The organism is Anaerocolumna xylanovorans DSM 12503, from assembly GCF_900143645.1.
Classification (GTDB): Bacteria; Bacillota; Clostridia; order Lachnospirales; family Lachnospiraceae; genus Anaerocolumna; species Anaerocolumna xylanovorans.
Genome location: NZ_FRFD01000005.1, coordinates 115343 through 173013 on the forward strand (window position 1 = coordinate 115343; position 57671 = coordinate 173013).

48 protein-coding genes (2 of these 48 running past the window's edge) are annotated in these 57671 nt (G+C 41.4%); 34 read left to right on the plus strand and 14 right to left on the minus strand.

What is annotated here, in order from left to right; translation table 11 throughout:
* Positions 1 to 726: the 3' portion of a nucleotidyltransferase domain-containing protein gene (locus tag BUF11_RS08900; protein WP_073588503.1), read on the plus strand. The gene continues 354 nt to the left of window position 1, outside the view; 726 of the gene's 1080 nt are visible here — the last part of the coding sequence; its start codon lies off the left edge, out of view; it ends in the stop codon at positions 724 to 726.
* A gap of 258 nt (positions 727 to 984) precedes the next feature.
* The gene (locus tag BUF11_RS08905; protein ID WP_073588504.1) at positions 985 to 2760 is read left to right on the plus strand and encodes an oleate hydratase; all 1776 of its coding nucleotides are present in this window, start codon (positions 985 to 987) and stop codon (positions 2758 to 2760) included.
* A 55-nt stretch (positions 2761 to 2815) separates the two neighbouring features.
* Here the strand turns inward: BUF11_RS08905 and BUF11_RS08910 are convergent, their stop codons facing one another.
* Complete coding sequence (locus BUF11_RS08910) at positions 2816 to 3400, minus strand: TetR/AcrR family transcriptional regulator (protein WP_073588505.1); 585 nt, start codon at positions 3398 to 3400, stop codon at positions 2816 to 2818.
* Between the two features lie 204 nt (positions 3401 to 3604).
* On the opposite strand from BUF11_RS08910, the gene BUF11_RS08915 reads away from it, so the two are divergent.
* From BUF11_RS08915 to BUF11_RS08925, 3 genes are all read left to right on the plus strand, one after another.
* Positions 3605 to 5653 (plus strand): FAD-dependent oxidoreductase, encoded by a 2049-nt coding sequence (locus BUF11_RS08915; protein ID WP_073588506.1) that lies wholly within the window; start codon positions 3605 to 3607, stop codon positions 5651 to 5653.
* A 189-nt stretch (positions 5654 to 5842) separates the two neighbouring features.
* Positions 5843 to 6118: a hypothetical protein gene (locus BUF11_RS08920; protein ID WP_073588507.1), complete on the plus strand. Its 276-nt coding sequence runs from the start codon at positions 5843 to 5845 to the stop codon at positions 6116 to 6118.
* A gap of 23 nt (positions 6119 to 6141) precedes the next feature.
* Entirely contained in the window at positions 6142 to 6987 is an 846-nt protein-coding gene (locus tag BUF11_RS08925) for a GNAT family N-acetyltransferase (RefSeq protein WP_073588508.1), read from the plus strand.
* Positions 6988 to 6993: 6 nt separating this feature from the next.
* Here BUF11_RS08925 and BUF11_RS08930 read toward each other — a convergent pair whose 3' ends face one another.
* Entirely contained in the window at positions 6994 to 8409 is a 1416-nt protein-coding gene (locus tag BUF11_RS08930) for an MATE family efflux transporter (RefSeq protein WP_073588509.1), read from the minus strand.
* Between the two features lie 316 nt (positions 8410 to 8725).
* Here BUF11_RS08930 and BUF11_RS08935 point away from each other — a divergent pair, with 316 nt between their 5' ends.
* Together BUF11_RS08935 and BUF11_RS08940 are read left to right on the plus strand one after the other, a co-directional pair.
* Positions 8726 to 9922 (plus strand): AAA family ATPase, encoded by a 1197-nt coding sequence (locus tag BUF11_RS08935; protein WP_073588510.1) that lies wholly within the window; start codon positions 8726 to 8728, stop codon positions 9920 to 9922.
* Entirely contained in the window at positions 9923 to 10606 is a 684-nt protein-coding gene (locus BUF11_RS08940) for an RloB family protein (protein ID WP_073588511.1), read from the plus strand.
* Between the two features lie 104 nt (positions 10607 to 10710).
* Here the strand turns inward: BUF11_RS08940 and BUF11_RS08945 are convergent, their stop codons facing one another.
* Positions 10711 to 12489 (minus strand): glycoside hydrolase family 18 protein, encoded by a 1779-nt coding sequence (locus tag BUF11_RS08945; RefSeq protein ID WP_073588512.1) that lies wholly within the window; start codon positions 12487 to 12489, stop codon positions 10711 to 10713.
* 156 nt (positions 12490 to 12645) lie between these two features.
* Here BUF11_RS08945 and BUF11_RS08950 point away from each other — a divergent pair, with 156 nt between their 5' ends.
* The 3 genes from BUF11_RS08950 to BUF11_RS08960 are packed head-to-tail and all read left to right on the plus strand — an operon-like array spanning position 12646 to position 15371.
* Positions 12646 to 13017 (plus strand): trypco2 family protein, encoded by a 372-nt coding sequence (locus tag BUF11_RS08950; RefSeq protein WP_073588513.1) that lies wholly within the window; start codon positions 12646 to 12648, stop codon positions 13015 to 13017.
* A 6-nt stretch (positions 13018 to 13023) separates the two neighbouring features.
* A complete protein-coding gene (locus BUF11_RS08955) occupies positions 13024 to 14520 on the plus strand; it encodes a hypothetical protein (protein WP_073588514.1) in 1497 nt (498 codons plus the stop codon).
* Between the two features lie 20 nt (positions 14521 to 14540).
* Positions 14541 to 15371: a tetratricopeptide repeat protein gene (locus BUF11_RS08960; protein WP_073588515.1), complete on the plus strand. Its 831-nt coding sequence runs from the start codon at positions 14541 to 14543 to the stop codon at positions 15369 to 15371.
* A 23-nt stretch (positions 15372 to 15394) separates the two neighbouring features.
* Here BUF11_RS08960 and BUF11_RS08965 read toward each other — a convergent pair whose 3' ends face one another.
* The 3 genes from BUF11_RS08965 to BUF11_RS08975 are packed head-to-tail and all read right to left on the minus strand — an operon-like array spanning position 15395 to position 17174.
* Positions 15395 to 16456, minus strand: coding sequence for an FAD-binding protein (locus tag BUF11_RS08965; RefSeq protein ID WP_073588516.1), 1062 nt, complete (start codon positions 16454 to 16456; stop codon positions 15395 to 15397).
* A gap of 21 nt (positions 16457 to 16477) precedes the next feature.
* Positions 16478 to 16690 carry a helix-turn-helix domain-containing protein gene (locus tag BUF11_RS08970; protein WP_073588517.1) on the minus strand — a complete coding sequence of 71 codons (213 nt, stop codon included), beginning with the start codon at positions 16688 to 16690 and terminating at the stop codon, positions 16478 to 16480.
* Between the two features lie 10 nt (positions 16691 to 16700).
* On the minus strand, positions 16701 to 17174 hold the full coding sequence (locus BUF11_RS08975) for a DUF2975 domain-containing protein (protein WP_073588518.1): 474 nt from the start codon (positions 17172 to 17174) through the stop codon (positions 16701 to 16703).
* Between the two features lie 284 nt (positions 17175 to 17458).
* On the opposite strand from BUF11_RS08975, the gene BUF11_RS08980 reads away from it, so the two are divergent.
* From BUF11_RS08980 to BUF11_RS08990, 3 genes are all read left to right on the plus strand, one after another.
* The gene (locus BUF11_RS08980) at positions 17459 to 18616 is read left to right on the plus strand and encodes an RCC1 domain-containing protein (protein WP_073588519.1); all 1158 of its coding nucleotides are present in this window, start codon (positions 17459 to 17461) and stop codon (positions 18614 to 18616) included.
* A gap of 80 nt (positions 18617 to 18696) precedes the next feature.
* Complete coding sequence (locus tag BUF11_RS08985; protein ID WP_073588520.1) at positions 18697 to 19956, plus strand: MFS transporter; 1260 nt, start codon at positions 18697 to 18699, stop codon at positions 19954 to 19956.
* A 239-nt stretch (positions 19957 to 20195) separates the two neighbouring features.
* The gene (locus BUF11_RS08990; protein WP_073588521.1) at positions 20196 to 21641 is read left to right on the plus strand and encodes an MDR family MFS transporter; all 1446 of its coding nucleotides are present in this window, start codon (positions 20196 to 20198) and stop codon (positions 21639 to 21641) included.
* Positions 21642 to 21652: 11 nt separating this feature from the next.
* Here the strand turns inward: BUF11_RS08990 and BUF11_RS08995 are convergent, their stop codons facing one another.
* Genes BUF11_RS08995 through BUF11_RS09025 form a run of 7 tightly spaced genes read right to left on the minus strand, consistent with a single transcriptional unit; the run spans position 21653 to position 29292 of the window.
* Complete coding sequence (locus BUF11_RS08995; protein ID WP_073588522.1) at positions 21653 to 22618, minus strand: hypothetical protein; 966 nt, start codon at positions 22616 to 22618, stop codon at positions 21653 to 21655.
* A 12-nt stretch (positions 22619 to 22630) separates the two neighbouring features.
* Complete coding sequence (locus BUF11_RS09000) at positions 22631 to 24232, minus strand: MBOAT family O-acyltransferase (RefSeq protein WP_073588523.1); 1602 nt, start codon at positions 24230 to 24232, stop codon at positions 22631 to 22633.
* Between the two features lie 4 nt (positions 24233 to 24236).
* Complete coding sequence (locus tag BUF11_RS09005) at positions 24237 to 24464, minus strand: phosphopantetheine-binding protein (RefSeq protein WP_073588524.1); 228 nt, start codon at positions 24462 to 24464, stop codon at positions 24237 to 24239.
* 37 nt (positions 24465 to 24501) lie between these two features.
* Positions 24502 to 25728 carry a diaminopimelate decarboxylase family protein gene (locus BUF11_RS09010; RefSeq protein WP_073588525.1) on the minus strand — a complete coding sequence of 409 codons (1227 nt, stop codon included), beginning with the start codon at positions 25726 to 25728 and terminating at the stop codon, positions 24502 to 24504.
* Between the two features lie 2 nt (positions 25729 to 25730).
* The gene (locus BUF11_RS09015) at positions 25731 to 27242 is read right to left on the minus strand and encodes an amino acid adenylation domain-containing protein (protein WP_073588526.1); all 1512 of its coding nucleotides are present in this window, start codon (positions 27240 to 27242) and stop codon (positions 25731 to 25733) included.
* A gap of 6 nt (positions 27243 to 27248) precedes the next feature.
* Positions 27249 to 28598 (minus strand): HAMP domain-containing sensor histidine kinase, encoded by a 1350-nt coding sequence (locus BUF11_RS09020; protein WP_073588527.1) that lies wholly within the window; start codon positions 28596 to 28598, stop codon positions 27249 to 27251.
* The gene (locus BUF11_RS09025) at positions 28588 to 29292 is read right to left on the minus strand and encodes a response regulator transcription factor (RefSeq protein WP_073588800.1); all 705 of its coding nucleotides are present in this window, start codon (positions 29290 to 29292) and stop codon (positions 28588 to 28590) included. The genes BUF11_RS09020 and BUF11_RS09025 overlap by 11 nt, the downstream gene beginning before the upstream one ends.
* A gap of 588 nt (positions 29293 to 29880) precedes the next feature.
* Here BUF11_RS09025 and argS point away from each other — a divergent pair.
* The 4 genes from argS to BUF11_RS09045 all read left to right on the plus strand — a co-directional run bounded on the left by argS (position 29881) and on the right by BUF11_RS09045 (position 34612).
* The gene (argS, locus tag BUF11_RS09030) at positions 29881 to 31590 is read left to right on the plus strand and encodes an arginine--tRNA ligase (RefSeq protein WP_073588801.1); all 1710 of its coding nucleotides are present in this window, start codon (positions 29881 to 29883) and stop codon (positions 31588 to 31590) included.
* 214 nt (positions 31591 to 31804) lie between these two features.
* Positions 31805 to 32638: an AraC family transcriptional regulator gene (locus tag BUF11_RS09035; RefSeq protein ID WP_084558569.1), complete on the plus strand. Its 834-nt coding sequence runs from the start codon at positions 31805 to 31807 to the stop codon at positions 32636 to 32638.
* Positions 32639 to 32733: 95 nt separating this feature from the next.
* Positions 32734 to 33930, plus strand: a complete 1197-nt coding sequence (locus tag BUF11_RS09040; RefSeq protein WP_073588529.1) for a multidrug efflux MFS transporter — start codon at positions 32734 to 32736, stop codon at positions 33928 to 33930.
* Between the two features lie 37 nt (positions 33931 to 33967).
* Positions 33968 to 34612: an MBL fold metallo-hydrolase gene (locus BUF11_RS09045; RefSeq protein WP_073588530.1), complete on the plus strand. Its 645-nt coding sequence runs from the start codon at positions 33968 to 33970 to the stop codon at positions 34610 to 34612.
* A 185-nt stretch (positions 34613 to 34797) separates the two neighbouring features.
* On the opposite strand, the gene BUF11_RS09050 is transcribed toward BUF11_RS09045, so the two are convergent.
* Entirely contained in the window at positions 34798 to 35808 is a 1011-nt protein-coding gene (locus BUF11_RS09050; RefSeq protein ID WP_073588531.1) for a LacI family DNA-binding transcriptional regulator, read from the minus strand.
* 409 nt (positions 35809 to 36217) lie between these two features.
* Between BUF11_RS09050 and BUF11_RS09055 the strand changes: the two genes are divergently transcribed.
* From BUF11_RS09055 to BUF11_RS09140, 17 genes are all read left to right on the plus strand, one after another.
* Positions 36218 to 36430 carry a hypothetical protein gene (locus BUF11_RS09055; protein WP_073588532.1) on the plus strand — a complete coding sequence of 71 codons (213 nt, stop codon included), beginning with the start codon at positions 36218 to 36220 and terminating at the stop codon, positions 36428 to 36430.
* 60 nt (positions 36431 to 36490) lie between these two features.
* A complete protein-coding gene (locus BUF11_RS09060; protein WP_073588533.1) occupies positions 36491 to 37813 on the plus strand; it encodes a DUF4832 domain-containing protein in 1323 nt (440 codons plus the stop codon).
* 10 nt (positions 37814 to 37823) lie between these two features.
* Positions 37824 to 39113 carry an acyltransferase domain-containing protein gene (locus BUF11_RS09065; RefSeq protein ID WP_073588534.1) on the plus strand — a complete coding sequence of 430 codons (1290 nt, stop codon included), beginning with the start codon at positions 37824 to 37826 and terminating at the stop codon, positions 39111 to 39113.
* A gap of 13 nt (positions 39114 to 39126) precedes the next feature.
* Positions 39127 to 40209 carry a DUF4832 domain-containing protein gene (locus BUF11_RS09070; RefSeq protein ID WP_073588535.1) on the plus strand — a complete coding sequence of 361 codons (1083 nt, stop codon included), beginning with the start codon at positions 39127 to 39129 and terminating at the stop codon, positions 40207 to 40209.
* Positions 40210 to 40353: 144 nt separating this feature from the next.
* Entirely contained in the window at positions 40354 to 41610 is a 1257-nt protein-coding gene (locus BUF11_RS09075; protein ID WP_073588536.1) for a Gfo/Idh/MocA family protein, read from the plus strand.
* A 27-nt stretch (positions 41611 to 41637) separates the two neighbouring features.
* A complete protein-coding gene (locus BUF11_RS09080; RefSeq protein WP_073588537.1) occupies positions 41638 to 42603 on the plus strand; it encodes an ABC transporter permease in 966 nt (321 codons plus the stop codon).
* Entirely contained in the window at positions 42603 to 43496 is an 894-nt protein-coding gene (locus BUF11_RS09085; RefSeq protein WP_073588538.1) for a carbohydrate ABC transporter permease, read from the plus strand. The genes BUF11_RS09080 and BUF11_RS09085 overlap by 1 nt, the downstream gene beginning before the upstream one ends.
* A 66-nt stretch (positions 43497 to 43562) precedes the next feature.
* Positions 43563 to 45026 carry an ABC transporter substrate-binding protein gene (locus BUF11_RS09090; RefSeq protein ID WP_073588539.1) on the plus strand — a complete coding sequence of 488 codons (1464 nt, stop codon included), beginning with the start codon at positions 43563 to 43565 and terminating at the stop codon, positions 45024 to 45026.
* 144 nt (positions 45027 to 45170) lie between these two features.
* Positions 45171 to 45773 (plus strand): carbohydrate-binding family 9-like protein, encoded by a 603-nt coding sequence (locus BUF11_RS09095; RefSeq protein ID WP_073588540.1) that lies wholly within the window; start codon positions 45171 to 45173, stop codon positions 45771 to 45773.
* Positions 45774 to 45808: 35 nt separating this feature from the next.
* Positions 45809 to 48685 (plus strand): DUF4832 domain-containing protein, encoded by a 2877-nt coding sequence (locus tag BUF11_RS09100; protein ID WP_073588541.1) that lies wholly within the window; start codon positions 45809 to 45811, stop codon positions 48683 to 48685.
* Positions 48686 to 48944: 259 nt separating this feature from the next.
* Positions 48945 to 49466, plus strand: coding sequence for a dihydrofolate reductase family protein (locus BUF11_RS09110; protein ID WP_073588543.1), 522 nt, complete (start codon positions 48945 to 48947; stop codon positions 49464 to 49466).
* 176 nt (positions 49467 to 49642) lie between these two features.
* The gene (locus BUF11_RS09115; protein ID WP_073588544.1) at positions 49643 to 50539 is read left to right on the plus strand and encodes a 2-oxo acid dehydrogenase subunit E2; all 897 of its coding nucleotides are present in this window, start codon (positions 49643 to 49645) and stop codon (positions 50537 to 50539) included.
* A gap of 254 nt (positions 50540 to 50793) precedes the next feature.
* Positions 50794 to 51744 (plus strand): ABC transporter ATP-binding protein, encoded by a 951-nt coding sequence (locus BUF11_RS09120; protein WP_330393866.1) that lies wholly within the window; start codon positions 50794 to 50796, stop codon positions 51742 to 51744.
* Between the two features lie 167 nt (positions 51745 to 51911).
* Positions 51912 to 52652 (plus strand): ABC transporter permease, encoded by a 741-nt coding sequence (locus BUF11_RS09125; RefSeq protein ID WP_073588545.1) that lies wholly within the window; start codon positions 51912 to 51914, stop codon positions 52650 to 52652.
* Positions 52649 to 53629, plus strand: coding sequence for an ABC transporter permease (locus tag BUF11_RS09130; protein ID WP_073588546.1), 981 nt, complete (start codon positions 52649 to 52651; stop codon positions 53627 to 53629). The genes BUF11_RS09125 and BUF11_RS09130 overlap by 4 nt, the downstream gene beginning before the upstream one ends.
* Before the next feature lie 97 nt (positions 53630 to 53726).
* Entirely contained in the window at positions 53727 to 56345 is a 2619-nt protein-coding gene (locus tag BUF11_RS09135) for a LuxR C-terminal-related transcriptional regulator (protein WP_073588547.1), read from the plus strand.
* A gap of 14 nt (positions 56346 to 56359) precedes the next feature.
* Positions 56360 to 57671 carry the 5' portion of a sulfatase gene (locus tag BUF11_RS09140; protein WP_073588548.1) on the plus strand. The gene runs 470 nt beyond the window's last position, so the window shows 1312 of its 1782 coding nt (coding positions 1–1312); the start codon lies at positions 56360 to 56362; its stop codon lies beyond the right edge, outside the window.

The following is a 57671-nucleotide window of genomic DNA, read 5'->3' on the forward strand; positions in this document are numbered from 1 at the left end:
AATTCATATAAACAGAAAGCACTTGATTCCATAGCTAAGCCTATAGGAAAAGAATGTCTTACCAGAGCAGAGAAGTATATAGACAAAGCAAAACAGGAGTATACCAATGCATTGCTTTCTGTAGATATAGGTGCTGTAAGGAATGCTTCATGCAAAGTATTATATAATCTGCTAAATGCATTAACCAACTTAAATAATACCTATCTGCACCGTGGTATTAAGAGGTATCTGGAGGAGATAACATCATACCGTTATATTCCGGATGATTTAGAAAAATTATATATGGCTGTAATAGATGCAAAGACAATTGAAGAAATCAGGAGTGCATCATATGAATTTCTTAAAAGTATTAATGATTTATACCATAAAATGTATCAGGATTTTATTATACAACCTGTTCCTGTATATGATAATCTTCGCGGTACCTATGAAGAATTGTGGTGTAACTACCGCAATAAAGTTATCATAAGTACTGGATTAGGAGATAAATCTTATGCCTATCACGTTGCTATGGGAGTACAAAATTATCTTGATGAAATGACAGAAATGGTAGGAACAAAAAAATTTGATTTACTGCGGTATTTTGATGCAGATAATTTGGGCATATTAGAAGAACAGTTCATGAAGATTATGGATGAATATCTGGAAGAATACAACAGGGTAGGGAGGAAAGTCAAACGATACGACACTTTTGAGCAATTATGCAATCAATATTTGAATGGATAGATGCAGAATTCTGACATGGGAGTGAGGGCTTGGACAAAGAATTTCTATTGCCAGGTCCAAAGAAAATATGGCTTTATACGCTATAAATAGCATTCCGTTGATAAAATTTGTCAAATTCCCGGATGTGACTAAAGTTTAGACAAAACAACTGCCCTGATAAAATTTTTATCAGGGCAGTTGTTTTGTCTATAGTAAGTTAAAAAATAAAGGGTAAAATGAAAAGTGTAAAAGACATTCAGACTTAAAGGAGGTAGTATTATGTATTATTCTAGTGGAAATTATGAAGCGTTTGTACGTCCGGAAAAACCAGAAGGAGTTGAGAATAAATCAGCTTACATCATCGGTTCTGGTCTGGCTGCACTTTCAGCAGCGTGCTTTCTTGTTCGTGACGGACAAATGGATGGAAAAAGAATTCACGTTCTTGAGAAAGATCCAATCCCTGGAGGCGCCTGCGACGGATATCAGTATAATAACGTCGGGTATGTAGTAAGAGGTGGACGCGAGATGGATAACCACTTTGAGTGTATGTGGGATCTGTTTCATTCTATTCCCTCAATAGAGACCGAGGGTGTCAGCGTACTTGATGAATATTACTGGCTCAACAAGCATGACCCGAACTACTCTCTGATGCGTGCTACTGTTAATCGCGGTGATGATGCTCATACTGACGGTAAGTTCGCCCTGTCAGAAAAAGGATCTCTTGAGATTATGAAGCTGTTCTTCACACCGGATGAGGATCTATATGATAAACGTATCACCGATGTATTTGATGATGAAGTCCTGAATTCAAATTTCTGGTTATACTGGCGCACTATGTTTGCTTTTGAGAACTGGCATAGCGCATTGGAAATGAAGTTATATATCAAACGTTTTATACATCATATAGGCGGTTTGCCTGACTTTAGGGCACTTCGCTTTACAAAGTACAACCAGTATGAATCCATGATTCTTCCTATGGTTAAATATCTGGAGGCTCACAATGTTCAGTTCCACTACGATACGAAAGTGGAAAATGTAAAGTTCGACATTAAAAAAGATGCGAAAGTTGCAAAAAGTATCAGCATAATCCGTGACGGCAATGAAGAAAACATTGACCTTACCGAAAATGATCTGGTCTTCATCACCAACGGCGGATGTGTTGAGAATTCTTCCCTCGGAGATCAAAATACTCCGGCATCTTACAACACGGAAATTAAGAAAGGCGGCGGCTGGGATATGTGGCGCAAGATTGCGGCACAGGATGAAGCTTTCGGACACCCTGATAAATTCTGTCATGATCCTGAACAAACCAACTGGATGTCAGCGACCGTGACGACGCTGGATGACAGGATTCCTCCCTATATCCAGAATATATGCAAGCGCGATCCTTTCAACGGAAAAGTAGTAACCGGTGGAATTGTTACAGCCAAGGATTCTAACTGGCTGCTTAGCTGGACCTTTAACCGTCAGCCTCACTTCCGCAGTCAGCCAAAAGATCAGCTGGTTGGATGGATTTATGGATTATTTAGTGACAGACCTGGAAATTATGTCAAGAAACCTATGCGTGAATGCACAGGAAAAGAAATCTGCATGGAGTGGTTATACCACATGGGAGTACCCGTAAATGAGATTGAGGATATGGCAGAACACAGTGCCAATACAGTTCCTTGTATGATGCCTTATATTACTGCATTCTTTATGCCCCGCCGCAGTGGTGACCGTCCTGCCGTTGTTCCGGCTGGCAGTGTGAACTTTGCATTCCTGGGTCAGTTTGCCGAAACAGTACGTGATACAATCTTTACAACAGAGTATTCTGTCCGTACCGGTATGGAAGCTGCTTATACGCTTTTGAATATTGACCGTGGTGTACCCGAAGTTTGGGGAAGCACATATGATGTTCGTGACTTGCTTAATGCTACTGTTAAACTCAATGACGGTAAGAAGCTTACAGAGCTGGATCTCGGACTAAAGAGAAAATTAGCGCTCAAAGAAGCTCTTAAAAAGGCGGAAGGTACTGATATTGAGAAGCTGCTCCGTGAGTTTAATGTAATCTGATAGTATCAATAGAACAGAAAAAGAAGGCTGCAACATTTTGTTCAGCCTTCTTTTTCTATTTGCCGTAATGGTTCAGCACCATATCTAAGGTTCGTCTGCCTTTTTCCGATAAATCGTAACTTCCTTCATGTAAACACCAGTCATAGATAATACCGCGGCATGTACTCAATATATCTTCCGTTATGATATAAGCGTCTCCAAAAAGACTGCCGCCATTCACGCTGCGCTGTACCATCTCATAGATCGTTTTATAAAAGAAACGCTCTTTATTCAATATATATTTTTCTTCATTGGTTAGCTGGTTTTTGAAATATTGGGAAGAGGCCAGGGAACCCATCTGCTGCATGGACTGCATTTGATAGGCTACTAAAAACCGAATGGCTTCCAGTTCATTTGCCGGGTGATGCTGGCTCCAGGTTTCTTCAAGCTGAAGATCAAAGAGATGATAGCCTTCATTTAATATACTTTCCTTGTTTTTAAAGTGATGATAGAATGCACCGACAGACACCTGGGCCCCACGGCAGATATCACCGACGGTTATATTTTCATAAGAGTTTTGAGCGAACAGTGCAACGGCGCAGTTGAATATTTTTTCCTTTGTCTCAATGGCCTGCTTCTTTCGTTTGGTTTGAGGCTTCATACGAGGACTCCTTTAAGTAATATATAGAATAATATCATGGAATAATTGGCTTGTCAAAAGTGTCTGTTATGGCAATTTACACAAAATATAGTTCACCGAATTGTATTCTGTTAATATTGACAGACGGGATGAAAGAGTGTTATTATTTTATCAAAGTTAGGGGTAGTACTACCCGGCTTAATAGCTGTAAGAAGGGAGCAACGTATGTCTAACAAATTTACACATTTATTTACACCAATCAAAATTGGCAATGTGGAAGTACGCAACCGTATTGCCATGATGCCCATGGGTGTCTTTTCACCACGCTTAATGAATATGAAAACCGGAGCTTACACAAAGGATGGCGCAGATTATTATATCGAGCGCGCCAAGGGAGGAACCGGTCTTATCATCACCGGCCTGGTACCCATTATTCCCATGCCTTATCTGAACCCGGTGAACCATCCACAAGACTATGTATCGGAAATGAAATATCTGATGGATGGCATCCACAAATACAATTCTAAGGTATTTATCCAGCTTACGGCAATGAACGGCCGTGCGGCACATCTGGAGGATGAAGCTTCCTGGAAGATGCTCCCGGCTCCTGCACCGATTCAGAATGTATGGGACCCCACTATAAAGAACAGGGGAATAACCATAGAAGAAATTAAGCAGTATATTAAAAACTTCGCAGAAGCAGCACATCTGGTGAAGCAGGCCGGCGGTGACGGTGTGGAAATCCATGCAGTACATGAAGGCTACCTGTTGGACCAGTTTGCAGTTGCATTTTTCAATAACCGAACCGACGAGTACGGCGGTTCTCTTGAAAACCGTTTACGCTTTGCAAAGGAAATTGTGGAAGCGATTAAGGAGAAATGCGGAAAAGAATTTCCCGTATCGGTGCGTTACAGCGTGCGAAGCTATGTAAAAGACTTTAACCGCGGTGCCCTGCCCGGAGAAGAATTTATTGAAAAGGGACGTGATTTGGAGGAAGGTATTGCAGTAGCAAAAATGCTTGAGGAATTCGGTTATGATATGCTTAACTGTGATAACGGAAGCTATGATTCCTGGTTCTGGCCTCATCCGCCGATGTATATGCCAAAAGCCTGTAACCTAAAGGACGTGGCCGAAGTTAAAAAGGCCGTGGGCATCCCGGTTGTATGTGCGGGACGTTTTGACGAGCCGGAAGTGGCAGAAAAGGCTATTGCAGAAGGCCAGGTTGATATGATGGGCATGGGGCGTCCTCTTCTGGCTGATCCGGAGCTTGGCAATAAGTTCTATGCAGGCCAATTGGAAGACATACGTCCTTGTATTTCCTGTCATCAAGGCTGCCTTGGACGTATTTTCCAGGGAAAGGACATCAGCTGTGCCGTTAATCCTGCCTGCGGACGTGAGAAAAGCTATGAATTACAGCCTGCGCAAACGAAGAAAAAAGTCATGGTAATCGGCGGCGGGCTTGGCGGCATGGAAGCGGCAAGAGTCTGTTCTCTTAGAGGGCATGAAGTGGATTTATATGAAAAAACCGGCGAACTTGGCGGTGTATTCGTAGCGGCAGCATCCCCTGATTTTAAAGATGATGACAAACATTTACTTGCATGGTACAAGCGTCAGATGAAGAACCTTCCGATTACAATTCATATGAACACAGAAGTGACTGCTGATATGATAGCCGGATATGATGAAGTATTTACTGCTACCGGTGCAAAGGAGCGTAAGTTAAATACGCCGGGCTTTGACGCTCCCAATGTTACCTACGCTTTTGACACCTTATGCAATACAAAAATTGAAGGTGAGAATGTAGTCATTGTAGGCGGCGGCCTCACCGGCTGTGAAATTGCCTATTTATTAGGCAGGGAAGGCAAGAAGGTTACAGTTGTTGAGATGAGCGAAACAATCTTAAATGCCTTTGGGCTTTCTGCGGCTAATTATAACATGTTGATGGAGCTTCTTGATTATTATAAGGTAAATGTAATTAAGAATGCCGTAGTAGAAAGCTTTGAAGATGGAAAAGCGGTGGTTATTGAAACTGAAAAGAATTACCCCAATGCTGCTAACCGTGCGAAGCTTATGTTTGCACTCGGACCCAAGGGGCACCAGAAGAAACATGAGATTCCGGCCGACCATATCGTAGTGTCTATTGGTTATATTCCGGATGACTCTTTGTATGAGCAAATCAAGGGAGAGCATGTCTATCTGATTGGTGACGCAAAACAGCCTACCAATGTAATGGATGCTATCTGGGCTGCTTATGATATCGCAATGAACCTGTAAGACCTGTTTTACAGCTTCTCATTTAAGGCTATTCGAATGTTACGATGAGTAAATTCAGAGGAACATTCGGGTAGCCTTTTATTAATGATACTGCTTAGAGTGTGAGTATTGGTTAAATTCTGTTTGACGATTGATGAACGGGACTATACAATAAAGGTATCTATTGCAATTTATAGCGGAGGGAACAGTATGTATGATTTGGAAAGAACTAAAAAAGTAATTATAATTATGTTTGGTCTTTCGGCTGTCTCATTAATACTGGCTTTTGTGGGATTTGCAGGCGGCGGAGAAGAACTGATAAGGTACGGATTCATGAACAACCCGGGGCATGCTATTTTGATGTTTGTCAGTGCAGGAGTGTTTCTGATATCCTTGTTGACTGGAGTTGGGTTTAGAGCCTTATCGAAAGATATTGCTGAGGTATTAAAATGCATTGATAATAGTCGGAATTCGTCTAAGTCTTAAGGGTTCTCAAAAAAGGAGGTAAAATGATTTTATATGAAACATTAGACAAAATAAGCAATGAAACACTTCATCAAACATTTGTGGAGGCATTTTCTGATTATCAGGTTAAGATAGATTTGCCATATTGGAAGTTTCAGCAGATGATTCAAAGAAGAGGTTATAATCCGGAGATATCGGCAGGAGCTTTCAAAAATCAAAAATTAGTAGGGTTTGCTTTAACCGGATTGCGGAGTTGGAATGGAAAAACAACGGCGTATGATATTGCAACGGGGATTATACCGGAATGCAGAAGGCAAGGCATTACAAGCAATATATTAGCACATATTAAAAATCTGCTTAAGGAAAAGCAGGTAGAACAATATTTGCTTGAGGTGATAAAAACCAACCAGCCGGCATTGGAACTTTACCAAAAGCAAGGCTTTCAGATTCAAAGGGAATTCTCATGCTTTCAGTTAAATAAAAATAAATTCATTCAGGGAGGAACCTGGGAGGCAGAGAAGGTTAACAGAATTGACTTTCAACAAGTTGAAGATTTTTGGGACTGCCAACCTTCCTGGCAGAATTCTGCTGCTTCCGTTGAAGCCCTTTTGGAGGCTTTTACCTGTTTCGTTGTAAGACTTGATGATGCCATTGCAGGCTATGGCATTATAGACAAAAAGACGGGAGATATTCCTCAAATTGCAGTAAGCAAAAGCTGCCGGGGCAAGGGCATAGCAAGCAGTATTATGGCAGAATTGGTAAAAACTGCAGAATCCGAGAGAATCGCAGTTATTAATATCGAAACCCCACAGAATCCGATTGAAAATTTCCTGACCCAATTGGGATTCGAATCACATGTCGGCCAGTATGAAATGCTGATGAAGTTATAATATCCATCAATCGATGGTTCTCTTAGTCAGCCATATGCCGGACCGGTAACGCAGGTAGAAAATCAGGGAACGCACTACCCACTCGGCACCCATGCTGACCCATACCCCATAAACCCCAAGACCCAAAGAAATCGTAAGGAAATAACCGAGACCCACCCGGATAATCCACATGGTAATCAGGGAAATCGTGGAAGTAAAAGCAGAATCACCGGTGGAGCGGAGTACGCTGGGCATGACATTGGAAGCCGACCAGAAAAACGGCATGGGAATAATAGTTATCCACAGCAGGGTATAAATAATATCCAATGTGTTTGGCGGTGCCTGATAAAGATACAAAATCAGCGGCATCAGCGGTAGCAGCAGGATAATTGAAAGGATGATAGTGATGGTACCAAGATGAACCATTTTGGTACCATAGCGCTTTGCCAGCGTTTTTTCTCCCGCACCGGCGCATTGGCCTACCACGGTCGTGGCGAGGACGCCGACCGCAATCCCGGCTGCATAAAAAATCGAAAAGGCAGAGCCGGCCACGGCATTGGCTGATACGCTGTCCGTGCCAAGTTGTACTATATAGGTCTGCACCAGCATACTGCCCCCGTAAAAGAAAACCTGTTCCAGGGCATAGGGTATGCTTAAGTGAAAGATTGATTTTAAAATAGAAAAATGAAAGGTAAAAATATGGCGTGCATGAATTCCTAAAGTGCTCTTAGGGCCAAGCAGCAGCCATATTGCTACGGCAGCACCAATAAAACGTGCGATATTTAGGGAAAGGGCTGTTCCGAGAATATCAAGGTGCATGACATTTAAAAACAGAACGCTTGCCAGCAGATGAATTAAATTAATAATGATGGTCAGCCGCAGGCATGTTTTTGCCTCTCCCAGTCCGCGGAATATGGCGGAAGCTCCAAGATACAGGGAAAGAAAGATTTGCGATATGGCCACCCCGATCAGGTAGTTACTGGCTTTTTTCTGGACCACAGGACTTGCAGCACCGAACATGCCATGAATCAGCTGGCTGGCACAGGTAGCTAAAAGAATACAGGAAATTATGGCCAGGACAACAGAAGACATGATAATCTGACCCGCTGCAATGCGTATTTTTTTGTCATCACCCCGGCCCTTGTACTGGGCCACAATTACCGTACCGCCCACCGATATTGCATTAAAGACAGAGTAAACCACCATATAAAACGGAGAGACGATACTGACAGCAGAGATAGATTCCTGACTGGAGGAACTGATCATGGCAGTGGTTAAAAGATTGATCAGATTAATAAAAAGCTGGTCAAGAATCAACGGAACTAACATGGCAAAAATCTGCCGGTAGGTAAACAGGCTGCTGCCTAATTGTTTCTCTAAAAATAAGTCCCCCCGGGAGCCGGGTTTTATTATGGAGATTTTATGTACTGTTCTTAAATGCATTTATGCGTACTCCTTATGCTCATTCCTAAGGCCAATCATACATGCGGCAGGCTGTAAAAACAATGTCTATTATTATATAATTTTGCATTATTCTGTGAAGTTGGCTGTGATATCTTATTCATTCATGAGGAAACTCCCCAATGGTAGAATGTATAATTGAAAATACTTTGTATACACCAATTAAGTATTAAGAACCTATTTTGATTACAACATATCAAAAACTAAATGTTATATCGAGAAAAATACGAAAAATACTCAAAAATATTGACATAGAATCCGAAATAGCGTATATAATATAAATAAAGGAGGTGGTAATATGTTGGTACAATTCTCGTTGAAAAATTTTTTGTCGTTTAAGGATGAAGCTGTGTTAGATATGACCGCAATTAATGCATATAAAGAACATGAATACAATTTAATTGATTTAGATATGAAAGAGAAATACTTAAAAGTTGCTGCAATTTATGGAGCAAACGCAAGTGGAAAATCAAATTTATTTTTAGCTTTTTACTATTTTCAAAAAATGCTTACGGAATCGTTTAATAATGTTTCAGGTGATGATTTGAAAACTATAGAAGTTTGTTATATGCCGTTTAAGTTTGATGAAGATAATGAAAATACCGAATTTGAAGTTGTAGAGATTCTAGATGGATACGAATATAAGTATGGATTTGAATATAATGACAAGAATATTGTAGCTGAATGGATGTATAGAAAAAATATAGAAACGAATAGAAAAACTACTGTTTTTGAACGGTATGGTAATGGAAGTATTGATTTTGGAGCTGTCGTTAGAAAAGAATGCGATATGTATAAGGAACAGATTCCGCCAGAAACATTAGTGTTATCTTTTTTTAATAAATTGAAACTTAAGACAGATATTTTTAAAAGTGTTTATGGTGGTATTATGGACACATTGGTTATGGATACAGATTTTTATGAGGACTTGGGATTGATAGAGAAGCTACTTCCACGCGTTATTGATGATAGTAAAGAGAGCTTATTGAACTTTTTAGATGCTATAGATATAGGAATCAAAGATATTTGGCATAAAAAAGAAAAAGATGAAGAACAATTCTTTACCGTTCATAAAGATAAAAATGGAAATTGTTATGATTTATCTCTGTTTAATGAATCTGAAGGTACAATAAAAAGCATTACCATTTTCTTGTGTGCAAGAACAGCAGTTTCGCTTAATAAATCTATGCTTATTGATGAATTAAATGTAAAATTACATCCGTTACTGCTTAAATTTATTATTGATTTGTTTTATGAAAAGACATCGAAAGCGCAATTGATCTATACAACTCATGATACTACCTTACTTGACAGGAGGTTCTTCAGGAGAGATCAGATTTGGTTTGTACAAAAAGATGACATGGGGCATTCTGAACTAAGTGCTTTGTCTGATTTTAAAGTCCGCCCTGATGCATCATTTGAAAAAGACTATCTATCCGGTGTCTATGGCGGCATTCCTCTTTTAAAAGAGTTTAACTTGAAAGCAGGTGAATAAATGGGGAGTGATGACTTTTTTAAAAAGCATCGGGAAGAACGAAAGAAAAGAAAATACGAGTACAAGCAACCACATGCAAATTCATACTTAATAGTAACAGAGGGAGAAAGAACAGAGCCTTTATATTTTAAAGGTATGGTTAACATTATTGAAAGAAAAATGGGCGGTAATGTAGATGTATATGAATTGCCAACAATTAATATTAATGGAGAAGGCTGTTCAACCTGTAAATTAATTGAGAAAACGGATGAACTGATCAGTAAAGCAAAGATCATTTATCAAAACATTTGGTTGGTATTTGACAAAGATGACTTTAATGATTTTGATGACGCAATAAAGACTGCTGAAAACAAAGGATACAAGGTTGCCTGGAGTAACCAATCCTTTGAGTATTGGCTTTACCTGCATTTCAATTATAGTGATTCAGCATTGCACAGAGATATTTGGAATAATAAACTATCTGAAATTTTTGAGGAATGTGATTTGGGCGAAGGGAAGTATTATAAAAATTACGATGATATTTACAATATAGTAGACTTGAATGATGGAGTAAATACAGCAATTAAAAATGCGAAAAGAAGAATGGATGATTATCTCTGTAAAAATGTTAAACCATCGAAATATGATCCGGGGACGACAGTACATTTATTGGTATTAGAATTGAAAAAGTATTTAGATGAATAAAAATATCATAAAATAAAGGAATTAAAAAAATGAGGGTGTCTTCCAAATTATAAATTTTTGAATTCTATAGGGAGAAGCACCCTCTTAGTATCCTAAAGATGTTTTTATTTTATTTCCTTTTCCGAAGTAATCTGTCCGGTAGGATTGGAACAATAATATTTCTTATTGCCAACGCTGACCCATTCGCCTTTTACAATTTCACCGTTTAAGTCCGTGTAATATTTATCAGGACCGAGAGTGATTACTTTATTCACAGCAAGTTTACCGGTTTCGGATGCATAATAACTGCCGCCATTAAACGTAATGATCTTATTAACTGCCACAGAGCCGGAATCTTCGCAGTAGTAGGAGTCACCCTGGTAGCGGATGATTTCACTGACTGCCATTGTTCCGTCCTCTTTTGCAAAAACCTTTCTGACGGTTCCGTCCGCAAAGGTCATGCCTGCAAATGCATTTTTTACAGGAGTTCCGTTGGCATCGTATATCTTCACAACAGCCGGCGGCAGCAGAAGGTTGGAGGCAAGCTGTGTAATCATCGGATTATCGGTATCATCCTGGCTGAATTCCCAGATGATAATTCCGCAAAGGCCTTCGCTTTGGATGTAATTAATTTTGGCCTGTAAGGACAACGGACTTTCATAGGATAAATAATATTTATAGTACTTTGATTTGGGGTCGTCATTATATAAATAGGTTCCGCCCATCTTGGAATCATAAGCGTAATGCCAGCCGGTTCCGCCTTTATCATAAGCAGAGCCCATAACAACTTTGACACCGGACTGTTTTGTGGTGAAGCCGCTTACAGCCTGACTTTCGTAGGAGTTTAAGATTGGCTGTGTGAAATCATCACCATTGATGTATGTATCCTCGATGGGAGCTCCGACAATTTTAGATTTGCTGATTTTTTTCATTTTAAACCCCGTTGCATAGAACGGAGTACCGATGTTTAATTTGGAAACACTGATTCCCAGAGCTTTAAAATATTCTACGGCACCTTGGACATCCGGCATATTGGAAGCGTGTCCGGTTACTCCGTCCCAGCTTCCGGCCATATCATAAGTCATGATATTAATCATGTCCAGATAGGGAGCGGCAGCAGCCCAGTCCTGATAAGGCAGTGTCCAGCCGGTAGAGGAGGAAGCACAGGAGGTTAATTTCTTAACACCGGCACCATATCTGGTGTCAAAGCCCTCTCTCATGTCTTTTAATAAAGCTGCAAAATTTGCTTTATCCTGATCTGCAGTACCAAAAATCGGACATCCCTCGTCACCGTCACCGCCGTAACGTTCACCGCTGCCGTTTCCTCCGGGATATTCCCAGTCAATATCAATACCATCAATCCAGGGATACTGATCCATTAATGCGATACAGTTGTTGACAAAGGATTTGCGTCCCTCTGCGGTATAAGCCATCTCTGAAAAATATCCGCATTTGGTCCAGCCGCCGACAGAAATCATGATATTGACAGAGGGATATTTCTTGGAATATTCCGCATATTCCGCAAAGTGATTTCTGGGAATGGAAGGATTAATTGCACTTGGTGTCTGGTCCTCGTAATCGCTTTTGGGATCGGTGGAAATAACTTTAAATTTTGTTCTGGCGGCTAATTTGTTATCCCGTCTTTCAAAGGATGTCTCGGTAGAACCGTCCGCCGGTGCAACCGCCCAAAATGCATGGTTGATATAGGTTACCTTATCCCATGGAATTCCTGCTACCTCTGCTTTGCTGGCAGGTTTGGCATCCAGATACCAGTTTGCGAAATAGGTAATAACCTCTTTGCCCTTTGGTGCCTCCTTTGCAGTTACTGTACTGCCGGTCAGCATGGGAACTGCTAAAAGTATTGCCAAAAGCCAGGCAATCAATTTTGTTTTTGTGCCCCTCATAAAAACTCCTCCTATTATAGGTTTTTATTGTAAAATCATACCATTCTATTTTACATTATATTTACAATACTTACCAGAGCCAATTCAATAATTTGATTTACATAATATGGTATTTTGTGCTACAATAGAATTCATAATAAAGGGGGTAGCGGTCGGATGTTTGATAAAATGTTAGACAATAGTATTTCCTTGGGGGAAGCAATACATATCATTCAGCAGGAATTGATGAAAAGTGAAGAAGAAAGAGTGAAAAGCGGTTTACCGAGACTGTTTGTTACTGACAAATTAACCCTTGAAGCAAACTGTGTCTTTGTTCAAAATGAGACAGCCGGTGTTGGCTTTGATATTAAGCTGTTATCGGTTTTTTCTGCGAAAAGCGATTTGTCATCGAAAGATGAAAGCAGCTACATTCAGAAAATCAAACTGGAATTTAAAACGGTAAACGAGAACGGAGGCAGCAATATCAGCGGAATAACTCCCATTGGATTACCTGGCGGCAGGTACCCCCACGATAAAGACAATGGGTAACCGGCGATGAAGGACAAGGACCTGTATGAGGCAGTGAGGCTTTTTCATGAGAAGGAGCATCAGAATAGCAGCAATTATTTTGATATTTTTGCCTGCAAAATAAAATTTTCTTTTGACTCAAACAGCTACTTTAATTCCTTAAAGCAGTATAAGGAAAAAGGGGCAGTGGATGATTATTTAAAAATAATTATCCATGAATACTTTCATTATTTTCAAAGGGCGTATTCTACCTTTGGTTTCTACTTTCAAATGCTGGAACGGTATAAAGAAGTTCTGGTTATCAATATGGCAAAGCATATGCTCTATCATTATCAAAATATTGATGGAGCCGACCGGCCGGTCATAGATGTTATACAGACCGATTCCAGGTTACGAAGCGACAATCTGATTAACAAATGGCTGTTTGACTGGATTGATCTTCATTTGATAAATTCTTATGTCAATGATACGCCGGAGGAATACCTGGCAGGCTGTGAGTACATGAATCAGATCAGACCTGATTTTTGCGGGCTGTTTATCAGCAGGAAATATGCTTCTATTGACAAGCAGCTGCAAGCATATTTAAAAGGAATTTTCGGCGGCTTTCCCTATAGGAGGTATAAGACTATTGATTGTTCTCCGGAAGATAAAAGCCGGATTCTTCATATGGAAAGCCAAAGTATGGAAATAAAGGCCATGAATATGTTCACAGCAAAAGGGATTCTCGAGAGCTACAGTAAAGCCGCAGAGTTTTTCCTTATGAGAGAGGAAATATCATTGGAGTATTTGCGGGGATTGTCTTTTAGTGCAAAAGATTATGATTATTATTTTACCCTGGCATTTGCAGCACAGAATATTCCTGCCAAAAACAGCACAGAGTTTCTTTTGACCTTTCTGGCTGTCTGCGATATCGTTATTTCACCTCCGTGTATTCCCTATTTATCTATGCTAAGAGAGGAGTATCCTTCCATTACCGATTTCGATCCCGGATACCGGTTTTATTGTGCGTGGGAGCCTATGAAACGGATAAGACCCATAGCCAGTTTAGAAGAGGATTATGTAAGATACACGCAGGAACTGTGTCAGGCTCTTGGGTGGCCGACGCCGATGGATACGGCAGCGGAGATTGTTTCAAAGTGCGGCTATATGGAAACCAGTGATGATATCATGTTCAGAGTATTTTACCAGTCACAGCAGCTAAGGCTCAAAGTGCCGTACTGCTTTTTGGAGATTACTCCTTTTCTGACCTATTTATACAATAACTATCCCTATTGCCCGCTTGTAGAATTGAGTGATATGGTTCTTATAAATCATGGGATAAATGATGAGGTATATTTTACCATGGAGTATCTGAACAGGCAGTATTGGGGAAATATTCTGACCAGAACCACAACCGAGCTTATGTATCCATACCATACGAAGCCGTATGTGCTGGATAATTATAAAGAATCATTTGAACGGTTGAACGAAGAGGCAGTAGGTCTTCGGATTAATAACATCAAGGTTGTTAATCCGTCTTATTAAAAAGAAGGAATGGGGGAAAGATGAGGATGGAGCTTGACAGGCCATGGGATGAGATTTTAAAGGAAGCCCGGGAAAGACTCAATGAAAATCCGGATGACATGGAAGCACTTTATTACAAAGGGGCTGCATTATGTGAATTAAAAAGAAGCCAGGAGGCGCTGGACTGCTTTGAATGTATACTTAAGGTTATGCCGGAGAAAGATATTGCCTGGTATTATAAGGGACTGGTGCTAAGTGATTTGGAGATGCATGAAGATGCCATTTTTTGTTATAAGAAGGCGCTGTCCCTGTCTCCTGAACTTGATTATGCCTGGAATAATCTGGCCTTTTCTCTGGGGCAGCTGGGCAGAACTTCGGAAGCTTTATATTATGCGACAAAAGCAATAGAAGTGAATTCGGAAAATTCCTCCGCCTGGCTGAACAAAGCAGGTTACTGTGATGATCTGGGGGAATACGACGAGGCGTTGGAAGATATTGAGGCCGCGCTTAGACTGGAGCCGGAAAATGCCAGGATGATGTATGTAAAGGGAAATATACTAAGTGACCTGGAAGAATACGAGGATGCAATCCGGTGGTATGATAAAGCAATAGAGATTCAGGAGCAATATGATGATGCATGGGCAAATAAAGGGCTGGCATTCAGAAAAGCCGGTGATTATACGGAGGCAGTCCGTTGTTATGACAAAGCAATCGGTATCAATAGTCAAAATGCAGGGGCCTGGAACAATAAAGGGATTGCCCTCAGGCTTTTGGGGGAGCATGAGGAAGCAATCAGTTGTTTCCTCATAGCTGAAAAGCTAAAGGATCCTATGGCAACAAAAAATTTAAGATGTTTATACCATATAGGGTAGAAAGAATGTTTCGCTTATTTGAATTATTTAATGCTTTGCAGTCCGGATTTCATGGCTAACTGCCTAAGAAAAGGATTATACATAGCCGGAGATTTTAAGTTTTTAAGGAGCAGATTTAACCGGATATCGGCTGTCTTTTGTTTATATCTGTCCAAAAATCCGTCGATTCCAGTTTCAAGGCTCTGTGCTAAACAGAAGGAACTCTTTAAAGCATAGCTGATTCCTTCTGCGGAGCTGGGGCTTATTGCACCTGCGGCTTCACCAACCAGGGCTATACCGTCCTGCCCGGTATAAAATTGCGATAACTTTCTTGTCCTGTTGATAAATGCGCCTTCGGTTTTTATTTTATGATTAAAATCAAAGCCTAATTTTGTCAGCTTTGATTTTAGCAGCTCATATTTTTCTTTGGTATTCTCCCTGGGTCTAAGGGCTGCACCCAATAATAAGCAGTTCTCCTTTGGTATCATCCAGGAATAGAAATCACTGATTTCTTCGTCAAAAATCGCTGTGTAATAGGGAATCTCATAGGGGCATTCAAACCATTCCTGAACTGCAATATATTTTTCAGGGACAGCTATATTTTTACCGATAAGAGTTCTTACTCTTGAGGCTGCTCCATCGGCCCCTACCAAAACTTTTGTTTTGGCATACAATTCCTGCCCATTGCAAGTATATTGAATTTCATACCCTCCGGGTATTTTTGCAAAGGCTTTAAAGACGGCATTAAATTTCTTATCAACATCACTTGGAAGAAGAGAAACCAGCCATCTGTCAAATTTTTCTCTGTCAATATTAAAGTAGAATCTCTGATACAGCCTTTCCAGATGATTGGTTAAATCAATGGTCCTTACAGCAAAAAGCTGCGGGTCCACCAGAATATCCTTTGGTATCCCTAACCCAAGCTTAGCAATCATTTTCTGTGCATCGGGGGCCAGTAATCCTCCGCAGCATTTATTTGACTGGTTTTTGGGATTTTCGTTTTCCAAGTCCCGCTTATCTATCAGTAAGACCTTATATCTATTTCCAAGCAACCGCGCAAGGTTTGCTCCTGCGGGACCGGCCCCTGCAATAACGATATCATACATAAACCATCCACCTGCTATCTTTTAATTTATATCATCTCTATATTCCAGAATATCTCCTGGCTGGCATTCCAGCGCTTTACATATTGCCTCTAAGGTTGATAACCGGATGGCTTTTGCTTTTCCGTTCTTTAGGATGGAAAGATTGGCCATGGTTATCCCGACTTTTTCCGAAAGCTCTGTTACGCTCATTTTTCTTTTCGCTAACATTACATCGACATTGATTATAATTGCCATATTGTTCACCTCAAACTGTTAAATCATTTTCTGTTTTTATATCAATGGCATTTTCTAATAGCTTTTGGAGAACTGCTGCAAAAACTGCAATCACAAGGGGAGCAAAAGTACAGACTAATCCGATTACTACGATACCCGGGGCATCGTCTTTTTGCGCCATGAGATAAAAAAGTGGCAAGCTTACCGCATATATGATACTTATCAGGGCTGCACAGTATTTTATATACTTCAAAGAATTAACCGATAATTCTGAAAAAGCGTTGTTCTTATCAATATAGCTTAAAAGTTTAAAGGCCTGATACAAAGCAAAGTAAAAGGGTATTGCAGTTAGATATATGCCAATTAAGACAGGCAGATAAACCAGTTTCGGATAATGTTCGGCTGCTTCATTTCCTATCCAGGGCAGCACAAGTATGCACAAAGCAAGAACTGGAATTCCAATTAAAAAAAGAGACATCTTTAAAAAGAAAGTTTTCTGTTTCATAAAAGCACCTCACTAAATTGCACTGAAATAATAAGTAGATTATATTTGAATATTTATCGAATGTCAATAAATTATTATTGCAAAAGAGTAAAAGTTGATGTAGCACAGGCACAGACATTACAAGTCGGCAGGCTGGTTTTTCAATCATTTGTTGCTCTCCCTTTGCGAATTCCTCTTTTAAGGATTGATTTTAGATCCGAAGGAAATTATAGAAACTGCTTGTTTTTTTACATTGGTTACTATAATATTTTCTATAAATAGAATTACAAATGAGGAGAACCGATATGGCTAAGAGAAGAATTGCCATAATTATGGCGTTTATCTTATTATTGACATCTGTAACCGGAAACGCACAAGCTTATGCCATGGGGGCTTACCAGAATCAAAGTATATTAAGTACGGACGCCGGATCTTATTATGCAATCAAATCAGATAACAGCCTGTGGAGCTGGGGGTATAATGGCAGAGGAATCTTAGGGGATGGTACAACCAAGGACCGGACAAAACCGAAGAAAGTTCTTGATAATGTTTTAAATGTACAGGAAGGCAGCTACCACATGGCAGCCCTTACAACCAATGGTGAGGTATGGTGCTGGGGCAGTAATGTCTATGCAACAATCGGAGACGGAACAGTGGCAGACCGGTTAAAGCCAAAGAAAATATTGACGGGGGTAAAACAGGTTACATCCGCCGGTAATAACTATACGGTAGCCCTGAAAAAGAATGGCGAAGTGTGGCTCTGGGGCAGCAACAGCCGGGGACAATTAGGAAATGGCTCTTATAATTCGGAATCAAGGCCTAAGATGGTGTTAAAGGGTGTCAGTAAAATATCCCAGGGCTCCAACCACGTCCTTGCGCTGAAAAAGAATGGGGAACTGTGGGCCTGGGGTTATAACTTTTCTGGTCAGGTCGGAAACAATAGTAAGAAAGATGTTTTAAAACCAATAAAAATAATGGGTAAAATAAAGGAGATTGCAGCTGAACACAATACTTCGCTTGCTATCAGCAAAACCGGAACGTTGTACCTTTGGGGAAGCAGCCCCATAAGATCCTTTTCCGAAGAGGGAGATATTTTAACTCCTAAGAAATATTTATATAAAATAAGCAGCGTAACCTATGACGGTTATAATATTCTGGCGATAAAAAACAATGGAGAGTTATGGTCAATTGATACCTATCATGATAATACGCCATATAAAATTATGGATGATGTTATCTATGCTTACCGGAATATGCTTATTACTTCCGAACATGAGCTTTACAGCCTTGATGAAAATAACGGTCTGAAGCCAAGTAAGGTTATGGACAATGTAGCATATATAAGCTCTAATTGGTATCATGGGCTGATTGTTACCTATTATGGAACCTTATGGTCTATTGATGGAGGTGGGGTCAAGTATACGAAGACAAAGATAATGAGTAAAATGAGAGTTAGCGAATAATTTAGCTTGTAGATTCATCTGTTTAATGTTATTAATAAGATAATGGTATTGTTTTAAAACACGAGGAGAAGGAGAACCCGATGAAGCTAAACTACAAGAGAACTTTCTTGATCAGCTTGGCATTTATGTCAATCTGTGCCTTTTGGCAGCTATACGATACGATAATTCCTTTGATATTGCAGAACACTTTTAAGCTGGGTGAAACAGTAACCGGAACAGTAATGGCCATGGACAATGTACTTGCAATTTTTCTGCTCCCGGTCTTCGGAGCATATTCCGACAGAGTCAATACAAAGTTAGGTAAGAGAACGCCGTTTATCTTATTTGGGACAATAACTGCGGTTATATTGATGATGATACTTCCCATAGCTGATTTAGAGGAAAATATGATAGTCTTTGTAGTGGTTTTATTCTTGCTGCTGATTGCAATGGGTTCTTACCGGTCTCCGGCGGTGGCTTTAATGCCCGATGTAACGCCAAAGCCTTTAAGAAGCAAAGCCAATGCGGTAATTAATCTGATGGGGGCAGCCGGCGGCGTATTTTCCCTTGTTATGATTAAGATATTGATTCAGCAGGTAGATAAGCCGAATTATGTCTGGGTATTCCTTTCAGTTGCAGTATTAATGCTGGCTTCCGTTATGGTTTTAGTGAGCACGGTACAGGAAAATAAAATCGGGATTAAGGCAGAGAAAGAAGAAAAAGAAAATCTAAGCGGAACGGATTCGGCTAAATTGCCAAAGGAGGTTCAAAAGAGCCTGGCATTTATTCTGGCATCCATATTTTTATGGTTTATGGCTTACAATGCTGTAACTACTGCATTTTCCAGGTATGCTGTTAAGGTGTGGGATTTAAAGGGCGGCAGTTTTGCCAACTGTCTTTTGATTGCCACCATTGCTGCTATTTTTAGTTACATGCCTATAGGGGCAATCTCCGGGAAGTTTGGACGTAAGAAAACCATAATCGGCGGAATTCTGCTGCTATCTGCTTCTTATTTTGCAGGTATGCTTTTTAGGGAATATTCCAGTATGATTAATGTTGTTTTTGCAATTACGGGCATTGGATGGGCTGCCATCAATGTGAATTCTTATCCCATGGTGGTTGAGATGAGTAAGGGCTCGGATGTGGGAAAATATACCGGACTATATTACACCTTTTCCATGTCGGCGCAGATTATTACGCCTATTTTATCGGGGTTGCTGCTGGAGCATGTCTCATACTATACACTGTTTCCCTATGCGGTGACATTTTCGCTTTTGTCGCTGTGCACAATGTTATTTGTAAAGCATGGAGATGCAAGGCCGGAAAAGAAAGAGAGTTTATTGGAGAATTTTGATTCCTAAAGAAGAGTAAAGCCAATTGACTTTTTCTCCGGCAAAATGTTATAATTAACCGAACTTAAGGAGTCTGCTGTCCTAAGAGAAGTCATCGGAGGGCTTGTAATCGTAATTGCAATGCCAGATAAGATGTCGGGTGCGCCCGGTATTTTATCTGGATTTTTTTTGCTTTTAAATGGCTTAAACAGAGAATAAAAATATTAGTACGGTTTGGCAGAACCGCTGCTGGAGTAAGGAAATGAAATATGAATTTAAAAAGAAGAAATCTGATCATATCAATTATGTTAGTTATGTTTTTAGCGGCAGTTGAAGGAACAATTGTCACTATGGCAACGCCTACCATTACAAAGGATTTACATGGCTTTGAACTTATCAGCCTGGTTTTTTCGGTATATTTATTGACGTCTGCAATATCTACACCTATCTATGGCAAATTTGCGGATTTGTATGGAAGAAAAAAGATGCTTATCATTGCAATCCTGCTATTTTTGACCGGAAGCTTTTTATGCGGTTTATCACAGAGCATGATTATGCTGATTGCCTTTCGTGCAATTCAGGGACTGGGTGCAGGAGGAATCCTCACCATTTCATACACCATAGTTGGAGATGAATTTCCACTGGAGGAAAGGTCAAAGATTCAGGGCGGATTAAGCACCGTATGGGGAATTGCAACTCTTGTAGGGCCGTTCTTAGGAGGATTCTTAATCGATATGCTTTCCTGGCATTGGATATTTTTTATTAACATTCCTTTTGGACTCTTAGCGGTTGGCTTTTTACAAAGCTCATTGGAAGAGACGGCTATAAAGAAAAAGCAAAGTATTGATTATGCCGGAATCATTACATTGTCCCTGGCGGTGATCAGCCTCTTAAGTATTTTTATATTCGGTCAGAATACTGCTTCCTACCGTTCTTCTTTCTTTACCATAAGTGGGGCAGCAGTAACTGCTCTTTTGCTGTTCCTGTTCTATAAAATCGAAAAGAAGGCAAAGGAGCCCATTATACCTTCTGGCATTTTTACAAAAACAAGCACAATTGTAAATCTGCTGTCATTTTTGATTTATGCCACCTTAATGGGCATAGATGTATATATGCCTTTATACTTACAAAACATTTTAGGTTACCAGCCGACAATATCAGGACTGGCAATGTTACCGATGTCAATTTCCTGGCTTGGCGTTACGTTCGTTCTGGGAAAATTGTTTATTAGGTACGGCGGAAAAGCTGTAACGGTGGTTTCGAATATCCTTATCCTTATTAGTACCCTGTTATTTGCTACGTTAGGAATGAATTCTCCCATTCTATTGGTGCTGCTGTATGGGTTCATTGTCGGGATAGGATTTGGCGGAGTGACCACGGCTTTAACCATTATCGTACAGGATTCCGTTGAATACAGCATGAGAGGTGTGGCAGTTGCAACCAATTCATTACTTCGGACATTGGGGCAGACCATTGGCATTAGCATATTCGGCGGTATCTTTAACATGAATGTGGCAAGATATTTTATGAATCATGGGATAGAGGGTGTTGATTCAAGTAACTTATATCAGGCGTCGGTATCCCATGCTGCTCTTTCGGCAGAACAGATTAAGTCATCTCTGAACAGCTCCCTGCATATTCTGTTTATTACTTTTATCGCAATATCTTGTTTTTCTTTTATTTTGTCCATAGTGATGCCGGAAGAAAAGAAATAGGACATATTTCCTTAGCTCACTTGTGTCAGTTTTAAGTATTTTTTCAATGCCGTATTCCAGGAGGCATATTGTTTTTGACCGCGGCGGTCGGTTAAATCCGTATGTTCTGACAAATAGTCACCTATATAATCCGTTACTTTCTTGGCACCGTAATAATTCATATGGTTTCCCTTATCGCGGGTATCTCTTGCCCAGTCAATTTTTAATTTCTCAGCATGCAGATTTAAGTCGATATAAGTTAGATTATTCTTGCTGGCAAAAGAATCTGCCGCATTGTGCTTTTCATAGGTCCAGCATAAAGGTGTCGGAGCACTGTATAGAATCAATTGAATGTTTCTTTCTTTACATAAATCCACAATCTTATTCAGGTAAAATAATGGCTGCGCATCAATTGGCTCTATTTTGTCGGTCTTGTGAACATAGGGTCCATCCAGGTAGGGCTTGGTAACCGAATTGTATTGGTATCCTTTGTATGCACGGGGTATTTTATGCCCCGGTTTCTTTGGGATATTTTCCAGCGTGCCTAAGTTAAAATACTTCCAGCTGTTATGGTATTTGTATACTGGAAATATATTTTGGGCAGCTTTGTCAACAGCATCCTGGAGGGCATTGGAATAATCAAAGCTCCGGTAGAAGGCATTGGTCTCTAAGAGCACAACTTTCGGGGACTGGTTATTAAGTATTTGCTGCAGCAGATAGTAGGTATCCTGCAGGCGCTGTCCTGGAACACCGCAATTATACCCTGCATAGCCATGCTTATTCCAGAGCTCCATGGGAGAAATGCTGGTACTGCATTCGCTGTCACCGAGTGTTATATAATCAATGGTGTCTTTCGGGGCACTTAATATGCCGTTCAGCTTTTTATAAGGACCTTCTCCCGTGCTGTTGTAGGGGAGGAATAGATAGGATAAGCCATACAATAAGATGAAAAGCCCGGAAAAGAATAAAATTGGTTTTATAATATGTTTTGATTGCATAAAGTCTACCTCTTAAAATCCTGCATAAATTAGTTTTGCCGGTATATATCCACCGCCATAAGCTCCGAAAATAATTACCAGAACTATAACCGTGTACAGAAAACCCCAGCGAAGGGCGATATTCCAACCCGCAATTTTTTCGCGGATTGATATTTCGCGTTCGTGCAGGATACCGACTGTCAATACTATAATCAAGCTAAACAACACTACTATAAAGTCCCCAAGGGACAGCCCTAACTTCAGTAAGGAGCCATTTGTGAGGGTATTAAAGTGAAAGCCCGTAAAAATAGAACCGAACATCCGCATACCGGTGCCCAGATCGTCGGCTCTGAAAAATAATTCACCGGTAAAGATAATAAGCAGTGTCTTAACTGTCTGTAAAGCGCTATAAATACCACTGTTACGGTTGATTTTTAAAGATTCTGCAACCGTCTGAATTAGCGGCTCAAAGATATTACCAAGTAAAATCAGAACAAAGTAGTATATTCCAAAGAATATATAATTCCAGCCGGTTCCGTGCCATAGCCCGTTGCAAATCCATACGCCGAATAAGGCAATGGAAGAAGGGATAATCTGTCCCATATGCTTGCCGTATTTTGCTCTTGAACTCTTACCCAGGTTCTTAACGAATTTGGTTAAGGAGATGGGATAGAAGATATAATCCTTTAACCAGGCGCCAAGGGTAATATGCCAGCGTCTCCAGAATTCCGATGCGGATTTGGAGAAAAAGGGCTGCTTAAAGTTTTCGGGAATGGTTACGCCAAACATCTCACCGGTACCGATTGTGATATCAATACAGCCTGAAAAATCAGCATATAGCTGGAAGGTATAGAGGATGGCTGCCACGATAATGGTAATTCCGCTGTAATGATCTGGTTTGTCGAAAACCGTTACTACAAGCATATTTAGCCGGTCTGCTATAATAAGTTTTTTAAATAATCCCCAGAGTACTCTTTGCATACCAAAGGTTACATTTTTATATTCCAGAGGTTTTCCCTCGTACAAAGTTCCTGCTGTCTGTGAATAACGGCAGATAGGGCCTTCCATCAGGAGGGGAAAAAATGCCATGTACAGTGCCAGCTTTCCCAAATTGTCATCTGCCTCTATTTTCTGGTAGTAAATATCAACCAGATAGGAGATCGCCTGCAGGGTATAAAAGGATATTCCTATAGGCAGGGCAAACTTGAAGGCGGGTAAAAGTACGGGAGAAGATACCAGCTTTAATAATTGATTAATATTGCCGCCAAAAAAGTCAGAGTATTTTAATATCAATAACATACTAAGCTGTATTCCGATTCCAAACCACAATATCCCGCGGTTTTTCCTGGTGTAAGCCGCCTTTAAGGCTTTTTTATCGTCTGCCGTCTGTTCATTTACCGGATGTTCTTTTCTGTCAGAGTATTCTTTTCTGCTATAGGAGAGCCAAAGGCCTATGTAGTGAATTGCAAGTGTAGAAAACAGCAAATACACCAGAAGCTTTCCGCTTATCGAATAAAAGAAGACATAGCTGGCAAGCAACAGTACCTTCGGGCGGTGGTGTTTTGGTACAAGTTGGTAGGACAATAAAACCACCGGTAAAAATAGGAAAATATATAAAATCGAATTATAAGTCATAATGTTATTCCTCTTGTAAACGGCTTATCATACTCCATATTGCTTTTGCTGAATTGAAGTTAACAGGAATTAGTTCCACCGGGGTGATTTCGATTTCAAAGGCATCTTCTAACTCCGGGATAAGGGAAAGGATGGAAAAGGAATCCAATAGGCCGCCATCAATCAAGCGTGTTTCTGTCTCGTAATCAATGTTTGGGTTAATATCCTTTAAGATTTCTAATAATTTTTCCATGTGTTTAATCTCCTTCATTGTTTTTATTTTAGTAGAATTAATGACTGCTTCCATTTTTAAGAGTTTTATTGTTTTCGGAAGGCTGAAAATAATTTAAGGCATCCGCGGGAAAGTGCTCTCTTGCCACACGGAAGTTACTTTTTTGTGAATATAAAATCACCTGGGGCAACTCACGGCTTAAGAAGAGGGATATTCCTTCCGTTACCGAATAGGCGCCGGTCTTTTCAAAAATCAGCGTGTCTCCTGCTCTAAGGTCAGTAAAGGGATATTGCTTTACCAGCACATCATTTACCGTACACAGGGAGCCGCAGACAGTCCATTCCAGTGTTTCGCCGTCCCGTTTATCCAAATGGAGGATGGGCGGCTTTTTCATTGCTAACATTTGCCCGTAATAGTTTATATGATGCATACCGCCGTCAACGATGCAGTAGGGCTGGTTTTTATTTATCTTAGTATCCACAACACCGGTTACGTAAGAGCCGCAGGAGGCGGCTATGAACCGGCCCATTTCCAGGGTGATTTTACCGGTGAATTTTAGCTTCTTTATCAGAAGGGCAAGGGAATGAAGCATCTCATCTTCCTCATCCTTCTCTTCTTCAAAGTAATAAATGGGAAGGCCGGGGCCATACTCTAACTTCTCTGCTGTAAAGCCATATTGCTCTTTCAAATCGGCACAAAGGGTATCAAGCATGGTAAGTTCGCGTTCAAATTTCGCCGCGGATTTCTTTTGCGTACCGGAAAAGAAATGAATGCCTTCAATGTGTATCAGGTCGTCGCCGGCAGATTCCTTCATCCTTTCCCCGATAATCTGCCGCACCAGGGTTTCATCCATGCCAAACTGGTTTCCGGAGGTTAAGCGCAGCAGAACCCGAAGGGGGAGCTGATGTGCTTTTGCATAGCCTTCAAGGATTTGCCAGTGGGAAAGGGATTCAGCGGTATAGAGAATCTGATTTCCATATTGATGAAGGGCGTATTCTAAGTCTTCTGCCTTTTTATATACACCGGACAGGATGATTTTATCCATTGGGATGCCTGCCCGCTCACAAATATGAAGTTCTCCGGGGGAACAGACCTCTAAACAATCGACGGTATTCTCAAGGTCTTTGATAATAAATGGATTGGCCTTCATGGCATAGCACAATCCCACATCTTTACCCAGGGCAGCTCTTATCTTTTCTATTTGCCGGTCCAATATATCCACATCAAAAAGGTAGAAGGGAGTGCTGTATTGGCTGATGGCTTGTTTGAATTTCTCTTCGTTCATTGTTATTTTCCTCCGCACAGCTCCAGTAATTTTTTCCGGTCAATCTTTCCGTTTGCGGTGATTGGCAATTCAGGCAGGGAAGAGAATACGGAAGGAATCATATATACCGGTAAGGACTCCTGCATCTTACCCTGAATCTGCCGTCCTTCCATGTTTCCTACATAAAAGGCTGTAATCCGGTTTTTCCTGGTATCAAAGACACAGCAGGCTCTTTGAATGTCCGGGTAACTATTTATAATCAACTCGATTTCTTCCAGCTCAATGCGGTGCCCCATATGTTTGATCTGAAAATCCTTGCGGCCTGCAAAACAAAGGTCACCGTCTTTATTATAAAAGGCGAGGTCGCCGGTTCGGTAGACAGGCTCCAGATAATGAGGATTCAAGGGATTTTGCACAAAGGCTTTCTGTGTTTGCTCTGTATTGTTGTAATACCCCAGTGCCAGAGCCGTACCGGATACACAAAGTTCACCGGTGATATCTTCCTCTGTGATTAAGGCATTATTTTCATCCAGTAAAAAGACCTTTTCATTGGGAAATGCCTTTCCGATGGGCAATGTCTCATCCAGTTCAAATTCCCTGCTGATGCGGTAGTAGGTGCAGTTGCAGGTGATTTCCGTAGGTCCGTACAAATTCACATAGGAAGCTTCCGGCAGATACTTCTGCCAAATCTTTAGATGCTTGATTGGCATTGCCTCTCCGCTGAACAAAATCTTGTTTACTGTTACCGGTACTTTGTAGGTTAAGCCTTTTAACTGTGTAATCATGCATAATGCGGAAACCGCCCATATCAAGGTGGTCACCTTGTGCTCACAGATATAGTCAAGCAGCTGCATGGGAATGGAGAAAAGCCGCTTGGGGATAATCACCATGGTTGCCCCAACTTTAAGGGTGGAATAAATGTCCTTCACAGATACATCAAAGTCAAAGGGAGCCTGGTTGCCTATAATGTCCCCGGCTGTTATATGGAACAGGTCAGGAAAATACTCCATAAAATCAATAACAGAACGGTGGCTTACCAATACACCTTTGGGAACACCGGTTGAACCGGAAGTAAAATTACAATATAGGGGGTCGATATCCTGGGACAAATCTCTGATAAGCTGTAACTTTTCTTCCTCTATGTCACCCTTTAGGAGCTCATAGTAATCAAGCACTTTACCGGTAAAGGAAAGCTCTTTTGGCACGCTCCCTGTACCGTTTAAAGTAATGATACAATCTGCCCCGGAAACCTTTAATATCTGCTGTATACGAAGGAGCGGCTGTTCCGGGTTGATCAAGATGTAAAAGCACCCCGCATAAACGATTCCCATAAAGGCGGTTAAGGCTTCCACTCCTTTATCCATCAATACAATAACAGGTGTTTTGGGTGCCGAGGCAGCTGTCAGTGAACTGCCAATGCGTTTAGAATTCTGCAATAGTTCCTTGTAGGAGCAGCTATTTGCCATATCTGCCACAGCTTCTTTTTCGGGGTATTTTTCGGCAGAATGTTCGAGATATTCTAAAACATTTCTCATGTATGTTTACTCCTCTCTGATTCGTTTAACGGGAAAGACGGTGCGGACTTCAAAATGTGAATGGTCCTTCTTTATTTCAAAGGTTCCGTTCATCTGTTCCACTATCTTCTGACAAGTCTTTAATCCGATATTGGTGCTTTCCAAAATTGCACTGTCTTTTCGGATGTCATTTAATATACTGATGACCAAGTTATTGCCTTCAATATATCCGGCAACGATTATCTGGCCGCTTGTGTCGGCATATTTTGTCACATTGGAAAATAAATTATCAAACAAGCGTTTTAAGTACTGGATGTCGGCGGTTATGGTACAGGGCTGTTCTTCAAAAGTCTGGCTGACGTTAAAGCCCAGGTTACTCAAATCAAAAACATGCTCACTGATTAACTGCTGAAAAAGGATTCTGACATCAAAGGATTCCATCTGCATTAATATTTTTTCTTTTCCGAATACGAGAAAGTATTGAAAGAGTTTATCGGATAAATCCTTCAGCTGAATCGATTTTGCCTTGCAGCTTTTAATATATTTATCAAATTGTTCTTCTGAACGGTAATTTTTGGAATCCAGAATTTCAAGGTAGCCAATGATAGAGGTTAGCGGGGTACGGATATCGTGGGACATGGAAGTGATTAATTCACTGTTGGCTTCCCAGGCTTCTTTTTCACTCTTGTGCCTTGCAATAATGGAACTTCTCATATTGTCGGCATTTTCGGCAAGCAGGGAGATTTCATCATTTCCCTTGTGAAAAATCGGCTGCTCCAAGTCCCCCTTTTCTATCAGGGATACTTCCTTTGATAACTGCATAATACGGGCTATAATACGGCGATTATAAAGTATCAGTATGGAAAACAAAAATAGGAAAAAAACACCCAATGAACCATAAGTTACGATGTCATACCATCTCAATTCAGAGGAATCCATAATGGAGACATAGTATGTGCCGTCACTAAAGGTAATGCGGCCGATTTCATCCTCAATGTTTTCACCGTCTGAAGTACTGCTCTCATCGGCTGCTTGGGTAAACTCATAAGCAGAATATTTGTCATCCCAGTATCCCGATTCATAGATGATTTCATCATCATCATAAATAATCAGGTAAACATACTGCTGGCTCTTTACCCACTTTGAGATGTCCCTTACATTCTTGATGGATATGTGCTTTTTATTAATATAATTCTGTAAGGATTTTTGGTAAGTAACCAATCTTTTCATTTCGGCGGTTTCATTCAGATATTTCTTCTCAATTGCAAGATTTCCGAAGGTCTGTACCAAAAAGCACATGAAAAGGCTGATGGCTGTTCCTAATATCAATACGAATATTTGCTTATACCGTAAGGAGAAGATGGATTTATGCTTCATCAATTTGATATCCCTTTCCCCAAATAGTACGTATAATTGTAGGGCTGTTGAAGTCCAATTCTAATTTCTTGCGCAGGTTTAATATGTGTACCATTATTGTATTGGTAGAGGCAGGAAGAAATTTTTCGTTCCATACACCTTCGTATATTGCCTTGGCATCCTTGGCTTTCCCTTTATTTTTAACAAGGTACATTAATACCTGGAATTCGGTATCCGTAAGGTCAATTCTTTGACTTTCACGGTAAACTCCATGGTTTGCAGTATCAATCAAAATATCCTGCAAATGTATTTCAGCGTTATTAAGGCTGTATTCCGGCTTTCCTTTGTAAACAACATATCTTCTAAGAAGGGATTGCACCTTCATGAACAATTCAGCCTGTGAAAAGGGTTTGACAAGGTAATCATCGCCGCCGTTTTCATAAGCTGTCTCTTTGTCACTTACTTTTGACTTGGCAGTTAAAAACAATATAGGTGCAGAAGATATCTTGCGGATTTCCTCACAAGCCTCAGTACCTGACAATTCAGGCATCATGATATCTAAAATGATAAGGTCAATATCAGGATTTTCAGAAACAGCTTCAACAGCTTTTATACCGTTTACGGCTTCCAATACCATATAACCTTTATTTTCAAGTTGAACACGGAGTACTTCTCTGATATCCGCATCGTCATCAACTACTAAAATTTGTTGCACTGAATTCAAGGATAACCCACCTCCTTCTTAACTGTAAATCTTTTGAAACATGAATGATTATAACATTTATACCGAGAATGACAACCGAATTTTGGGGAATTAAGAATTATTAAGGAATAAGAAAAATATTCGTTAGAGTTTAAAAATCAGCGAATAATAGTTTGGAAATGTTTAAATTACAGTAATTCCAATTTTTGTATTGCATTATTTCGAAGAGTATGTTATATTGAAAAATAAATTTTTCAATGATTAAAATTAAAAAGAAGGAAGTAATTGCAATGTCTAATAATATTATCAACAGCTTAAGACGCAGAAGACAGACGTAAGTTCCTGTAGCCGGGCGAGAAATACCGCATGGTTACAAGGTGTACGTCTTGTTTCTATGCGGCGCTGATTTCAGATATTATGCAATTACAGTACGAGCAGAGCCGTAATAGAAGGTATGTGATAAAATACCCTCCGTTATGGTTCTTTTTATTTATAAAATTTCAGGAGGAGTAAGGTTGAAAGAAAATATAAATTATAGAAAGGGTGCCGCAATACGATTCATTTAATCTTTTTATTTGTGGCAGTGCGATGGGTATAAAGATGAAAAAGACAATAGGAGAGCTGTTAGAGAAAGAAGTCAGGAACTTGTACGGGATTTCCATTAGTAAGATTGAAAGAATGATTGAAATACCGCAAGAAGGAAATATGGGAGATTTTTCGCTGCCTTGCTTCCGGCTGGCAAAAGAGTTAAAGAAGAACCCTAAATTACTGGCAGAAGAAATCAAAGAAAGCTTAAACGGAAGTAATGAAACAGGATATATCAGTAGGGCAGAGGCTGTTAACGGATACCTGAATATATTTCTTATCAGGGAATTATATATTGACAGTATCATGCAAAAAGCGTTGGAGAAAGACTATGGTTCTTCCGATATTGGGACAGGGAAAATCATATGTATGGATTATTCTTCCCCCAATATTGCAAAAAATTTTCATGTCGGACATTTAAGGACGACAATAATTGGAAACAGCCTATACAAGCTTTATACGAAGCGTGGCTATTCGGTGGTGCGGATAAATCATCTTGGAGACTGGGGAACCCAGTTTGGAAAACTGATTGTGGCATATAAGAATTGGAGCAGCAAAGAATTGGTAGAAGAAGGTGGAATAGCAGAACTTTTGCGTATTTATATAAAGTTTGATGCAGAAGTTCAAAAGGATTCCGCTCTGCAGGAGGAAGCAAGGGCCTGGTTTGCCAAGATGGAACAAGCGGATGAAGAAGCCCTTGTTTTCTGGAAATGGTTTAAGGAGATTAGTCTAAAAGAATTTGACAGGGTATACAAGCTTTTGAATATAGAATTTGATTCCTGCCATGGCGAGAGCTTTTATATGGATAAGGTCCCGGCGCTGGCAGAGGAATTAAAAGAAAAACATCTGCTTACGGAAAGTGACGGGGCTAATATTGTTAATCTCGATCAATATAACATGCCGCCTTGCCTTATCACGAAAAAGGATGGCAGCTCCATCTATCATTCCAGGGATATGGCAGCAGCGATTTACCGGAAGAAAACTTATGATTTTACCCAGTGCCTGTATGTTACCGGAGCAGAGCAGAAGTTACATTTTGCTCAAGTATTTAAGGCTCTTGAAGTAATGGGCTATGAATGGGCGAAGGATATGTATCATATTCCGTATGGCCTGGTCATTATGGAGGGGAAGAAGGTATCGACCAGAAAAGGAAATATCTTATATGCAGAAGATATTTTGAAGGAGGCGATTTCACGGGCACTTACAGCCATTGAAGAAAAGAATCCAGAGTTAAGGGAAAAAGAAGAAACGGCAAAAAAGATTGGTATTGGTGCTGTTATATATCATGACCTGGTAAACCAACTAATCAAAGACGTGAACTTTAGCTGGGAGGAGGTATTGAATTTTGATGGAATGACAGCTCCTTATATTCAGTATACCTGTGCAAGGGCAGGCAGCATTCTAAAGAAGGCTGACACAAAGGATATACAGGAACTAAAGAGTAATACAGAGTATCTGAAAGATAATATCAGCTATGAATTGATAAAGTTGGTGGGACATTATCCGGATGCGATTAAGGAGGCAGCAGAAAAATACGAGCCTTCTGTTCTTGCAAGGTATGTATATAATCTGGCGGTTCAGTTTAATAAATTTTATCAGGAATGCCGGATACTAACGGCAGAAGAGGGATATAAGGAAGCAAGGCTTTTATTATGCAAAGCAGTACAAAAAATAATAGCAGATGCCATGTCTTTATTGGGAATTGAATGCCCGGAGGAAATGTAGATACGGTTAATGACAATAAAGATTATGATAAGGCATATGCATTTTGGGGGAACAGGGGCTTTGCCGTAAGAGGCGACTTGGTTTATAGAAGTAAAAATATAACAGAGTTGATAAGAATTGACACATAAAATAGCAGCAGTTGCCTGTCCGGCTGTTTTGAAGTAAAATAGCAGCATATATGAAATGCTGTATCCTATTAATATTTGGAGGGAATATGAATAACCTCAAAGACGTCTTTCTTCACATTCATTACTGCAATAGCAGAAAATTCAAAGAGCCGGGACAATTTAATGCTAAAATGGCAAGAACTCTGAATCATCATGAGCTTATATTTATCTGCAATGGGAAAGGAAGCTTTAAAATACGGAATAAGCAATATTCTATAAAAAAAGGGATGTTGTTGATTATCAGTCCTGACGTACCCTATTCCATAGAGTTGGACAGCACAGTACCAGCCGGAGTTTTGACAATTCATTTCAGCTTCGCCGGTATAACTTTTAATGATGGAAAATGGAATGTCAATGATAACATGCAAGCACCTTTAGGGCAGCCGGTACAGGAGATAAAGGAGTACTATCATATTGAAGAGCAATTCCAGAAACTGGTCGACTGCTGGAATGAAAAGCTTCCAGGTTATGAATTCAGCGCCAGGACCATGTTCCAGCAGCTGATAATAGAAATTATGCAAAGCAGGAATAAACAGTCTCAAAGCTATGGGACATCCTTAAAGGTTGAAAAAATCATTCAATATATGCATCAAAATATAAATGCCAGGATAACCCTCCCGGAGCTGTCAAAGCTTGTTCATATGACGCCTGCTTATATGTCAAGGACTTTTAAGGACACGACGGGTTATACGATTATTGAGTATTTTAATAAGCTAAAAATAGATAAATCCAAGGAGCTGTTAATTGAGGGAAATAAAAAGGTGAAGGAAGTCGCACAGGAACTTGGATTTGCAGATGAATTCTACTTTAGCCGGATGTTTAAAAAATCAGAGGGAATAACCCCGTCACAATTTAATAGCAGAATTGTTCATGGAATTTAGAATCGTGCATGGAATAGAGACCGTTCTATCGCTATACTGTATCTGTTAATTATACATGTTAATGGATAGAAGTCAGCTTTAGGAGGTCTTTTTATATGCCGCTTTGGAAAAGAAATTTGCTTGTCTGCTGGTTTGGAATGTTTGTCACAGGGATTGGAATGAGCCAGATTGCACCGGTTCTGCCGCTTTTTATCAGACAGCTTGGAATTAGCAGTTCAGGAGAGATTAATAAGATTTCAGGCCTTGCCTTTGGGATCACCTATATCGTTTCTGCAATCTTTTCGCCTGTATGGGGGTATGCTGCTGATAAAGTGGGACGAAAGCCCATGCTGCTAAGGGCAAGCCTTGGAATGGGAGTTATTGTATTCTGCATGGGATTTGCCCCTAATGTATATGTTTTAATTGTTTTGCGGCTATTGCAGGGAGCTATTACCGGCTACAGCACAGCCTGTACGACCTTGATTGCAACCCAGACAGATAAAGAGCACGCCGGTTATGCTTTGGGGACACTCTCAACCGCAAATGTTGCAGGCTCTTTGTTAGGTCCCACTATCGGAGGATTTATCGAAGACAGAATCGGTTTGCAACCGGTGTTTTTTATCACCGGTGCCCTGATGTTTGTTGCATTCCTGACAACACTGCTGTTTGTGAAGGAGAATTTTATAAAGGAGGAGAAGAAGCAGCTTCGTTTCAGGGAAATATGGAACAGTGTTCCGGAAAAACAGCTGACCGTTGTTCTTTCTGTAACCCTTTTTATCATTACCTTCGGCTTATACTCTATAGAGCCAATTGTAACCGTGTATGTCGGCAAACTAAGCAGTGAAACCAGCCATGTTGCTCTGATAGCAGGGCTTGTGTTCTCTGCTTCCGGACTTGCCAATGTTATTTCTGCCCCCCGGTTAGGCAGGCTTTCCGACAGAATCGGGGTACATAAGGTCATACTGTTTGCACTGATTGCTGCCGGGGTCATTTATATTCCCCAGGCATTTGTAACAAATCCCTGGCAGCTGATGGGGCTTCGCTTTTTGTTGGGTCTTACTCTGGGAGGACTAAACCCCTCTGTAAATACCCTCATTAAGAAGATAACGCCAGGTCATCTCACCGGCAGAATCTTTGGAATTACCATATCAGCCGGATATCTGGGGGTGTTTTTGGGAGCTGTCATGGGCGGACAGATTTCTGCGGCTTTTGGCATCCGGCATGTATTCTATATCACCAGTGCCTTGCTGTTATTCAATGCAGTATGGGTATATTTTAATGTATATAAAAAGCTGGAAAAACAAAAGCAGTAAAGAAAAAATATATTAGAATGTGCGAAGGAAAAGTAAGATGAAAATTAAATGGTACGGGCAAGCATGTTTTAGGATTACCGCAGAAAATGGGACCAGAATTGTGATGGACCCTTATCATGATATGTTTGGATATAAACTGCCGGAGCTGGAGGCGGGGATTGTTACGACAAGTCATGAACATGGGGACCATAATAATGTCGGTGCAATCAGCGGAACTTTTGAACATATCAAAGAGGCCGGGAAGTTTTTAAACGCCGGCATAGAAATAAAAGGAATAGAAACCTTTCACGATAAAGTTTTAGGGGCTAAGAGAGGGAAGAATATTGTCTATCACTTTAAAATAGACGGCTTAAATGTCTGCCACTGCGGTGATTTGGGGCATTTGCTTGACTGCAGGCAGATGCAGGAGATTGGCAAGGTAGATATCCTGCTTCTTCCGGTGGGAGGCACGTTTACATTAAATGCAGCAGATGCGGCAAAGGTTATGAAGCAGTTAAGCCCTAAGATTGTAATACCGATGCATTACAGGACCAAAGCCTTAGGGAAGGCAGGGATTGTATTCGAAAAAGCAGAGAAGTTTGTAAAGATTGCAAAGTTAAACGTATCAATGGAGAAAGAACTGGATGTGAGCCTGCAGGATGTGGATAAAAAAGCAGGAATTGTTATTTTGGACTATAAGTAGAATTTCGTATATGGAGTTCTGTAGACACTTCATTGCAGCGGCATGAGTAACCTTTTTTCTGAAGAAACAGAACAGCCTGTAAAGTATAGCTTTGAAAAACTTGCTTTACAGGCTGTTCTGTTTGCATTTGTTTAACGGATGAAAGGGCAGTGCATATACCCGAATACGGCAATTTGCTTAAGGCTTTAAGTAGAATTACGCAAAATCAGGTTTGTCGGAAGGATTACTTTTCTTGGAAGAAGCTGATATCCGTTAATCCTTGCTAAAAGCAAGTCCACAGCAACCATACCGATTTCCCTTGTAGGAATCTCAATGGTAGTAAGGGGGGGATTGGAATACTTGGATATTTCAATATTTGACAATCCTATTACTGCCACTTTGTCCGGTACAGCAATTCCAATATTATACAAGCTGCTTAAAGCAGCCATAGCCATTAAATCACTGGCCACAAAGAAAGCGGTAGGCGAATCCTTTTTCTGATAGAGCTGGCTAACCTTCTCTATACAAAGATTTTCATCCCAGGCACAATCAATGACCCAGTCAGGACTTACCGGCAATCCGGCAGCATGCAGGGCGGCGTAATAACCGCGGTATCTCTGGCTGGATTTTATATTGCCGCTCATTCCGCTGCCGCCGATATAGCCTATCTTTTTATGTCCTCTGTCAATCAGATGCTGTACTGCCACATTGGCTACCCTGTAATGGTCATAGCCCACATTGTCGATATCCTCCCATTGGGTATCGATTCCGACAATATTAGGAACCTGGTTTCGTATGAACTGATAGGTCTCACTGTTTAGTGATTCCATCAGAATCAGGCCGGAGACCGGATTGCTGAAGGTACTGTATAAGTTTTTTTTATCCTCCAGTTCGGCACCGGTTTTAATAAAGGCCAGTTCATAACCGCTGTTTCGCAGCTGCTCTTCCACGCCGGACAGGATGGACATAAAATAGGGATCGTTATATTTGTTCTTTGTTACGCTTAAGACGCAGCCTATTTTTACAGATATATTATCTGAATGGGCTTTATTGTCACCTGAGGGGGATTTTACTGTATAATTCAAATCTGTAACAGCTTTCCATACACGGGACCGGGTTTCGTCCGTCATTTTATATTTGGTATCGTTATTCAATACCCGGGATACGGTAGCAACTGACACCTTTGCCAGATTCGCTACTTCTCTGATTGTACTCAAATTGGTTTACCCCCTTAACACGCAGTCTGCGATGTCTTTGTTTAGTAATTTTACGTAAAAATACGTATAATATATATAGTTAAATTATAATGATATCGTATCTACTTTGTCAATACTTAATTTTTCTGCTACGAATAAGGCAATTCCGTGAAAAATGCCGCAGTACTGCAGTATATGTGAAGTGGATTGCAAAATTAAAGTTTTGCCGAATATTTTTCTTGCGTTAAGTAATGTAATATTTATAAATTTTCTTAAAATAAATTTAAAAATGGTATTTACACTTCCCGGTTCAGATGATATAATCCCACTATAAGGTTTAGTAAACAAACGTAACAAAATGACAAAGCAAAGCAATAGGATTTACTTTAATGTTGTTTTAGCACAGTGAAACAAAGAGGGGAAAAGCAGCATGAAATATGTCCATTGCCATAAGTGTACAAAGGAATTAAGCAATAATGAGATTGCACTCAACCTTAAGCTGTTGGGAAAACATATCGGGACATTACACTGCTATCAATGCTTATCGGAGCACTTCTGCTGTGATGATGCCAGACTTAAGGAATTGGCAGAGTGGTATAAAGGCAGCGGCTGCCTCTTATTTCAAACAAATTATATAACTTAGTGTAAAATAAAAAGCATTTAACACCCTTTATTTATGCATGGGACCTAAGGAGAGAAACCAATGAGTGATACATATATAATATATCCCAAGATAAGTGATGCATTGCTTGAGAATCCCGGAATTGGTTTTATTGCGGCACCCGGATTGATGGAGACAGTGGAACAAATATATGATAACCGCGGCAATCCGGTAGAAAAATACAGATTTGCAAATAATAGCAGAACCTGGAACCATCCGGACAGTAAGGTTACATACTGCGGAGTGAGATGGAAGGATATAGAGGTCAGGAAGGGCTGGTACCAGTGGGAAGTACTTGAGGAAAAGCTGGAAGCAGCAAAAGCTTCAGGCTGTACGGCAATTGTCCGCTGCTCCCCTTATGCTTTGGGTGAAGAGGAGGATATCCCGGAGTGGTTTCGGGCAGAATGTCCGGAAGAACCGGAATTTCCTTTTTGGAGAGTTGACCCGCTGAATTCTCCCTATGTCACGTACTGGTCCCGGTTTATTGAAAAGTTTGCAGAACAATTTGACGGGCATCCGGTAATAAGCTCGGTGGATATGGCACTGGTTGGAGCGTGGGGTGAAGGCGGAGGCACAGAGTTTCTTACAGATGACAGTATCAGGCAGATTACGGATGCTTATATCGATAACTTTAAATTAACACCGCTGCAGGCACTGCTGCATGATCCAAAATCCTTAAGGATTATTCGGGAGAGAAGAGAGAATATCGGATTTCGGGTGGACTGTCTGGGAGATATGGGAGGCTTTCATCAGGAGGAATGGTCCCATATGCTGGACTTTTATCCCCAGAACATATGCAACTTTGGAATGGATGAAGCCTGGAAAAAGGCTCCGGTAGTATTTGAAGCCTGTTGGCACATGAATGACTGGTTTCTCCAGGGCTGGGACATTGATTATATTATTGAAGAATCGTTAAAGTGGCATATCTCTTCTTACAACAGCAAAGGGACTACTGTTCCTGAAGTCTGGAAGGACAATGTTGAAAGATGGCTGAAAAAAATGGGATACCGGTTTGAATTAAGAAAGTTTGCTTATAATCCGGCAGTAAAAAGAGGAGAAAGCCTTAAAATAAAGGGTTTGTGGGCTAATACCGGTGTCGCTCCGATTTATCAAAGGTATCCGCTGGTGGTTCGTCTAAGGAACGAACAAGGCACGCTGACCCTTACCAGCAGGATGGATATCAGAAACTGGCTGCCGGATATGGATATCTTATGGGAAGAGGAATTTATCCTGACAGCAGGGACAGGTGAATATACCCTGGAGATAGGAATCGAGACGGGGATACCGGAGGTTGGCAATATAAAGCTGGCAATTGAAGGCTGGCGGGACGGTTACTATTGTTTGGGCAAACTAATTGTAGAATAGAGGGAAGAGCATGGAACATTTATCATATGAATTCAAAGAATATGTGAATTATTGCGGCTTTGACAATCTGCCGGAGGGGCTGGAGCAGTTTTTTGCCGGCTACCGGGAGAAAGAAGACAGCCACTTTATTGAACGAAGCTTTTTAACGGAAGTATTTGAAAGATTCAGCCTTCCGGCAGAGACAAGGGAGATGCTGACGAGGGCGGCAGAAGCAGTGGAAGCAGATGAAAAGCTGTTTTACTTCTCAAAATTTCTGGTATGGGATATGTGCTCTGCCAGAAACCGCTGTGATGTCGATAACTACAGTAATATGACTCCGTTATGTATGCAAAAGTACAGGGAGCTTTATTCTTTTCTGCTTTTATTGGCCTGTGTGGTTCCCTCCAGAAGACTTTTGGAGGAACGGGGAGTACCAGAGCATTATTATGAGGATATTCCCTTTCGTCCCATGGAGCCTCAGCTGGAGAAACTGGTGCAGGGAGATATGACAGTGAGTGATTTTCCCTGGGATATGAACTTTTATACCTGCTCTATCTTTCTTATGGACCGCTTCCTGTTTATTCCCTGCCGTTTTGGGGATGCCTTTACCATGTACCGGAATAAGACATCCGGAAAGGTGACTGCACTCTGGCAGCCCAAAGAGGAATTTCGCAGGGACGGGCAGCTAAATGGAACTAACGGGATTTATGATACGAAAGAAGCTTTTACTTCAATCTGGGAGGAAACAGAAAACAGTATTACCGCCAATCCCATCAATCCAATGGGTTTTGTGGAGAGAGCTGCTGTTACGTTATCTAAAGAGGAGTGGACTAAGGCTTTAAGTACAGGGGATATGCTTCTGGCACTGCATGTGCCTTCGGGACCGGGATATACTCCTGAAAGGCTTAAGAATTCCATGCTGCTGGCGTTGGAATTCTACCGGACTTACTTTCCTGAACTGCCTGTCAAGGGCTTTTGGAGTGAAAGCTGGTTATACGACTCAAGGCTGTCTTTGGTGCTTGATAATGAAACCAGCAATATTATAAAGGTTCAGCGCCAGTTTTATCTGTATCCGGTACGGGAGGGAGATGCCATGCTCCGGTATGAGGTCTTTGGTGACTGGAAAGCGGATGAAAAAAAGATAGAACTTAAGACTTCCCTGCAAAAGGCAGCGGCTGCCTATATGACAACAGGGGCACGTTTTAATAATCTTAGCATGATAGTCCTTAAGGAAGAGGCAGATAAAACAGACCGGATGCCTTATATTACAGAAGAAGACATTGACCGCTTCAGGCAGGTTGTCGACAGTCATTTAAGATAAGGAGGAACTGACCATGGGCAAATATGCACTGGAGCATTACAGTCCCTATGAGACTTATAAAATACGGCCGCTGCCGCTTCCCAAAGCTCCGGCTAATCCGGGCAGAGGGCAGTACCATCTGGTTGAACTTGCCTGGAAGGAGTTAGAGCCTGACCGGGGAAAATATGACCTTATACATCTAAAAAAAGAACTGTCTAAGGTGCATAATCCGGTTCTTTTGATAAAGCAGACACCTCCTTCCTGGCTAAAGGAAGGAAAAGAGGAATGTTTTGCCCACTTAATCCGAAGAATGGCAAGTGCGCTAAAGAAAGAAGAGCTTATTGGTATTGTGGTTTCCACAGAGGGGGATGAACAGAGAGTATGGGATGCTTATCTGGAAGCCTCCGTAGGGTTTCCGCTATTGGTTGACCCTAATCAAGAAACATTGGTCCGGTATTTTAAAGAAATGGGAAGGCCTTTTGGACTTATTGTAAATTGCAGGGAAGATAACTGGATAGACTGCTGTGAGAAATTTGCCGAATATGGGCTTTCTAATGCCTGGGAGCGGATGCCGGTACTGCTTCATATAGAGGAAGAGATTCCTGGTCCTGGTATCTTAAGGGAAAGCTTGCGCTGGCATGCTGCTCTTTCCAACCGGCCAATGGATATTGGCTATGACTTTACCATAAGAAGATTGACTTATCCGAAAAAGATAGCGGCGGAGGGGGCACTGCCGGTCCGCTTTTGGCTTGTAAATAAGGGCAGTGCACCCTGTTATCAGGAATATGACTTTAAGCTCTGCCTTAAAGGGGAAAAAGAGCGATATGAATTTGTTTTAAATATTGACAGAAGCGTCTGGAAACAGGGAGATATTACGCACAATGAGATCGTTTCCCTCACAACGCTGCCTAAAGGGGAATACATCTTGTCGGCAGGGATTTTCTTTTCCGATGGAAGCCCCATGCAGTTAGACATTCAGGCAGAGGAAAACGGGGGCTTTTATAGAATGGGAACGGTAGAGGTTTGCCAGGAAACGGCGGTGGACCTGGTTCATGTCTGGGATGGTTTCTATCCGGACGGGTATTATCCGCTGGAGGACCCAAAGCTTCCCGATTAACTGGCGGCAAGCAGAGGATTTATGCCATGGGAGCTAGTGTGAAATAAAAAACATTTCACACCCTGATTTGAGGCAGTAAATCATCTGCAAGCAGACGATTTATGCCATGGGAGCCGGAGAATAAAATTACGGGAGGAAATAAAATTGAACATTGCATTAGTAGGTGCAGGACAGCGGGGAATGATATATTCCGAATATGTCTATAATACAAAAAAAGCTGACATTGTAGCGGTTGTGGAGCCGGAGGATAACAGAAGGGCAGCCGCTGCAGAAAAATTCGGCATTCCCTCTGGAATGCAGTTTAAGAAGATAGAAGATTTTTACCAAAAAGGCAGGATTGCCGATGCTGTTATCATAGCAAGTATGGATCAGGATCATTATGAACAGGTCATGTCTGCCCTTGAACTGGGTTATGATATCCTTCTTGAAAAACCCATATCCCCCAATCCGAAGGAATGTCTTAAGATTCAGGATAAGGCAAACCAGAAAGGATGTAAGGTCATTGTATGCCATGTGTTAAGGTACACGAACTTTTTTGCGGCAATCAAGGAAGTTATTGACAGCGGAGAGTTAGGGAAAGTAATTACCATCCAGCATAACGAGAATGTGGGAAATTACCATATCGCCCATTCCTTTGTCCGGGGAAACTGGAGAAGGAGCGACTTATCCAGTTCCCTGATTATGCAAAAATCCTGCCACGATATGGATATCCTTGCCTGGATGGTAGGCAGTGAAGCGAAGAAAATAACCTCCTTTGGCAGCCTGAAATATTTCAAGGAAGAGAATGCGCCGGAAGGAAGCTCTGACCGCTGTCTAACCTGTAAAGCGGCTAAGAACTGCCGCTTTGATGCCCGTAAGGTTTATCTTCCGGTGATAGGCAGCTGGCCGGCTGTGGTGCTTACCCAGGATCAGACGGAAGAAGGAATAAACAAAGCTTTAGCAGAAGGTCCCTACGGACGCTGTGTATACCGCTGCGATAATGATGTATGCGATAATCAGGTGGCGTTGATCGAATTTAAAAATAATGCAACAGTCAGCTTTAATCTAAGCGGCTTTACCAATAAAATAAGCCGGACAATCAAGGTAATGTGCGAAAACGGTGAAATCCGGGGAGATGACAGCCTGAACCAGATTGAGGTCACAAAGTTTGCTTCTAATGCGATAGATGCTTTTGAACAGAGAATCATCCATACCGGTCTGACACAGGGAGGACACGGAGGAGGAGATGTAGCCCTGATGGAAGACTTTATCTATCAGTTATCAGCTGACAGTAATAACAGCAGATCCTCCATAACCCAGTCTGTTGAAAGCCATATAATGGCTTATGCAGCAGAGCAATCCAGAATTACCGGAGAAATAATTGATGTGGATGTGCTAAAAAGCCAGCTGCGTAACTCTTAAAAAATCGGAGAAGAGCGGGGAAAAGCTATGAAATCAAAAAAAATCCAAAACGGGGCACCGGGGCCTTTAGGAGGCCGGAGAAAAGAATTTATACGCGAAATGAAAAGAAACAAAGGACTTTACCTTATGTGTGTACCTGCACTGGTTGTACTGGTTATGTTTTGCTACATTCCTTTTGCAGGTACCTGGATGGCGTTTACTGATTTCAATGTGGTGGATGGTATCTTTGGAAGCAAGTTTGTTGGTCTTGACAACTTTAAATACTTCTTTTCCAAGAGCAGTATGGGTTGGCGGGTAACCTATAATACATTGTTTATCAACTTTTTTGGAATCATACTGGGGTTAATTGTTCCAATCAGTATTGCTGTTTTTTTCAATGAAGTCAGAAGCAAAATTTTTAAGAAATTGACACAGAGCTTTATGTTTTTTCCGTACTTCCTTTCCTGGGTAGTAGTAGGTGCGATTATCTACGGATTTTTCTCTACGGATGTCGGTGTTATCAACAATATGCTGCGTTCCATGGGATTGGAGACAGTGAAATGGTATGCGGAGCCAAAATACTGGAAGGGTATTATTATAATAGCCAGCATGTGGAAGTGGAGCGGTTACAGTTCCATCATCTACATGGCAGCTATGGCCAACTTTGATGGTTCCCTTTACGAGGCGGCAGAGGTAGACGGTGCAAGCAAGCTCCAGAGGATTTTATATCTTACCGTTCCCATGTTAAAGCCAACTGCTGTTGTACTGACCCTGATGAGTATCGGGCGTATTTTCTACGGCGATTTCGGTATGATCTACGGTATTGTCGGCAACAACCCGGTCCTGATTGATGCGGTAACCGTTATTGATACTTATGTTTATCAGACCATGAGAACACTGGGCTTTTCTTACGCAACCGCAATCGGTTTATTCCAGTCTGTTATGGGATTGATTTTAGTAACTGTCGCTAACCGGATGGCGAAAAAATATAATGATGGGGAGGGCTTATTTTAATGAGAAAAAGCAAATTATTCAGCGACCACCTGGTAACTTGGTTTGCCTATTTGTTTATCGGCTTGTTTGGACTGCTTTGCCTGTATCCCCTCGTTCTGACCTTAAGCGTATCCCTTTCCTCAGAACATGAAATTGTGATGCATGGATATTCGGCCCTTCCCCAGAAGTTTACCCTTAATACATATATTTATATTTTTGCAAACAGCGGTATGAGGATTTTAAAATCTTATGGGGTTACTATTTTTGTCACGGCAGCCGGTACCATCGGGGCTATGATTATTACCAGCATGATTGCTTTTGCCCTGTCCATTCAAAGTTTAAAGTACCGTAATATTATTGCTTTTTTATGTAACTTCACCATAGTATTTTCCGCAGGGTTAATTCCCTGGTATGTAGTGTGCGTTAACTATTATGGGTTAAAAAATAGTATCCTGGCATTGATTCTTCCGTCTGTTTTCAGTGTCTGGAACATGTTCCTGATGCGAACCTATTTTTCAAGTATTTCGCCGTCCCTGTACGAAGCGGCAAAAATAGACGGAGCAAGCTATCTTTTGATTTATTGGCGGATTGCAATTCCGCTTAGCAAAACAGCAGTCTTAACCGTAGGCCTTATGTATGCACTGCAATACTGGAACGACTGGTGGAATGCCCTGATTTTTATTAATAATAAGGATCTATTCCCGCTTCAGTATTACCTGTATACCATACTTTCCAATGTAAATGCCATCAGCTCTGGAAGGGTTCCTTCCGGTGCTGCAGCAGGGATTGCCCTGCCCTCTGAAACAGTAAAGATGGCAGTTACCGTAATTACCATAGGCCCTATTATCTTTTTATATCCCTTTGTACAAAAGTATTTTGTTCAGGGTATTATGACAGGTGCGGTCAAAGAATAAAGCTGCAAGTCAAGTCGTTGGTAGGCCGGCAAAAGGCTTAACATAAAACCAAAAGGAGGATTAGCAATGAAAAAACTATTTATACTGACCGTTGCCGCAATTATGGTAATCGGTTTACTTGGGGGATGCGGCAAAAAGAATGAAACAAAAGAAGAAACTAAAACAAAAACAGTGAGAATTCTTTATCCGGGTGATGAAAGCGATAGAATGTCAGATTTTATGAAAAATGAATTTGCCCAGAAAATGAAAGAGGATTTAGGAATTAAGGTGGAGATGGTTTATGCGCCATGGGACCAGTACTGGGAACAAAAGGATATTATGCTGGCTGCCCAGGAACCCATTGACCTGTATTGGGACGGACTTCCCGATCTTGCTACCATTGTAAATAAGAAGCAGGCATCCGTACTGAATGATTTAATTGATAAGTATGGACAGGATATGTTAAAGGTGCTTCCCGAGGAGCAATTAAAGGGCGCCACCATTAACGGAGAGATTTATGGTATTCCTTCTGCATATGCACCGTCTTCCGGCATGTTTCAGATGGTTTGTGTCCGTCAGGATATCCTGGAAGCCTGCGGTATGACCGAAATTAAGACAGCAGAAGACCTGAAGGCATTTGCAGAAAAAGCAAAGGAACTATTCCCGGAAATGAAAGGTCCCGCAGATCCGATCTTTAAGCCCCTGACCAGATACTTTGCAGATGAGCAGTTGAGCTGGTGTGCCAATGAAGATACCGTTGTTTATGGCGAAAAGACCAATAAGGTATATGATTATTACGAAACGGATGCTTTCAAGAAGGTTGCACAATATAACCGCCAGATGTATAATGGTGGCTTGTATTCCGATGACCTGACTACAAAATACAATGAGAGGGATTCCCGTATGCAGACCGGCTTGTATCTGTGGGTAGAGGGTTCTCTTGGAAAAGAAAATGAGATTATTGACAGTGTAAAGGCAAATGCGCCCGATGCCAGGTTAAAGAGCTATATATTAAAACCTGATGAATCACGTTACATCATTGCAACCGGCGGAGAAGTGCTTTGTATCCCGCAGACAGCACCGAATCCGGAAGGAGCCATGAAGTTTATTAACTGGATCTACTCTTCACAGGATAATTATCTGATGGCGTTATACGGTGTGAAAGGCAAGGATTACGAAGTCGTTGACGGAAGAATAAAAAAACTGGCAAATGACGAGTTCTTCTATGAATGGATGTTCCGCAATAAAAATTATCAATTATTTGCGCCAAACATCGACCAGAGCTACATTGATACTTATGAAAGCTGGGATGACCAGGCCATCACCTCCAATATGCTTGGCTTCCGTTTCAATAATGAGAATGTAAAAGTAATTGAAACGGCAATCAAAGAGGTGGCAGGAAAGCAGATGGCGCCGATTCTTTACGGATTTGTAGATTTTGATACAGAGTACCCGAAAGCTTTAGAGGCACTGAAGAAAGCGGGTATTGATGAGTATGTGGCAGAAGTGCAAAAACAGATGGATGAATTCCAGGCTGCAAAGAATAAATAAAAAATTGCCTATGACCTCTGTACAAGGAATCAGCAGCAAGAAACAGCATTAAGAAATGGGCCGCCCGGCAGCAGGGTCTTAAGATCACTGGGGCGGCCTTATTCTTTCAAGTACAAAAATTCAAGATAAAATAGGGGGAGAAGAATGGCATATCGTGTATATACAATAACGGATTTAGAACAGCTGGAGGAGTGTGCGGTATTTTGCATTGACCATTACCAGTGGACGCAGGGTGGGAAACCAAAGGCATATGGGAGGATGGGGCTGCTAAAAGATTATGGCCTGATTATCTCAATGACTGCCATAGAGGCAAATCCCCTTCGTACCTTTACCAAGGAAAACGATCCGGTCTATATGGACAGTGCATTGGAGGCATTTTTAAGCTTTTCCGGGGCTCATGGGAATCAGAAATATATGAACTTTGAAATGAATGCCAATGGGGCATTGCTAAGTGCCTTCGGTACGGTAACAGAGAGGAAGTTCATCAATGAGTATACCGGGCTTCGGGCATTATGTGAAACGAATATAGAAAAGGACAGATGGACGGTCTTACTTAAGATTCCCATGGAGCTGACCTGCAGCCTGTATGGGAGGGAGCCTTTGCAATCCGGTGACAGCTTTACCTGTAATTTTTATAAAATATGTGAAACACCGGAATATGAGCATTATGCAAGCTTTGCGCCGATTATCAGCGAGAAGCCGAATTTTCACTTGCCGGAATTCTTTAAGGAAGCAGTAATTGTTTGAGATTAAGAGGGTTAGTGTGAAAGGAGATAGAGTTTATGAAACGGGTGACAGGCTTTATTCTGGTTATATGTATGCTGCTTACATCGGGGTTTGTGAGTGCTGCGGATACGAAGTTGACTTCGGGGACGCAAAAGTACAACACATCTTCCGGCAGCAGTTCCTTGAAATCCCTCATGGCTGTTCAGGAACATAACCAACTTTTTATCTGCGTAACAGGAAAAGAATTGACTGGTACTTACTCGCTCTATATAGACACAAACAATAAGGAAAAGACAGGAACAGCAGCAGCCGGGTGGGCGAAGGCTGACAGTGTAGATTACAAAATAACGGATGATATACTTTATGGCTTCAATAAAGGAAAGTGGCAGCCGGTTAAATCACAGGATGGCTTTAAACTTGTCAGGAAGGATGCTGTTCTGGAGGTTAGCCTGGATATGAAAGTGCTGGGATTAACAGAAAGCCAGGCAGTTAAAATAGGCTTTTACGACGGAAAGAATGGTCTTATTCCCAGTGCAGGCAAGGAAATGATGACTGTCGACAAGGCGGCTCCCGTTATTTCCACGCCGTCCATTAAAATTGATGGGGAAAATTCTGTGTCGGAATGGAAGTCTCTTAAGATTGCAGAAGGGCAGGATAAGATAAAGGAATTGTATGCCTATAAAGATACGGGAAAGCTATACATAATGGTTTTAGGAGAAGCTTTAAAAGAAGCAAATAACAACATTTATCTGAATACGGATAACAATGCTTCCACCGGCTATAAAAACTGGGGGCAATACGGCGAGAATGGAGCCGGTGCCGACTTTTTAATAGAATCCGATGACACCGGAGCATGGAAACTGTTTCAATATGTCGGGCCTGACTGGAACTGGGCAGAGGTAAAAGCACCTGTAGAAGCTGTCATAAAAGAAAAGGACGGGGTGCAGTGCCTTGAATTATCCACGGATATAAATTCTATGAAGGATATAAAAAAGAATATCTATATTTCCATGGGGCTTAACAATGACACCGGATTCGCTCCTAAGATTTGGGCTGAGCTTCCTTATGCAAAGGTGATAGATTTGAACGGTTACGGGATCAAAACAGACGGAAAGATAAATGACTGGACAGAGGTCGACTCGATTACAGCTGCCGATAAGACGGCCCTTACGCTCATGGCAGCGCAGGACAGCAGGAAATTATATACGGTGGTAAAGGGAAGGTCCATGAACACCCGGAATGAATATATTCTGGATGTAAAGAAGGGCGGATTCCTTTATGGAATTTATTCCGGGGTCGATTATATCGTAAAGGACGGCTATGTCTATCCGCTAAATGGAAACAACTTGATTGATGCCAGCAGGAAATCCGCTGTGTATATGGACTATCAGGATGATGCCGTAAAGATGCAGTTAAAACTTTCCCAGATAGGCAATCCTGCGAAAGGCAGCATCTATATTGCTTACAAGGGAAAGAACATATTAAAGCTTCCCCAGAACGGCAGCAAACTAAAGGTTACCAGTGTGTGGAAGACAGCCGGTGAAAAAGATACCTTCTATCCGGCAGAGGACTATGCCTCCAATGCGAATCCCTATAAAGGCTGGCTTCCCTGGGCAAGCCATGACAGCGTGAAGGAACCTCTTGCACAGGAAGTGAAAATGGCGTACTTTGACATTAAGTGGAGTGAGTTAGAGCCTACAGAAGGAAAATATGACTTTACTGCCGTCGAGGAAAAGTACCATTTCAAGTATTGGCGTGAGAAGGGAGTCAGGTTAAATCTAAGATTTGTCATGGATGACCCTTCCGATAATCCAAACCATATGGATATTCCAAAGTGGCTGTATGATAAGCTGGTTAAGGAAAACTACAACGGAGGAAAGGGCGGAAAATGGTACAACAGCCCTGCCATAGGTGCCGGTTTTGCACCCGATTACAATAGTCCCCTCTTACTGGCGGCACATGAGAAAGCCATAAAAGCTTTAGCAAAAAGATATGATAATCCTGGCATTATCTCCTTTATTCAGATAGGCAGCCTTGGTCACTGGGCGGAATTTCATAATTGGCCGGAGGATATTTCGGGTAAATTCCCTGACCTTAGCATATCCGATAAGTATGTAGGGCACTATTTGGATAACTTTAAGAAAGTAAAGCTTGGAATGAGAAAGCCATACCCCATTGCAAGCAAGAATAAGCTGGGACTGTTTAATGACGTATTCGGCATGGCAGACACGACTGCCCAGTTCTTGGACTGGGCCCAAAACGGCTGGGATGAAATCGGGGAATATGTGGATGCGGCATCCGGCTATTCCTCACCGGAAGAAGCCAGAAAGGCTTCAGCCATGTCTGATTTCTGGAAAAACAACTATTCCGGCGGAGAATTTGCCAATGGAAATGTAAGATTGTATATTGATGATACCACCATCATGGATACACTGCGTCAGGTGAGAGAGAGCCATACCTCATGGCTTGGGCCCTGTTCCCCTGCCGATTTGCTTAAGAGTGATAAGGACGCTTACCTCTACCAGTGCAACATTGATGCACTGACCAATATAATAGGATATAACTTTGTACTGGAAGCGGTCACGCATAACGGCAAAGCAAAAACCGGGAATAATCTAAGTGTAAAAATGAAGTGGAATAACAAGGGGGTAGCACCTTTTTATTACAACTGGCCTTTGGAACTCTCCCTTGCAGACAGCAAAGGAAAGATAGCGGCTAAAACCATAACTTCCGCAGATATTACAAAATGGCTTCCCGGTGAAACGGTAACAACCCAGAGCATTTCAATTCCAAAGAACTTGAAGAAGGGGGAATATACCCTGTGTGTTGCCATACTTGATCCGCAGACCGGCAAGCCGGGTATAAAGCTTGGAATAGAGGGAATTCGTTCTGACGGAAGATATACTCTTAATAAGATAACGGCCGGTGACTAATAATAACCGCGGCGTAATAAGGAATTTAACAAAACATCACCTTCGCAATTGGTATAATATCCGGGCTGTCAGTTCCTATACAGGAATTGGCAGCCTTTATTATGTGCGGTCACCAGGTATAATCGGAAAGCCTATGATATCAGGTTTCGATACGGCAGCAGTTTTCGGGGGAAACACCTGTATTTTCAGACTGCCTAAGAATTGAATATATGATATAATTAATAAAAATCAGATTTGCATAGTCGCAAAAGGAGATAATATGAGAAAAATTGTTTTATTTATTGCTATGAGTCTGGATGGATATATAGCCACAGAAGAGGATTCCCTGGAGTGGCTTTTTCAGACCGAAGGAGAGGGAGATAACAGTTATCAGGAGTTTTATGAAACCATTGATACGATTATATTAGGCAGGAGAACCTATGACTGGATTCAAAATGTAGAGGGGGATAACTTCCCCTATAAAGGAAAGCAATGCTTTGTCTTCTCCGGCACGAAGCAGGGAGAAGAAGGAGATGTCCGGTTTTTTAACGGAGATGTTGTTGATTTTGCAGAAAAATTAAAATCAGAAGAAGGGAAAGACATCTGGGTAGTCGGCGGCGGAGAGCTGCTCCATCACTTTGCAGCAAACCGCTTGGTGGATAAATGGATAATTACAATTGCACCAACTATTTTGGGAAGCGGAATACCTTTGTTTAAGAAGAATGATTTTGAAACCCGGTTAAAATTAACAGACATAAAGAGGTACAACCAGTTTACAGAGCTTCATTATGAAACAGTGTAAATTATTTGAAGACAATATGCGGCATGAAAAGTCGGGCGTCCTGTTCTCCTATGCAGTATGATAAAACCAGGAGGTATGGATTGCGGTAAGGAAATAGAAGCTGACAGGCAGCGGTTTTACTGTTTCTGAATATATTTATCTATGAAGATTCTAAGGGTAGGGAAAGCTGGCCTGTATTGAACAAGATAGAAAAAAGCACTCATTTTAATATGAGAAAAAGAGTAATAGCCAGCGTGACACAGGAAGGCTGGAAGAAAATCCCCCATGTATCCTATGTTTACGAAGCGGATGTTACGAAAGTTTATGAGGAATTTAAGAAATTAAAAGCATCCGGCAGATACCGGGGGAATATTACCTTTAATACACTTCTTTTGCGGGTTATTGTGGAAGGAATTAAATCTGCCATGCAGCTTAATGCAGAAGTGCGGTATAGTTCCTTTCTGATTTCCGGACAGATGACGGTAAAAGATAAGATTAATATTAATATGCCGGTATTGCTCCCGGACGGGGGGATGGTTACGGTTAATCTGCGTGATATGGGAAATAAATCATTAGGGGACATGGCGGAGCAGATTGAGAGCATCAAGGAAAAAGTAGGAAGCTGCGATATGGAAGCTTCCCTTCTTAAAGTAGGGTTAAAAGATACCCTTAGGAACCTGCAGCGCGGCAAATTAGGAAAGGTGATCGGCCGTGGACTAGGAATTGTGACCGGACACAGAAGGAGCGCAGCCGGAACTCCAAAGAAAAAGCAGGGAATTATCTTAAGCCGGGAGGTGTTGGATCAGGGGACCATTACCGTTTCGAATCTGGGAGCGGCAGTTAAAGGTACCAGAGGAAGAGTAGCGCTGTTAGATATTATACCACCCCAGGTCTGTGCAATCGGAATCGGAGTACTCCAGGAGGAACCGGGAGTATATCTGACAGAGGATAAGATGACCCGTATCGGTATACGAAAAGTAATTCCATTTACGATTGCCTTTGATCACCGTGCCTTGGATTTTGGTGAAGTGGCGCCTTTTATCAACCGGCTGGAAGAGGTATTTAATAACACAGAGATCATACGCACCTGGTAGCAGGTAAGCATATCAACCATATGGATATATAAAATCAACCGTTCAAATCAACCAAACGGTTGATTTTTTTATTTTCTTGCTGCCGTATGATAATAAACATCAAAGAACTAGTGTGAAAAATAAAAAGCGTTTTTCACTTTCTATTTGGGCAGTTTCGCAAGTAAACTTGCGAAATGCATGGGGCTAGTGTGAAAAATAAATGTTCACACACAAATTTGTGCCTGGGGCCAAAAGTTTGCAGGTACAGGAAAGGCATGGCTATTAACATGGAAGAAATGATAAAGGTGAGTAATCTCACCAAGAGTTTTAAGGACAAAGAGGTTCTAAAGGGAATCAGCTTTGATGTATACCGTGGTGAGGTGCTCTGCATCTTAGGACCAAACGGAGCGGGAAAAAGTACGACAATTAATATATTAACGGCTACGCTTGGAAAAGGGGGAGGCGAAATCTTCTTTAAGGGGGGCAGGATTAACAAAAAGCTTAAGGATTACAAGCAGGTATTAGGAATTGTTCCTCAGGACATTGCTTTGTATGAGGAATTGAGTGCCGAACACAACTTAAGGTTTTTTGCCTCTCTTTATGGACTTCACGGAAAGGAATTGTCAAAAGCAGTTGACGGGGCGCTGGAATTTGCAGGACTTACCGACCGCAGGAATGATAAGGTTAAGACCTTTTCAGGGGGCATGAAACGGCGGCTTAACATAGCTTGTGCTATTGCCCATCACCCGGAATTAGTCATCATGGATGAACCTACGGTAGGGATTGATCCCCAAAGCCGCAACCACATTCTTGATTCCATCAGAAGGCTAAGGGAAAATGGGATAACGGTTATCTATACCACTCATTATATGGAGGAGGTAGAAGCAATATCCTCCCGTATCATCATTATGGATCATGGCTCCATTATTGCAGAAGGCACGAAAGAGGAGCTAAAGGAGAGCATAGGGAATGAAAAACGGTATACGATTGAGCTGGAGGAGAACAAAAAAGTAAAGGAAGAGGAGCTTTTTTCCATTGAAGGAGTAAAATCAGTAAAGGTAAACGGAGATATCTTAGAAATTTCCTCCTTAAAGGGAATTGAAAATCTTGACCGGATTATAGCACTGCTTAGTGACCGGGGAGAAAAGATAAGAAATATTGCAAGCGAGGCAGCAAGCCTTGAGATGGTATTTTTAAAGCTTACCGGACGCAAATTAAGGGATTAGTGTGAAAAATAGAAAGCATTTTTCACTTTTGATTTAGGCAGTTTCGCAAGTAAACTTGCGAAATGCATGGGGATTAGTGTGAAAAATAAAAAACATTTTTCACTTTCTATTTAGGCAATATCGCAAGCAAGCTTGCGATATGCATAGGGATTAATGGAGGCATTAAAATGAGACGTTTTTTTATGATTTTAAAATTAGACATCATCAACCTGTTTAAAAACCCGGTACTGGTGGGAGCTAATACAATCTTTTTCGTTCTCTTGATTTTGATTATGGGATTTTTAGGAAGCGGGAATTATGCCGACAGCAAGATGTCTTATCAGTATTATCTGATTTCCATGATTGTCTACGGTATGCTGAATGGAGCTATGACAGCATCCAATTGTTTTATGGAGAGGGATATTAAGAAAGCCAACCTGCGGATTATTTATTCTCCGGCAGGAAGCTTTCCGATTTATTTCTCCAAGATACTGGCTTCTTTTCTCTTTGATTATTTTCTTCACATTATTGTGGTCGGAATTTTGTGTGCTTCTCTTGGTGTAACCATAGGAGTACATCCGGTATACTTTATTCTTTTGATGGCTCCTGTGGAATTTGCCGCGGCAGCCCTTGGAATTTTTTTCTGCTGTGTCTTTCACAGTGAAGAGGCTGCCAGTGCATTATTAAGTACATTAGTCAGCCTGTTATGTGTTTTAGGCGGGACATTTTTTTCCTTGGACGGAATGGGAAGCGCGGTTGCGTTTCTCTCAAGGATATCACCGGTAAAGTGGATAAATGAAGCGTTTTTTACACTTTCCTGTGACAACAGCCTTCACAGCTTTTTGCTTGTATTCTTATCAGCTGTCATTATTTCTGTGCTTCTTGTACTTGGATGCAGTCTGACCTTTAAAACGGAGGATTATCTATGAAAACATTTATTACCGTACTTAAAAATAATTATCTGCGTACAAAGCCCCGGATAATATTAGTAGCTGTTATGACAGTGGTTGCTCTTTCTTCTACTATGCTTGCGGTTTATCTTTCCGGACTGCACCAGGTAAAGGGACGTGTCGCTTTGGTGGCGGAGGATTCTTCTTACGCTCCCACAGAGAAGTCAGAGCATCTTAAAATAACAGTTTTAGATAAAAAGCCTCCCTATTCAGCACTTGTGGAGCAAAAATACGATGCTTATGTAAGCCTTGATAGGGAAGGAAATTACCAGATTGAAACACTTAGGCGGGCAGAGTATAAGGATATGCTGTTATATCTGCTTCAAAACCCGAAAGCAGAGCCTCCCAAAATGGGCACGGAAAGAGGTGTGGGGGTCAATATTATAGGGTTTATGATGATGTTTCTTATTATGATGTCCTTCTCCAACCTGTTTGTTTTTGCAGATGATAAGGAACTGGGACAGCTTGGAAGAATTTTTATGGCACCCTCCTCTTTTGGGGGCTATCTGGCTGCCCATGTGATTTATTGCATGTCTTTGCTGCTGCCGGAATATATTCTGCTGGTCATTCTAAAGCTTAGCGGCAGAAATATTGGCTTTTCTCTTTTGCAATATGCAGGACTGATAGCAGTTACAGGACTTTTAGGCATCTCAATAGCATTGCTTTTATATGTACTGATACAAAAGGCAGACAATGCCACGATGCTTGGAAACTCTATCGCAGTGCTGGCAACTGTATTGTCCGGCAGTTTTTACAGCTTTAGTAAAAACAACGAATTGCTGGACAATATGATTAAGGTATTACCCCAGAAGGAGCTGATGGATTTTGCCGGGTATCTGCAAAATGGAAAAGGAATAGAACATAGCGCTTCCATTATTTATGTAATCGCCTTCGCGGCGGTACTGTTTATCCTTTCCTGCAAAAAGCTTCGGAAGATGTATGTAAGAAAGATATAGAATTCCAGGAAGCTGTCTTGCAAAGTTAAGAAAGCGGGAATATAATGAAGAAAATAAAGTGGTTTCAAAAGAACGTATATATACGAAAGGGGTTACTATGAGTTTCTCGTCCGATGCATTGCTTCTTTCCACAAAACTGAAAATCCCCGCACCGAGAAGAAATTATATCTGTCGGAAAGCTTTGTTTGAGAAGCTTTCCGACTGTATCGACATGGGAGTGGTTTTCATAAGCGGAGGTGCAGGCACCGGTAAGACGACCTTGTTAACCTCTTTTATCCGTGAGGCAGGCCTAAAGAATGTCTGTTGGGTGTCAATGGATGCTTCCAATGCAAATGTTTATTCTTTTTGGATGTATTTTACGGCGGCTGCCAGTGCATTCTGGGAGGAGGATGAGGCATTTCTTGACATAATGAGGGCAAATCCGGATCCCTCTCATATGGAGGGACTGCTGATTATGCTGATTAACAGGCTGTGCAGTGAAGAAGATTACTATATGGTCCTGGATGATGTTCAGTACATAAAGGATGAAGTGCTGATTAAGACCCTTGAATTCTTTTTAAAATCCATGCCGGCTAATTTTCATCTGTTCTTTTTATCCAGAGAGGACCCGCCCGTGTATCTGGGGCCTTTAGTAATGTCCGGAAGATTCCTTTATATTGACGGAAAGCAGATGAAGTTATCTTTTGAAGAGGGAATGTCCTTTTTAAGAGATACCCTGAAACTGACAGAAGGTGAAGAAGAGCTTGCAAAACTTAATAAGTATGCAGAGGGCTGGATCGGCGGCTTGCAGCTATCGGTAGCAGCAGGGCAGTATTCCGGACAGTTTTTAAGAGCGGGAGGAGGCATTGCAGCCGAATACCTGACCCATGAATTATTTGAATCCCTGGCGGAGAGAGAGAAGACTTTCCTGGTAAGAACGAGCTTTCTCTCTTATTTTGATGCTGCGATATGTATAGAGCTACTTGAAGATTATTCCGTGACGGACTTTGAAGAGATGGTGGAGGAACTTATCCGCAAAAATCTGTTTATTGTCTGTATTGACGAGGAAAACCGTGTATACCGCTACCATAACATTCTAACAGAGTATCTTGCGGAACAATTTAAGAAGCTTTCCGATAAGCAGAAAAAGGAGCTTTACAAAAAAGCTGCCGCTATTTTTCTGGAACGGGGAGATTTTGAAGAAGCGCTGGGAGGATATTATGCTGCCAGGGAATATGACAGTGTTCTTTCTATAGCGAAGGATATGGACGGCAGGATAGAGGCATGGGGCTATCTTGACAAGGTGCCGGTTGATAAATTAATGTCGGATGCAGATCTTGCGGCCCAGTGTTTTATGTATAACCTTGGTAATATGAATATGGAACGGTGCCGGGTACTCTACGATAAGTTTCGGGAATATTATGGGGATTCGGATATTTTTCATATCGTCCAGTTCGCAGAAGGCTATATTACACATAGTGATCTGATATTACCGGAATACCATGCTCTGTCCGCTGCACAGATTGAATGCCTTCCCTTTGGACAGGCGGCAAAAGCCATGATACTTGTGGAAAACTCTGCGGCCCTGATAGAGCAGATGGAGTATGGGGAAGCAGAAAACTGTGCTCTTAAGGCAATCCAGACAAGCAAAGGGATAAATATATTTGTAGAATTCTTTGGCTATACCCAGTTAGCCCAGGTATATGAAGAAATCGGACGTATGAATGACAGCCTTGCCTGTTATGTAAAAGCAGATGAACTGTTCTGCCATCCTTCCATGATGTCCGGGGTCGGTACGAGTTACTATTTCGGACTGGTTGGGATTTATATGAGAAGGATGGAGCTTGAAGAAGCAAAAAAGGCACTGGAAGATTCCCGTGCATTGATGAATTCCAAGCATATTCGGATGGATGTTGCCAGGGTAACACTTATTTTTCATGAGGCGGAGTTAAGTTTGTTGTATGGTGACAAGGAAAGATGCGTCCTGAAGGTGGAAGAAATCTTAAAAGAGTATCCTAACCTTAGCAGACTGACCTTGGGAAGATTAATTTATGAACTTGACTGCATCGGAAAATTACCGAAGGAGATAGAAGAGAAATTCATAGCAGAACTGGAAACCGCGTCAAGTTACAGGGCGCAGCCCTTTATGAGGCTTTTACGGGCAAGACTTCTCTTTAAGAGGGGAGAAAGCGGGGAAGCTTTTAAGGAAACAGATGACATCATGACTTTTTCCCGTTTGCATAAGAATAAGCTGCGGCTCATAGAGGCAGGGCTTTTAAAGGTAGTTATGCTTTCCTTTCGTATAGAAAAGACTTTAAGGCACAGAGAAATAGATAATTTGTTAAAAGAAGCCATACACTACGCATGGGAGGACCGTATCCTGATGCCTTTTTATCTGGAGCGGGAAGCGATTATTACTCTGCTTAAGGAACTTTTCATGAAGGAGGAGGTGAAAGCTACAATGCCTCCTGCGGAACTCTCTTTTCTTAAGGACATTTTAAATACCTGCGGGGTGGAAATGGCAGAGACCAGGGAACCGGAAACCTTATCTGAACGCGAGACAGAGGTTCTGATGGAATTGGCACAGGGCATTACCAACAGGGAAATTGCAGAAAGGCTGTGCATTTCCCAGGCTACCGTTAAGACACATGTACTTAGTATTTTTGGAAAACTTGGTGTTTCCTCCCGGATGATGGCAGTTGAAGAAGGGAGAAAGAAAGGACTTATTTCCCGATAGGAAGGAGGCAGTATATGAAAGCAATTATGGTTATGTATGACAGTCTTAGTAAAAGTTATCTCTCTCCTTATGGCAGTGCTTCGGTTCGCACACCAAACTTTGAACGGCTGGCAAAAAGGGCAATGCGGTTTGACAATTTCTTTGTTGGGAGCATGCCCTGTATGCCTGCCCGCCGTGAACTTCACACCGGACGGTATAACTTTTTACACCGGGGATGGGGTCCGGTAGAACCTTTTGACGACTCTATGCCCCAACTGTTAAGGGAGCATGGAACCTATACCCATCTTGTTACGGACCATTATCATTATCTGGAGGATGGAGGGTGTACTTACCATAACCGTTATTCTTCCTGGGAGGTTTTCAGAGGGCAGGAGGGGGATTACTGGAAAGGGGAGGTAGGGGACCCGGATATTCCGCTCTGTGAGAATTACCAGAAAGCACAGGACATGCCAAGGCTTTGGAGGCAGGACTGGATTAACCGCAAATACCTTACCTGTGATAAGGAGATGCCCCAGTCCAGGACCTTTGCTGCAGGGCTTGAATTTATCGAGACCAATAAAGACAGTGATAACTGGTTCCTGCAGATAGAAACCTTTGACCCCCATGAACCTTTCTTTGCACAAAAAGAATATAGGGATATGTATCCCCATGCTTACAGCGGAAAGCATTTTGACTGGCCAAGCTATGGACCGGTAAGGGAGAGTGAGGAACTGGTAAATCATATCAGAGCTGAATACAGTGCATTAGTCAGCATGTGCGATGCCAAGCTGGGATTGGTTTTGGATGTGATGGATGAGCACAATCTATGGAAAGATACGATGTTGATTGTTTGTACAGACCATGGATTTTTACTGGGAGAACATAATTGGTGGGCGAAGAATATCGCGCCTTTGTATAATGAAGTTGCTAACACTCCTTTCTTCCTTTATGACCCCCGTTATAAGACGGCGGGAGTATGTGACAAGCTGGCCCAGACCATTGACATCCCGGCAACCCTGTTAGAGTTCTTTGGAGCGGATATTCCAAAGGATATGCAGGGAAAGGTATTAGGTAAGGCTTATGCAGAGAATGAAGTTATCCATGAGCAGATATTATACGGCTATTTTGGCGGCACGCTAAATACCAGTGACGGACGTTTTACCTATCTTAGAGCGCCGGAGAAATCCGTGGATTTTTATGAATATACGCTGATGCCTGCCAATATGAATAATATGTTTTCCGTAGACAAGCTTAAGGGGGCGGAGCTCTCTGAAGGTTTTGGATTTACAAAGGGAGCAAAGGTCCTGCAATTTAAGGTATCCAACCCATCCAGCCTCTGCCTTGCCA

Bases quoted from the DNA above. Each gene is read 5' to 3' on its own strand.
- BUF11_RS08950 (WP_073588513.1), top strand. From the start codon at position 12,646: ATGTTTGATAAAATGTTAGACAATAGTATTTCCTTGGGGGAAGCAATA.
- BUF11_RS08925 (WP_073588508.1), top strand. From the start codon at position 6,142: ATGATTTTATATGAAACATTAGACAAAATAAGCAATGAAACACTTCAT.
- BUF11_RS08990 (WP_073588521.1), top strand. From the start codon at position 20,196: ATGAATTTAAAAAGAAGAAATCTGATCATATCAATTATGTTAGTTATG.
- BUF11_RS09045 (WP_073588530.1), top strand. From the start codon at position 33,968: ATGAAAATTAAATGGTACGGGCAAGCATGTTTTAGGATTACCGCAGAA.
- BUF11_RS09095 (WP_073588540.1), top strand. From the start codon at position 45,171: ATGGCATATCGTGTATATACAATAACGGATTTAGAACAGCTGGAGGAG.
- BUF11_RS08975 (WP_073588518.1), bottom strand. From the start codon at position 17,174: ATGAAACAGAAAACTTTCTTTTTAAAGATGTCTCTTTTTTTAATTGGA.
- BUF11_RS09065 (WP_073588534.1), top strand. From the start codon at position 37,824: ATGGAACATTTATCATATGAATTCAAAGAATATGTGAATTATTGCGGC.
- BUF11_RS08910 (WP_073588505.1), bottom strand. From the start codon at position 3,400: ATGAAGCCTCAAACCAAACGAAAGAAGCAGGCCATTGAGACAAAGGAA.
- BUF11_RS09100 (WP_073588541.1), top strand. From the start codon at position 45,809: ATGAAACGGGTGACAGGCTTTATTCTGGTTATATGTATGCTGCTTACA.
- BUF11_RS08915 (WP_073588506.1), top strand. From the start codon at position 3,605: ATGTCTAACAAATTTACACATTTATTTACACCAATCAAAATTGGCAAT.
- BUF11_RS09035 (WP_084558569.1), top strand. From the start codon at position 31,805: ATGAATAACCTCAAAGACGTCTTTCTTCACATTCATTACTGCAATAGC.
- BUF11_RS08935 (WP_073588510.1), top strand. From the start codon at position 8,726: ATGTTGGTACAATTCTCGTTGAAAAATTTTTTGTCGTTTAAGGATGAA.
- BUF11_RS09000 (WP_073588523.1), bottom strand. From the start codon at position 24,232: ATGACTTATAATTCGATTTTATATATTTTCCTATTTTTACCGGTGGTT.
- BUF11_RS09125 (WP_073588545.1), top strand. From the start codon at position 51,912: ATGAGACGTTTTTTTATGATTTTAAAATTAGACATCATCAACCTGTTT.
- BUF11_RS09070 (WP_073588535.1), top strand. From the start codon at position 39,127: ATGGGCAAATATGCACTGGAGCATTACAGTCCCTATGAGACTTATAAA.
- BUF11_RS09110 (WP_073588543.1), top strand. From the start codon at position 48,945: ATGAGAAAAATTGTTTTATTTATTGCTATGAGTCTGGATGGATATATA.
- BUF11_RS09090 (WP_073588539.1), top strand. From the start codon at position 43,563: ATGAAAAAACTATTTATACTGACCGTTGCCGCAATTATGGTAATCGGT.
- BUF11_RS08905 (WP_073588504.1), top strand. From the start codon at position 985: ATGTATTATTCTAGTGGAAATTATGAAGCGTTTGTACGTCCGGAAAAA.
- BUF11_RS08985 (WP_073588520.1), top strand. From the start codon at position 18,697: ATGAAGCTAAACTACAAGAGAACTTTCTTGATCAGCTTGGCATTTATG.
- BUF11_RS09135 (WP_073588547.1), top strand. From the start codon at position 53,727: ATGAGTTTCTCGTCCGATGCATTGCTTCTTTCCACAAAACTGAAAATC.
- BUF11_RS09120 (WP_330393866.1), top strand. From the start codon at position 50,794: ATGGCTATTAACATGGAAGAAATGATAAAGGTGAGTAATCTCACCAAG.
- BUF11_RS08920 (WP_073588507.1), top strand. From the start codon at position 5,843: ATGTATGATTTGGAAAGAACTAAAAAAGTAATTATAATTATGTTTGGT.
- BUF11_RS09005 (WP_073588524.1), bottom strand. From the start codon at position 24,464: ATGGAAAAATTATTAGAAATCTTAAAGGATATTAACCCAAACATTGAT.
- BUF11_RS08930 (WP_073588509.1), bottom strand. From the start codon at position 8,409: ATGCATTTAAGAACAGTACATAAAATCTCCATAATAAAACCCGGCTCC.
- argS (WP_073588801.1), top strand. From the start codon at position 29,881: ATGAAAAAGACAATAGGAGAGCTGTTAGAGAAAGAAGTCAGGAACTTG.
- BUF11_RS09060 (WP_073588533.1), top strand. From the start codon at position 36,491: ATGAGTGATACATATATAATATATCCCAAGATAAGTGATGCATTGCTT.
- BUF11_RS08980 (WP_073588519.1), top strand. From the start codon at position 17,459: ATGGCTAAGAGAAGAATTGCCATAATTATGGCGTTTATCTTATTATTG.
- BUF11_RS09040 (WP_073588529.1), top strand. From the start codon at position 32,734: ATGCCGCTTTGGAAAAGAAATTTGCTTGTCTGCTGGTTTGGAATGTTT.
- BUF11_RS08965 (WP_073588516.1), bottom strand. From the start codon at position 16,456: ATGTATGATATCGTTATTGCAGGGGCCGGTCCCGCAGGAGCAAACCTT.
- BUF11_RS09130 (WP_073588546.1), top strand. From the start codon at position 52,649: ATGAAAACATTTATTACCGTACTTAAAAATAATTATCTGCGTACAAAG.
- BUF11_RS09080 (WP_073588537.1), top strand. From the start codon at position 41,638: ATGAAATCAAAAAAAATCCAAAACGGGGCACCGGGGCCTTTAGGAGGC.
- BUF11_RS09015 (WP_073588526.1), bottom strand. From the start codon at position 27,242: ATGAGAAATGTTTTAGAATATCTCGAACATTCTGCCGAAAAATACCCC.
- BUF11_RS08960 (WP_073588515.1), top strand. From the start codon at position 14,541: ATGAGGATGGAGCTTGACAGGCCATGGGATGAGATTTTAAAGGAAGCC.
- BUF11_RS08955 (WP_073588514.1), top strand. From the start codon at position 13,024: ATGAAGGACAAGGACCTGTATGAGGCAGTGAGGCTTTTTCATGAGAAG.
- BUF11_RS09020 (WP_073588527.1), bottom strand. From the start codon at position 28,598: ATGAAGCATAAATCCATCTTCTCCTTACGGTATAAGCAAATATTCGTA.
- BUF11_RS09010 (WP_073588525.1), bottom strand. From the start codon at position 25,728: ATGAACGAAGAGAAATTCAAACAAGCCATCAGCCAATACAGCACTCCC.
- BUF11_RS08940 (WP_073588511.1), top strand. From the start codon at position 9,923: ATGGGGAGTGATGACTTTTTTAAAAAGCATCGGGAAGAACGAAAGAAA.
- BUF11_RS09055 (WP_073588532.1), top strand. From the start codon at position 36,218: ATGAAATATGTCCATTGCCATAAGTGTACAAAGGAATTAAGCAATAAT.
- BUF11_RS09085 (WP_073588538.1), top strand. From the start codon at position 42,603: ATGAGAAAAAGCAAATTATTCAGCGACCACCTGGTAACTTGGTTTGCC.
- BUF11_RS08970 (WP_073588517.1), bottom strand. From the start codon at position 16,690: ATGGCAATTATAATCAATGTCGATGTAATGTTAGCGAAAAGAAAAATG.
- BUF11_RS08945 (WP_073588512.1), bottom strand. From the start codon at position 12,489: ATGAGGGGCACAAAAACAAAATTGATTGCCTGGCTTTTGGCAATACTT.
- BUF11_RS08995 (WP_073588522.1), bottom strand. From the start codon at position 22,618: ATGCAATCAAAACATATTATAAAACCAATTTTATTCTTTTCCGGGCTT.